We start from the raw sequence: 56,366 nt of genomic DNA on the forward strand, positions 1-56,366 counted from the left end.
CAGGAGCAGGAGCAGGAGCAGGAGCAGGAGCAGGAGCAGGAGCAGGAGCAGGAGCAGGAGCAGGAGCAGGAGCAGGATTGGCCGCTGGCGCGGGAACAAGTTCAGGCGCGGGAACGGGCACCGAAACCGGGCCAGCTGCGGGTGCCGGGGCATCGGTTGGCGCAACTGCGGGTGCAAGCGCCGGGACGGGGGCGGCAGCGGGTGCGGGCGGCAGATTCTGTGGCCCAGCATCGGGTCCGGGGCCCGGCCCGCCCGGCGCTGCGACAGGGGCAGCGCCCCCCGGACCCGGCTGTGGCGCAGGCGCGCCGTACAGGAAGGCCCCGGCCTGATCGCCCGCGCGGACCGCCTTTGCCCCGGCAATCCCAAGACCTGTGACACTTGCCGCCGTTTTCCCAACCCCTGCCGCCATTTCAGCGCCGCTGGCCATGGTCCCGATGCCATCGACGATGCCCGCACCTGCCGAGAACCCGGCTGTGACCGCCTCAACCGTATGCGCCAGCGCTGACAAGCCTTTGAGCCCCTTTACAAAAATCGCTGTTTTCCATCCGCCCTTACCGTCGAGCAGATCTGCCAATGCGGTCGCGAGTGATCGGACGAGTTTGGCAATTGCGAAGATCATCGACGGAATTTTGTAAAAAGACGTCGGATCGGCCATTAAGGCACCAACGCCGGCGACGATGGCCTCGATCGTGCGTATGGTATCAATGGCCGCGAGCCTTAACCCTTTGGGTGCGTTTTCGCGGTACATCAACGCGCCGCGGCCGAATTTTAGCGCCCCAACGATCAATGCGAGGATCGACGGGACAACCAATGGAATGGCGCCGAACCCGGCGCCCGCCACCAGCCCCGCAATCCCTGCAATGATGGTCAGGCTGGCTTCGGCCATGACGAGACCGGCCTTCATTTTCTGGGTCAGCGGAATTTTCAGGCGCTGTGCCACCGACCCGGTGTTTTTCCAACGGGCGACGGTGCTCCGGTTCCCTTGATGCATGACGCCGTGGGGGCCGAACCCGGCTTGCAATGAGCCCTGCCACTTGTGGTAGTCTTTCCGCAACATTTGCGTAACGGTCGCGCCCATCTGATCTGCAAATCCTGAAGGGCAGGGGGTGTTGGGGGCGCCGATCAGTGCCGGATATTGTACCCGTCCGGTGGGCGCATTCTGCCGTTGCAGGGGCGTCGAACTGCGCCAGGCCATCGGTTTTATCTGGTGAGATTGCAGCTGCGATATCGGCTGGCTATTCCCAACCTGCGGCACGATCCTATCTGGTGAATTTCCTGGTGTGGCGACGCGGTGCATCATCTGGGGAAGCGGCAGCATCGCGGGACCTGAATTTGCCACCTGTTGCAGGTCGTGCATCCGTTGAACTGCTGGGTCCTTACCTGCTTTGGCCTGCAGCGCCTTCAAATTCGGGGTGCCCGCGCCCGCAGCCTTTTGCAGTTGGTGCAAGTGATGTGTTGCCGGATTACTGCTCAGCGCATGCTGCAAGCCTCTCAAACCTGCGGTTTGATGGGTTTCATGCGCTGCCCTTTCGGGGTCAAGCTCGAGTTGTTCGGGTTGCGACGCCTTTGCCGTGGCTTTGTGATTGCCGCCATGCGCATGTGCCGGAGTGGCATATTCAGCCAAGGCAATTCCCTTTCAGGTTGAATCTCGAGATCGTTGGAAACAGAGCTTAGACAAAACCAGCCACAAGTCATGCAAAATGCGCGAGCTTGCCGTCGATAGGAGCGCCAGATCGCATTTATGCCTGAGGTCTGAAGCAAAAATCCACAGAGGAAGTTGTTCCTGTCAAACGGAATGAAAAGCCTCAGTTGTCTGGCCGCTTAGGGTTGCCTGGGTCCCGGGCCTCCTGCACCGCCAGACGAAGATCGTCCTGAAAATCGGCGATAGCCTGTTCCCGCTTTGCCTTGTCGCTGAGGCGCAAAATATAGGAGGGATGATAGGTGATCAAAACCGCGTTGCCCAACCGTCCGCGTTCGACCGTGCCACGCTGGTTTGAGATATTTGCCTCCGATCCTGTCAGGGCTTTGGCCGCGACAGCCCCCATGGCAAGAACAAGCCTGGGAGAAACCAGCTTGAGCTCGGCATCCAGCCACCAGGCACAATGCTCAATTTCGGATACGTTGGGACGTTGGTGGATCCGGCGCTTTCCGCGCGGCACAAATTTGAAATGCTTGACCGCATTGGTGATGTAGACAGTGTTGCGGTCAAGACCTGCGCGCTTTGCAACCTCATCAAAGACCTGGCCTGCCGGACCCACGAAAGGTTTGCCGCGCAGGTCCTCCTGATCGCCCGGCTGTTCACCCACAATCACCAGATCGGCATTTGTCGGGCCTTCGCCCGGCACCGCTTGCGTGGCGGTTGCATGCAGGGGGCACCGGGTGCAACTGTGGATGGCTGCGGGCAGATCGCTGATCGGGCCGCCCCAGGACGACAGATTGCGGCGCTGCATCGCTTGCACCTGCGCCATCCGCGCAGGCGGCAAGGTTGGCGCGGCTTGAGCCATCGCGCGGGCACGGGCCGGGGCGGTCGAGATCAGCTCGGGGATCGATGCGGTCTCGGGCATGTTTTTCCAGTACTTCTTTGGCATCTCGGATTGCATCGCCTGTACCTTGAGCCGCGCGGGATTGAATATATTGCGGAAATACGTGACCCACAGGTCTTCATGTGCGTCATCGGGCAGGTCAGGCTTGGGGCGATCCGTGTCGAACCTCAACGTCCCCCCTTCACAGAAAACCGAGACATCCGGCGTCAGAATGCGCCAGTCCATATCGCCAAATCGGCGTTGGAAAAATCGCGCTGTCGGCTCAACCGTGTGGTGTGTCGGCTCGAACCATGCAGCAAATGACCGGCGTGGTGCAGCCGGATCACCGATTTCGCGGAACCGCACGAAGGCCTTCATCTTGTGCTGACAACGGTGCACATTCTTCTCCATGGCGCGCAATTTCGCCATCGCCGGGTCGCCACGATCACCGATGAGCAAGGGCTGCGACTGCAACCGCCAAAGCATGTGGTAGAGGCGCGAAAACCGCTGCGGGTCGTTGTGCCAGACAACGCTGTTGGCGAGGCTGACGAAGCTGCGATGCACACGGATTTCCGAAGGCTGGATCGGTGCGGGCGTCTCATCAAAGAGCCCGCGCGCCATCGCGTCATCGCCCCATGTGACATGCTCGGGCGGCGTGCCTCTGGACAGCAATCCGCGTGCGGCGTCCCGCCAGGCGGCTGCGGCCCCGATTCTGGGCACGGTCATGTGCTGCGTCATAGCAGGGAAAGTTGCTCAGGCGGCGGCGCAAATCGCGCCCGCAGATCAGCGCTATCCGTCAGTTTCGAGGGGCTCCACCCGCCCGCCGTGACAAAGGCGCGCGCCTTTTTCATTAATGCGCCCATGCGCAGGAGGTCCTCGTAGCGCAGGTGCCGGTGGCGACGTGTGGTCAGGATACGGTTGACCGTTTTGACACCAAAGCCCGGGATGCGCAGCAACATGTCTTTGTCAGCGGTGTTCACATCCATCGGGAACAGGCCGCGGTGCTGCAGCGCCCAGGCCAGTTTCGGGTCGATCTGTAGATCAAGATTGCCGTCCGGCGTCGCCGAAGTGATCTCGTCTAGCGCGAACCCATAGAACCTGAGCAACCAATCGGCCTGATACAGCCGGTGTTCCCTCAGCAAGGGCGGGCTGATCAATGGCAGCTTGTCCGAACTGTCAGGGATGGGCGAGAAGGCAGAGTAATAGACACGTTTGAGCCGGTAGCTGGCATAAAGCCGTGTGGATTGCCGCAAAACCATCGTGTCGTTTGATCCGTCTGCCCCAATGATCATCTGGGTAGACTGGCCCGCTGGCGCGAAACGCGGGGGTCGCTTACCGGTGTGGGAGCGGTCCTTTGCACTGTCTTTGAGGATCCGAACATTTGCCATCGCCTGGCGGATTTGCTGCGGGCTCTTTTCCGGCGCAAAGCGTGTTACCGAGGTATCCGTCGGCAATTCAACGTTGATCGAAAGACGGTCGGCCAGAAGGCCTGCCTCCTCAATGAGTTCCGGCGCTGCGTCGGGGATGGTTTTGAGGTGAATGTATCCGCGAAAATTCTCTTGTCGGCGCAGTTTGCGCGCGATCTGCACCATGTCCGACATCGTGGCATCGGGTGAGCGTATGATGCCGGAGGACAAGAACAGACCTTCGATATAGTTGCGACGGTAAAAGTCGATGGTCAGCCTGACGATTTCATCCACCGAAAACCGGGCGCGTGGCACATTCGAGGACACGCGATTCACACAGTAGCTGCAATCGTAGATGCAGAAATTCGTCATGAGAATTTTCAGCAGGCTGATGCAGCGACCGTCGGGGGCGTAGGCGTGGCAAATGCCGCTACCTTCGTTTGATCCCAGACCTTTTCCATCGCGAGAATCGCGCCGGGACGATCCGGAAGACGCACAAGAGGCATCGTATTTCGCCGCATCGCTCAGGATTGCGAGCTTGGATTTCAGGGAGAGCTGCGCCATTTGTTCACTTTATGTTCTCATCTGGGGTGAGGCAATATGTAAATTCACTTGCGGCACGGGCGACACCTGAAATGGTATATGTCTGGCAAAGCAATCCGGCGGTTCAGCTGTCCTCCCAAATGAAAAAAGAGGAGCAGTATTGCCCCTCTTTTCCAATGCACGCCGGTATGAACAGATTATTTTGGCAACAACACGGTGTCCACAACGTGGATGACACCGTTGGACTGGTTCACATCCGCGATGGTCACCCGACCTGCATTGCCGCTTTCGTCATAGACGTAGAGCACGCCGGATTTGACCTGCGCCGAGAGCGCGTCGCCCGAGAGCGTGTTGAGATGAAAGAAACCATCGGCACTGGCGCGTGCCTTGGACATCAGCTCCTGGCCCGACAGCTTCCCGGCAATCACATGCGCGGTCAGAACTTTCGTCAATGTGCCCTTGTTTTCGGGTTTCAGCAGGGTTTCCACGGTCCCAGCGGGCAGAGCCGCAAAAGCGTCATTGACGGGTGCAAAGACTGTGAACGGGCCTTCGCCCATGAGCGCGTCGACAAGGCCCGCTGCTTTGACTGCCGCAACAAGGGTGGTGTGATCTGCTGAATTCACGGCATTTTCGACAATGTTCTTGTCGGTGAACATCGGCGCGCCGCCAACATCCGGATTGGCCGCAAAGGTGACGGTGCCCAACATGAGGGCGGCGACGGTCGAAGAGAGTCTGAGCGTTTGGATCATCTGATTTCCTTTCATTTCTGATCACTCCCTCGCTGCATGAGGGATTGCTCAAGAGACGGGTGGTCACCCCGGAAAGTTTCAAAGTCACGAAATCGGTCCACGCCGAAACCTTAGGTGGACGCATTGCGTACCTCAGGGCAATCAACAAGGCAGGCAGAACATGCATAGCAACAGCAAAAGAAGCCGGTGGATCAAACGGCAAACGCGCATCACACGTCTGACCCATTGGGCCTGGGCGCTGTCGATGTTTTTCCTCCTGGGGTCTGGACTGCAGATATTCAACGCGCATCCAACGCTATATCTTGGCGACCAATCGGGGTTTGACTTTGACAATACCGTGCTTTCGCTTGGGTCGGGCGCGCGTGCCTTTCCGGCATGGGCAACGATCCCAAGCGGTGTGGATCTGGCGACAGGGCGGATCATCCACTTTTTCTTTGCCTGGGTTCTGGTGGGCAGCCTGTTTCTGTGGTTTTTAGGGGCGCTTTTATCCGGGCATCTCATCTGTGATCTCATCCCGCACAAAGCGGATTTGCGGGATTTCAAAGAGGATGTGCGCGTGCACTTGCGCCTGCGACTGCCGCATCGGCGGCACTACGGCCCGTTGCAAAAGCTCAGCTATGGTCTGGTGCTCTTCATATTGTTTCCGCTGATCGTGGCCACGGGGCTTGCCATGTCACCGGGCATCAACGCCGCAGTCCCATGGTTGTCGGAGGTACTGGGGGGGCGTCAGACCGCGCGCACCCTTCATTTCTGCGCCGCTTTTGGATTTCTAGCCTTTTTCATCGTTCATGTTGCGATGGTGCTTTTGGCGGGTCCGGTGAACGAGATGCGATCCATGATCACCGGTTGGTACCATCTGGATGAGGGTGAGTGAGATGGCAGGCGCATTGATCACCCGCCGCCGCGCCCTGCGCATGACAGGATCGGGCCTTGGCGCGATAGCCCTGGGTGGGTGCAACATCCTTGATGGGTTGAGCGATCTTGATCATCCGCTGCGAGCCTATATGGAACGCGCAAATACGCTGACGATGGCAGCGCAACGCGGACTGCTGGACCGGGACACCTTGGCGCAGGAATTCCAACCCGCCGACATCCGTCAACCGCAGCGACCCAACGGCGTTACCAACCCGCAGGATGCGGATTACCTCAAGCACCTCAATGCAGAATTCGAGACCTACAGGCTAGAGGTTTCCGGGCAGGTTGCACGCCCGCTGTCGCTGTCTCTGCGAGCACTTTCCGCGATGCCCGCGCGCAGTCAAATCACGCGTCACGACTGTGTGGAAGGGTGGAGCTGCATCGCCCAATGGACCGGCGTGCCGCTCGCGACCGTGCTGGAGCGCGCTGGTGTGCTGCCCGGCGCCAAATACGTGCTGTTCCACTGTTTTGATACGATTGAGCGGAGCCTGTCAGGGGGCGTCAAATACTACGAGACCATCGACCTGGTGGATGCGATGCACCCGCAAACCATTCTGGCCTACGGCATGAACGGTTCGGCGCTTCCGGTACCAAATGGTGCGCCTTTGCGCCTGCGGGTGGAGCGCCAGTTGGGCTATAAAATGGCCAAATACATCCGCGCCATCGAAGTGGTCGACAGCTTTGAGACCTTTGGGCGCGGACGGGGTGGGTATTGGGAAGATCGCGGATATGAATGGTACGCAGGCATTTGAGTGCGCATTCCGCCACGTCAGGTGCATCCGTCTTACCTGCTGGCCCGTCCTTTCCTGATACACAGGAAACCCTCAACCATGACGCGAAGTGATGACCCTCAGTTCTCAAATTCTATCCTCTCTGCGCAAGCGGTACGACATTAGAGGCGCAAGACCACGCGAAAGGGATATGCGTCTTCTTGCGCCGCTGTCTGAATCGCTTGACGTGGCGCGTCCGGGGCAGGGGCTGCTGGATGACATCGAAGCGGAGCTGGACAACGATAAGGATGCCAGCAGGCCCCCCAGAGCGCGGCATCATGGGTCGGCACGGATGATCCTGGTTTTTGCGGCGGGTGCCCTTGCCGCAACAGTTTCCACGCTGGGCATGGTGGCGATCCAAGGCGCGGGACAGCAGATCATTGTCCGCCCGGCGCCGGGTGATGCGTGGTTGTCACTGGGCGCGGTGTCACTTGAAGGGGCGGCGTTGCGAAGTTTTGTCGCCGAAAAATGCAAGAACAACTCTCATCTTGGCATCGTCCTAAGCGGTTATCAGGAAAAGGAAAAACTGACCGCGCCCGAAGACGATGCGGAGATTTCAGGCACCCCGCTGATGACATCTGAAGAAAAAATTCTGATGCGCTGCAACTTTTGAGCTTGGGTCTCCGTCCTTGCTAGGTGCCAACAGAATGGGGAGACTGCCGTGGGAGTGACCAGACTGGTGCCCGCATCGGAATCGAAAAAGAGCGAAACCAAGCCTATGGCTGCGACGGAACAATGCCGACAACTGGCACAATTGCTGGCAGCCTGCGCGGAGGGTGACAGGGCAGCCTTTCGCCGGTTTTACGATCTGAGTGCGCGATACGTTTTCGGGGTGATCCTCGCCATCATGCGGGATCACGATCTCGCCAAGGAGGTAGCCCAGGAAGCCTTTGTCCGCATGTGGAAAAGGTCGCATCAGTACCGGCCTGAAAGCGGCAACCCGCTGTCGTGGATCGGCACCATCGCCCGCAACTGCGCGATTGACCGGCTGCGATCAGAACGCACCCGTGGCTTTGTTGAATTTACCGATGATGTGCCGGAGTTCTCCAATCTTGATGACCCGGCAAGCCATACGCTCGACAGCCTGGTGATCCGCCGTCTTCTTGCGGACCTGCGCCCCGATCATCGCAAGGCGCTGATGCTTTGCTATTTTCAGGGCTACACATATATCGAACTGGCGAGTGTGATGGACATACCCGTCGGCACGGCAAAAAGCTGGGTACGACGCGGATTAGCCGCTTTGCGCGAGGCAATGGAATGACACAGGACACCGACAACATAATGCGTTCACTGGATAAAATGGTAAGCAACCTCAACACAATCCCGGCCATTCCGGGCACGATGCCTCAGTTTGGCGGTGAGACGGATGAGCTGCTTACGCAGATGGCACCCGTGGCCCAGTCGCTGCCCGGTGCGGAGCCGCCGGATGATCTTTTCGCGGCGATTGAAGCCGAGTTGGACGCGGAACCCTTACAGCCCACGCAGGTCCAAAGAGCAGATGAGGGGACGTGGGAGCAACGGTCGGAATTCGTCTGGAAAAAGATCCTGACCCAGGATCCGGACACGGGCAGATGCATGTATCTCTTGCGCTGTTTGCCGGGTGCGCGGATCAAGCCGCATGTCCATAATCGGGCTGAGCATCTCTTTATCATCGAGGGCGAATTCTGGATGAACGACAAGCTTTACACCGCGGGGGATGCCCAGTGTTCATTGCCGGGCACCGAGCATCATGAGATTACCATGCCTAATGGCTGCCTCGTTCTTGTGAGCGCCTAGGTAAAGGTTTGAACGCACCACTGCAGCAGAAAGCTGGCCGAAAGCCACGGGCCAAAGGCCAGCCTTTGACGTTTCAGGATCAGCGCATAGCTGAGCGCTGACAGGGCGGAGAGGGCGACCAGCCCGGGTAGCGCCGCCCACCCCAGCCAGGCCCCTGCCGCTGCGAGCAGTTTGGCGTCCCCCAGACCCAGGCCATCGACGCCTGTGCGGCGGAAATATACCTCTCCGAGGCCTGTAAAAACGGCAAACCCTATCGTCAGTCCAATGAGCTGTGATATTGGCCAGCCGCCAGTGGTCACCGCTGCGATCATAAGTCCTGAGAGCACCAGCAGGCCATTGGCCAGGTCGGGAATGCGCAGATGGGAAATGTCCCAAAGGCTGATCCAGCCAAGGATCACCATCAGCCATAAGGTGGCGATGACCTGCACGGCATCAGGTGACGCAATCATAGCATTCTCTCCCGAAAACAACCCTGTCTATCAAGCAATACGAGGCGCCTTCGGTATTTGTTGCAGCGGCTGAAACTAATTCTCGGAAGCGCCCGTTTTAGTGAATACAGCTTGAACAATCCCGCAGCGGAGACCCCGCGACAGGACCGAAACCGCTGTCGCGCAAAGCCCAGGCAAAAGATGCATCTTTTGCCAACGGAGAAGCTTTGCGTGAAACAAAACGTGAGGAAAAACCATGAAGACCCAACGACCCCTTGCCATGAGCAGTCTGCTTGCCGCGGCGCTGATGGCGGCAGCAGCCCCTGTGACGGCCTCGTCGCACCGCGAAGCCCCGGCGATCACTGAACACCCCAAGGTGGATGGCACCGATTTCTACATCTTCCGCAGCTATGAACCCGGCCGCGAAGACTATGTGACACTGCTGGCCAACTATCAGCCCCTGCAGGTGAACTACGGTGGCCCAAGCTATTACACCATGGATGCGGATGCGCTTTATGAGATCCACATCGACAACGACGGCGATGCCATCGAAGATCTGACTTTCCAGTTCGAATTTGACAATCAGCTGGCCAATGGTGGCGCTGGTATCGGGCTCGACATCAACGGCGAACAGGTTGCCATTCCGCTGAAATATGCGGGTAAAATCCTGCTCAACGACCAGTCGTTGCTGAACGAATCCGAAAGCTATGGTGTCACACTGGTCCGCGGGGACCGGCGGAGTGGCACGCGCAGCGTGGTGACACGTGCTGGCTCAGCAAGCGCATCCTTCACAAAACCGCTGGATCACGTCGGCCTGAACACACTGCCGGACTATGATGCTTATGCAGATCAATACATCTACGACATCGATGTGCCGGGCTGTGAAACAACCGGTCGGGTGTTTGTCGGTCAGCGTGCGGATGGTTTTGCGCTGAACCTCGGCGAAGTTTTTGACCTCATCAATCTGGTCCCTATTGAGGGGGACAGCGCGCCCGGTGCGGGTGATGGCGGCGGTCAGGACGGCGGCATCACGCAGAGCCGCGACAACGATGATGTCTTTGGCAAGGTCAACGTCTCCACGATTGCGCTGGAGATGCCGATTTCCTGCCTGACATCGGGTGATGAAACGGTGATCGGGGGCTGGACCACGTCGAGCCTGGCGCAGGCCGAGTTGGAAGATGCGACCCCGGGCTATGAGGCCACCTCCAAGATCGGTGGTGCCTGGGTGCAGCAGTCGCGGATTTCTACGCCGTTGGTGAACGAGATTGTCATTGGTATCCCGGACAAGGATCGCTTCAACGGCTCCGAGCCCATCGACGATGTCGATCTGGCCACCTATGTCACCAATCCGACGTTCCCGGCACTTGTCGATATTCTCTTTCGCACGCCACTTGGCGCTGCCGATGACATCGCGCCGTCCAACTTCCCCCGCCAGGACCTTGTCACAACTTACCTGACCGGCTTTCCGGGGCTCAATCAGCCGGCGAATGTGCAGCAGGGCGAAATGCTGCGTCTGAATACGGCCATTGCGCCCACGCCGCGTGCAGAACAGCACACGTTGGGTGTCGTTGGAGAGGATCTGGCCGGTTTCCCGAACGGGCGTCGTCCGGGGGATGACATCATCGACGTGTCGTTGCGCGTTGCAATGGGTGCCCTGTGCCACCCCGTCCCCCTTGGCGCGGAACTGGGCGTTGACGGTGCGGTTGAGGATGATGCCAGCGATCTGATCAATCTGGGGCTTTGCGCGGAAGGGGATGCGCCTGTGGGGGGCGCCGCCTTTACGGACGGCGCGCCGATTGCGGCAACAGAGTTGCAGAACCGCTTTCCCTATCTGAACGCGCCGATCCCCGGATCGCCCAATTGATCCGCTGCACGGAAAGGACAAAAACATGACGATTTTCTCTTTTCGCACCGGATGCCTCATCCTCGTCGCGGTTGGCCTTGTGGCCTGCGTCGACGGGGAGGGCGCGAGCGGCGAGGCTGGCGTTGCGTCAGCAGTTGCCGCGTTTGGCAGCGATTTCCAGATGGCGTTCAATCAGGGGCGCAACGACACGCCGGTCAATGTCGATCTCGTGACCCTGACTCTGGACCGTACGGCAGAGCCGTTCGAATTCTGATCTGTCCATAGAACGGAACCCAAGCACAGGGCGTCGCCGGAAACCTCCGGCGGCGCTTCTTTGTCTCCGGCATCAGTCTCGCGGCATATCGATGACCAGCTCGGTCTCCGGATCACGTACCACTCTGCGTTCGTAGGACAGATCCACCATGCCCACCGCGGCGCGCACCTCGATATCGTAGCTGTCCGACCGCCACCCGGCGAGCGTAGGCTGCACGACGCCCAGGTCAGAGAGATCCTTGCCGGTCAGATAGCCTTGGGCCGTGCGCCGCGCGCTCAGGTTGCGTGCGACAATCGGATTAGCAAAAACCGCCTCCAGCACAGGCTCCGGCGCGGTGTTCAGGTTGATCAACTGCCCCGCTGGCAGCGCGGTGATGTAGGGGGAAAGATCTTCCACAAACCGGTCACTTATGCCATGCGCGCGCAGTTTTGCCGCAGAGACCAACGGCCCCTCGCGGGCGATGACGTCGGTGATCTGCGAACCAAGTTCAGTCGGCAGTTCCAAAGCCGTCAGCAACGCAGAAAATACCCGCTGTTGTGCAATGGCACTGCGGCTCAGGCTGTTGAGATTGAAACGCGCCTGTGCATCATCGATGGACACCGAATAGCTGCCGAAATCATAGGTAACCTGCTCCTGCGCGACCCGCGCCCACGCCTCCTGCAGGTGATCGCTTTCCGGGGCCGCGCGCAGATCCCGCGCCAACGCGGTGCGCAACGATGCTACGCCGCCCTTGGCAAGGGCAAAGGCCTGCGCCCGATCCGACGCCTTTTGCGTGTCGGATATTGCCTTCTCCTGTGACAGCAGCATGGTCTGAACCAGGGCTGCGGATATTGCCATGACCAGCAAGACATTGACCAGCGCAACACCTTGATCCTGGCGCCGCGTCATTCAGGCAACGGGAGGTTTTGCGCAAGCAGGACCAGCTTGCGAATGGCCGCGGAACGCGCGCCATCAGGATAGAGGGTCATTTCGACGCCGGGTGCGATGGCAGCAGTGCTGTCGTCAGATAAGGTGCGCCAGGAGGCCGATGCGGGCAGGGGGAGTATCTGTTGTGCAACTGCGGGCATGCCTGGTCGCTCGATCCTGCGGACCAGACCCTCCTGTTGTGATTGATAGGTCACCTGACTTTCCGCCGTCGTCAGCTCGACCCAACCCTCGCCGAGCGAAAGACCCGGTTGCGCTCGGAGGACATCTGCTTCGAAAATCCGGAACGCGCGGTCGAGATCGGTGTATTCTTCCAACCGGCCACCGGTCTGGCTGTCTGTGCGCAGAATTGTGTCGAGCACGGTAAAACTGGCCAGACCGATCATGGAAAACACGGAAAGCGCCACAAGCATTTCGATCAACGTGACACCAGCTTGGAGGTCGCGGTGGGTCATGCGACTTTGCTGACCCGCCCGTTCTTAAGCTGGAGAATGGCAAGCTGGCGCGCGCAGGTTCGATCTTTGCGAAACGAGCATTGACCAAGCAGGCCCTCGCGCGGGGGCGTGCCGGTTATTTGCACCCGTCCGTTCCGGTCTCTGGGGAGGCTGTTGGCGAACATGACCGCATCCACTGCAAGGCCTGACAGAATACCCATCTCCTCCCCCAGCTGGCTTTGGTAGCTAGAGGACAGGCTGTTGAAAAGCCGCGGATCAGGTCCGGCAAACCGCAGTGTTTTCAGCGGGCTCAAGGCAGCTGTCGGGACATCCGCCCACTGCAGCGATCCGATAACGCCCAGGCCGGCCTGTTCAGCGGTCTGCGCCGCACGCCTGCTTTTGGCACCGGCCGATGGCAAGTAGAGGCTGTCTGGCAGTTGACCGCCCTCTGCCTCTTTCAGCTGTTCCAGCAAACCCTCAGATGCTGCCAGTGGGACCGGCGGCATCAGTTTCAGTCGGTGGGTTTTTGCAGCGGCGGCAAGCGCTGTTGCGGACTGGGCACCAAAGTCGCCACCAGGCTGCATCAGCGCGATGGAACCCCAACCGTTTTTCCTGGCAAACCCCGCAGCGGCGATTGCGGACTGCGCGGGGGTGACGCCAAAGACCCATGCGCCGGTGGCGGCCAGGCGGTCATCATTGGACAGTGTGACCACCTGCGCTTTGGGGGGCGATGTCATCACCGCCGCGGTGTGATCTGAAAACAACGGCCCGATAACGACCTCTGCACCCGCGTCCTCCGCTCGGTTTGCTGCTGCAACGGCCCCCTGCGGGGTTGGCCCGGTGTCGAAAATCTCGACACGCTGGGGCAGCCCTCTGCTGTCCTCGACGAGCCACACCGCTTTGGCCATCGTCTGGCCCAGATCCGCTTTTGGACCCGACAGCGGCAGCAACAGCGCGGTGCGGGCGGGTTGGATGGTTGGTGCGCCCCGGGGGGTGGTTGTCTGCGCACAGGCACCCAGTAGCGGCACGGCCCCCAATGCCGTGAGGCGCGACAAGAACCGGCGACGAGAATAAGAGGCGTGCATTGCGTGATATCCTTCTGAGGTTTCAGGGGGTATTCAACCGACGAGATTGTTGAGATTTACGATCGGCAGCAGGATCGCGAGCACAAGCAGCATGACGATACCGCCCATGACCAGCAGGACCAGCGGCTCGACAAGACCCACCAGGGCTTTCACAATCGCGTTGAGCGACTGTGCACTATCGTTGGCGTAACGGGACAGGGTGCGCGGCAAGGATCCTCCCGCCTCGCCGCTTGCAACCATCGTGATCATCATCGCGGAGAAAACACGGTGACCGGCCATGGCCTGCGATAGAGCCGCACCGTCCCGCACGGCACTGGCCACCTCGCGGACGATATCCCGATACGCGATGTTCCCAACTGTGCCACTGGCGGCTTCGAGTGCATCATTCAGTGTCACACCGCTTTGCGTGAGGGTCGCGAGCGTGCCGGAAAACTGGGTTGCGGCGATTTGCCGGTTCAATTGCGTTTTGAGCAGAAAACGGTGCCATTCCGTACGAAATTTTGGCAGGCGCATCATTTGCCAGACTGTGGCGGAGACGGCTGCGAGCGTGAGGGTGAGCCAAGGCCACCACACCCGGATGCCTTCGCTCAGGGCGATCAACCCACGTGTCAGGCCCGGCAATTCGGCGCCACGGCTCGCAAAAACCCGCACGATATCGGGCACAACAAAAACCAGCAGCGCCGTGACCACCGCGAGCGACACAAGCGCAAGGATTGCTGGATAGATAAGCGCAAGCTGCACATTGCTCTGGTTTTTTGATCTCGTCTCCACGTGATCCGCCAGATGGGCCATGACAGCGCCCAGTCGTCCGGCACGTTCGCCAGCGCGCACTGACGAGGTGTAGAACGTGTCGAAGGATTTCGAGTGCTGCTCAAGTGCGGCGGCCACGCTCTGACCTTGCAGGATGTTTTCGTGCAGGCTGCGGACGATCCGGGCAGGGCGTGCCCCTGATTGATATGCGACTGCCGTCAGCGCGTCTTCGATGCGCACGCCGCTTTCGAGCAGGGTGGCCATTTGACGGGTCAAAGCGGCCAATTCTCTGGATGACAGGGATTTCCTGGCGGGCAGGGCAAAGGTCACCTTCGGACCCGCTGCTTTGATCTGCACCGGTAGAAGTCGCTGTGTGCGCAGCGCCTGTGTCGCGGCCTGGGCACTGGAGGCCTCGATTTTTCCGCGCTGGGTGCGGCCGTTCTCTGTTGCTGCGACGTAGTGAAAGAACGGCATCGTCAGGCCCCGCCCTCGTAGGTGACGCGCAGCACTTCCTGTGGGGTGGTCAGACCGGCACGGATTTTTTCCAAACCATCTTCGATCAGGCCTTTTGACTGTTTGCGTGCGATTCCTTGGATCTCGGCCTCGGACAGCCCCACGGTGATTGCATGCTCCAAAACCGCACTGCCTTCGACCACTTCGTAGAGCGCAACCCGTCCGCGATAGCCGGTTTGCCCACAGGCCATGCATCCGTCGCCACGCTGCACGGTTGCCTCCGGTGAAATGCTCAGTGAGGCCGCTTCGAAGGCGGTGATCGGGACAGGCACGGCGCATTCCGTGCAAGTTCGGCGCACCAGGCGTTGCGCAATAAGCCCGCGGATCATCGGGGCCAGTAGAAACGGCTGCACGCCCAGATCGATCAGCCGCGCGATGCTGCCCAACGCGGTGTTGGTGTGCAGGGTGGACAGGACCAAATGACCTGTCATTGCGCTTTCCACAGCGATGCGCGCGGTTTCGCCATCACGAATTTCACCGACCATGATCACGTCGGGGTCCTGCCGCAGAATGGCGCGCAAACCGCGTGCGAAGGTCAGATCGGTGGCGGCGTTCACCTGCATCTGACCCACCCCGGCGAGGGCGTATTCAATCGGGTCCTCGATGGTCATGATGTTGCGCTGACGGTCATTGAGCGCATCCAGCGCGGCATAGAGCGTGGTGGTTTTGCCCGATCCCGTCGGACCGGTGACAAGGATAATACCATCCGGTCGCTTCAGCATTCTTTTGAAAGCGGCCTCTGCCTCTGTACCCATCCCGAGGCTGGACACCCCGGCACGGGTTTGACCCCGATCAAGCAGGCGCAGGACAACTCTTTCGCCGTATTGCGCGGGCAAGGTCGAAATGCGCACATCCAGCTCGTATTCGCCGACGCGCAGGGACACGCGCCCATCCTGGGGAACACGTTTTTCGGATATGTCGAGCTTGCCCATCACCTTGATCCGGCTGGACAGCAAGGGGGCCAGCGCGCGCGATGGCTCCAGCACGTCACGCATGACGCCATCGATCCGAAATCGCACGACGAGACGTTTTTCCTCGACCTCGACATGTACGTCTGATGCATTTTCGCGGATGGCTTCCAGCAGCAGCGCATTGATCAAGCGCACAACAGGCGCTTCGTTGCGCTGGTCCAACAAGTCATCGACCGCCGCGGCGCTATCTGCCAACTCCGCCAGATTTGTACCGCCAAAATCTGCCTCTGCCGCAGCGCCCGCAGCCTCATGTGCATTGTCGCGGTACTGAGTTTCGATATGGTCCGCGAGGACGCTTGCGGAGACCTTGCGCAAGCTCAGTAAGTTCGCCTGATGCCGCTGTGCTTCAACAAAGGCCGTCAGCGGTGTGTCGTTGGTCACCAGACAGGTCTCGCCGTCCTCCAGGACAAGCAAGTTATGGTCGCGTGCAAATGCGTAGGGAAGCCGCGCAGTCATTGATCTGTTTCCACCGTAATTTGTGTGGCCACGATTCCGGGTGTGGTGCGGCGTCCGATCTCTACGGATGCGATGCGCAGACCTTCCTGCTCGGTCAGGGCGGCCATCCATCCGATCACCGCGCTGTAGGGGGCGTCATCCAGCGTGATGGACATCGCGTTTTCGGATGGGTCCAAACGGCGGATGGTCAGATCGGCGGCCTCGGCCCGCTGTGTAATGATGGTCTGCAAAGGTTGACGTGCGACAGGACGGGTCTCTTCACCAACGGATGTGACAAGCAAATCTGCAATCGCATCGGCTTTGCGAATTTCGGTGAGGCTTGCCGCTCTCGCGGTCATCATTGGCATTACGATCAACACCCATGCTGCAGACACCATCGTCAGCAGCATGGCCAGGCCAAGCAGGCCTTTTTCGCGATTGGTCAGGTCTCGCATCACGATGCGGCCCTGATCTGAAGCAAGACTTCTGCGCCGCTTTCCGTCGCGGTTGCCGTACCGCTGGTGACGCGCAATCCAGCATCGATCAGGGCTGCTTCGGCGGCCTGCAGTACCCCGAATTCACTGCCCTGTACGAGCAGCGTCAAAACCCCCTCACGCGCACCGTATCGCAATTCCCGAAAGGTGATCTGATCGGCCTGAGGTTTCAGCGCCGCGGAGGCATGGGTCAGAGTTGCCATGAATCGATCCTGTTGTTTGGGGGTATTTTTGTTGACCAGCTGCGCAGTGATCAGGCGCAACGGCTGATCTGGCGCAAGACTGGGGGCGCGCTGGGCGAGCCTGTCTGACACATCCGCGATGCGCTGCTCTGCGATGTTAGCCAATGCACTGGCGTCTGCAGCGAGTAGGGAGATCTGGCCAAAAGCGCCGAAGATCAGCGCAGCAGCGGCAAATCGCAAAAACCGACGCGGCCCTTTTTTGCGGTGTCGGAACCGGCCATGTCGCAGGTCCAATTGCAAATCCTGCGGGTCGGGCGGCGGTGGGTTCGCGGAAATATCTGCTGCTTCCACGCCATCCGGTAGCGCCTGCGTCAGGGAAAAGAGCTCAGGCTTATCGGCCAGGGTCCAGCACGTCGCAAAGACATCGGCACGGCACACAAACCCGGTGCCATCGGACGCCCGGACGTAAATCACATTTCCCGCGCGCCAGAGGTTCCAGGCAGGGCGTTTTGCATCTGGTCGCGGGACGCCGAGAATGTCGGGCAGGGCCACACCAGCTTGCTCGGGATCGACCGCCACCTGCGCCAGCGCGGTTTCGTCACAGACAGCTACTAGGTAGTGATCGTCACCGATCAGCGGGCCCAGAACGCACTGCGATGTGATTGGTGCCTCGCACAGCTGATCCACCAACGCGAACCTCAGTGCTTTCATGCGTTGCCGATGGGTTTTGACCGGCAGAAACACGCTGAAAAGGCTGACATTTGCGCTTGGCACCACAATGGGAGCGGCAAGATGGGCGGCTGTGGCCGCTTGCACCAATCTGTCTTTCAGAGCAGTGCAGACAGCCGGAGCAACGGGGGGCTGAGGATGCGGGACGAGGGCGCGTGACGGGGCAATCGCACCCCTATCAGTGATTTCAGCGCAGCCACCATCGTCTTGTGTAAACATTTGTTTTTCCACAATAAAAAATCTTTTCAACACGATTTTTTGTGCCTATGTACTCAGATTTACGAGACTCAGAAGGAAAAGGTTTCATGACCCAACTTAGCTGCAAACATCTCCCCACCCGCTCTGGCAATGCAGGCGTAACCCTGATCGAAATGATGGTGGTGCTGGTAATGATCTCGGTTGTTGCCGCGATCATTGTGCCCAATGTGATCAGTCGACCGGACGAGGCGCGCGCCAGCGTTGCCCAGACAGATTTGCGTTCGATCGCAAGCGCGCTGGAGCTCTATCGGCTGGACAACCAGACCTATCCGACAACCACACAAGGGCTGGCCGCCTTGGTTGAGGCGCCCATCAGCCCGCCCCTCCCGCGCAACTGGGCGCAGGGGGGCTACCTGACAAGCCTGCCGCAGGATCCTTGGGGAAACGCGTATGTCTATCAATCGCCGGGCACGGTGGGCGGGTTTGATCTGATGTCGCTGGGGTCTGATGGCGCAGCTGGCGGGGACGGGCCTGCCTCGGACATTGCCTTGGGCGATCGGCAGGCTGCGGGGCTGTCGCAATGAGGCACCGGGCGGGCGATGCCGGTGTGACGCTCATCGAGATGTTGGTGGTCCTTGTCGTGATTGGCATCATGGCCGGGGCGGTTGCGATGTCATTTCGCCCAAAAACATCCGGCACAGCGCCGGAGGTGACCGCGCTTAAGCTGGTCGCGGATCTGCGTCTTGCCGTGCAGTTCGCGATTGACCATCAGCGAGGCTTTGGCGTGAAGGCGGGGCCGGAGGGATATAGTTTCTGGACCATCGGTGCGGGTGGTTGGGAGCCCCATGCGCATCCGTCTCTGCGTCGGTTGAAACCTTTTCCGGACACCATGCGTATCTCGGTGCAGGACCACGAAGACATGGTCTTTGCCGTGTCACGGTATCTGGTGCCCGCAGGCAGCACACCGTGGCAGGTAACATTGAGGCAGGGGCCTTTTGCGCATCAGGTGACCTTTGACGGGGTCACCGCGCAATGGGTTCAGACAGGCGGAGACTAGACAGGATGCAAAGGGTTCAAGACGCGGGATTTACCCTCATCGAAGCGCTTGTAGCTCTTGGCATCCTGTCGACTGCCGCTGTTTTCCTGCTTGCCGCGACACAGACCCATGCGGCGCGCGTCGGACAGATCGCGGATCGCAGAACGGCGCTCTGGGTCGCGGAGAACCGGCTGGTCGAACTGGAATTGGGCATGACTGAATTGCCCGCCGAAGTCACCGCAATGGGAGGTCTATGGGCCGTGACCACAGACAGGTCCGCGACCGCCGATCCCGATTTGGCGCGGGTCGATATCCGGGTGGCGCGCGCAAACGGGCTGTCCGATGCCGCTCTGGCCTTGCTCACCGGTTTTATCGACGTCCGAAAGGCGGATGGCACATGAAATTCGACATCTGGCATCTGGGGCAACTGGGGCTGGCGGGAGCCTTGATCACCTCGTTCACATGGCAGGCACCGACCGTGGTCCGGCATTCGTTCGGCATCTTCATTGAGGAGAAAACAGCCGTGGCAGAGGTTCATCGCGCGGATGCACCCGTGGAAACGCTTGACCTGTCCGCAGTGCTCGCACTGGCACCTTTTGGACGTCCCGTCGTTGCGCAGATTGCCAAACCCGGGGCGTCGACCGAAACATTGCCGGATTTGGAGCTGAAGGGCATTCTTTCGGCGGCAAGTGCCGAGGCTTCGGTTGCCTTGATCGCTGTGGCAGGGCTGCAGGGTCTCTACGCGAAAGGGCAAGCGATCTCGGAGCATTTAAGCGTTGCGACGCTGGCCGCTGATCACGTCGCGGTGCAGACAGAAAATGGTCAGGTCATCTTGCGCTTTGACGAGGCACCCGCCCGCGACACCGAAACCTCTGACAAAAGCGCGACCGATACGTCGATAAACGACCGGTTGCGCGCCGCTGTCGTTGTCGCAGACCGAAAACCGCAGATCGATGCGCCGGAAACCACGTCTGACTACATCGCCTATTGGCGGCGGAAGATTCGCAAAAACCTCGAGGCCGTGCTCGAAGACCTTGGGCTTGAGCCTGCAGACGAGGGCTACCGCATTGCGCAAAAACACAATCCCGGCGTGCGACTGGCTGGTCTGCGGGCGGGCGATTTGGTGCGCAGCGTCAACGGCAAAGCCGTCGGAAACCCAGATGAGGATCGCCAGGCCTATGACGAAATTGCCGCCGCTGGTCAGGCGCGTCTGGAGGTGCAGCGCGGCGACAAGCTTCTCACATTTTCATTTCCGCTCAGGTGACCGCGATGCGCCTCATCAAATCAACGATTTTCGCCGCACTGCTGATGGCGTCGCCGCTGTCGGCACAACCAGCGGCAGAAGAGTTCGTCATCAACCTGCGAGATACCGAGATCACAGTATTGGCAGAACAGGTGGCAAAGATCAGTGGCCGCACGCTGATCGTTCACCCGGAACTGCGGGGGGAGATCAGCGTCGTATCGGCGGAGCCGCTGGATGCGGAAGGTGCCTGGGAGCTTTTCCAGTCCATTCTGCGGGTTCGCGGATTTCAGGCCGTGCAAAGCGGCGCAATCTGGCAGGTGCTGCCGCTGGAGACCGCCCGCACGGCGTCGCGGGTCAACGGCGCTCAAAAGCCGGGAAGTCAGGATTTTGTGACGCGTCTTGTGACGTTGAAACGACTGCCCGCCGCTGAGGCTGTTCGCGTGCTGCGCCCGCTGGTCGCGGCCTCGGGGTCCATTGAGGCGCTGGAAGATCCCAATGCGGTGCTGATCACCGATACCTTCGAAAGCACCGCGCGGATCATGCAACTGGTTGCCGATCTGGATCAGGAGGACACGCGGCAGTCTCGTGTTTTGCGGTTTCAACACACCCAGGCTGCGATCATTGGTGCTGCAATTGCCGAGGTCCTGGGGCCTGACCCGACCGGCGCGCGCCTGTCGGTTGATCCGGTGTCGAATACGCTGCTGGTGCGCGGCACCGCCGAAGACCTTGCAGAAATAGGGGATCTCGCGCGCTCGATGGATATTCCGCCAGAGGAGAACCCGCAGGTGGCCCTGAACACCGAAGTGATCCGCTTGCGGTTTGGCGAGGCGACGCAGGTGGCGGAACTGGTCCGGGCGACGCTGGCCGGATCGGCGGGTCTAACCAACCCTGTTGCAGAGAGCCTTGAAACCGCGAGCCTGCAAAGCACCGCCGCCAGCGAAGACACACCAGAGGTTTCAGTGCAGGCCTCAACCGAACTGAATGCGGTTGTGGTTCGTGGAACAGCGGCGCAGATCCGCGAAGTTGTGGCCCTCGTCGGGCGATTGGATCAACGTCGGGCACAAGTCCTGATCGAAGCCGCCATTGTCGAGGTTTCGGGTGATGTGGCACAGCGGCTGAGCGCGCAGCTTGGCTTTGGCGATCTGGCCCCACCGGGTGGGTTGGCGGCGACATCGTTCAGCAACGGTGGTGTTTCTCTTGGCTCCGTACTTGCCGCCATCGGTGTGCCAAACGCCTCGCTGGCGCCACCGGGCGGTTCATTCAGCATCGGCAACGACAATTTCGGACTTTTGCTTCAGGCGCTGAATCAGACCAGCAAAGCCAACCTGCTGTCAACGCCCTCCCTCACCACGCTGGACAATCAGGCTGCCTCCATCGTGGTAGGCCAGAACGTCCCGTTTCGAACCGGGTCTTTTGCGACCGATGGCAACACGGTACAGCCTTTCACGACGATCGAGCGGCGTGATGTCGGCATCACCATGAATGTATTGCCACGGGTCAATGCAGGCGATGTGGTACGTCTGGACATCAGCCAGGAGGTCTCCTCGCTGGTCAACGCCAACCTGGAGGGCGCAGCCGACCTGATCACGAATCGACGATCCATTCAAACGAGTGTTCTGGCGGATGATGGCGCGACCATCGTGCTGGGCGGGCTGATCACGCGAGACGATCTGGAAAGCCTGCAAAAAGTGCCGGGGGCAGGGGACATTCCGATTTTGGGCAATCTTTTCAAATCACGCAGCACCACCCGGAACCGACGGACGCTTTTTGTCTTCTTGAAGCCCACAATCCTGAGATCCGCGCCGGATATTCGCAAAACCTACGACGCACGCCTTAAGGCGCTAAGTGGTGCGCGGGCAGAACAAAGGGGCAAGGCAAAGGTCACCCGCGCGCCGGTGCGACTGGAAATTGGAGGGCTCTATTGATGAAAAATACGATTGCAACCGATGGGCAGGTACAGGCGTTTTCTGAGACGCAGATCGGGGAAGACCTGTCAGACCTGATTTGCCGCGTGGCGCTGCGAGACCGCGTCGCGTTTGATGCGCTATATCAACTGACGTCTCGCAAGCTCTTCGGGGTCGCCCTGCGGATGTTGAAAGACCCCGGTGAAGCCGAGGATGCGATACAGGATATCTACGTACGCATCTGGCAGAAGGCGGATCATTTCCGGCCCGGGCAGGCGCAACCGATGTCGTGGTTGATCGCGATTGCGCGCAACCTGTCCATCGACCGTCTGAGGCGGCGCAAACCTCCGGCGGTGCCGATCACGGATGCCAGTGATGTGGCTGATCCGGCACCGGGGCCTGAAGCGATGACAGCACAATCGATGCAGCGACAACAACTGAATCGGTGTCTGGACAAGTTAAGCCCGCGCAAAGCCGAAGCTGTGACATCTGCCTACGTCGAGGGATACAGCTATCAGGAATTGGCCGACAGGTTTCAGATGCCCTTGAATACCGTGCGGACCTGGCTGCGCCGCAGTCTTTTGTCATTGCGTGAATGTCTGAAGGAGAATTCGCTGTGACGGATACTGAAACACAACACGCGGAGGCCGCAGAATATGTCATCGGCCTGATGTCAGATGCGGAGCGGAAAGCATTTGTGGATCAACTGAATGGATCGCCAGAGCTGGCGCGGATTGTCGTGGAATGGGAGGACAGGCTTTCGCCGTTTGATGCGGCCTATCATCCCGAAACGCCCCCAACGAGGGTGAAAGACGCAATTGATGTGCGGTTGTTCGGCCAGGAAAAGGCCCGCAAAACATGGTGGCGCGGCATTTCGGTCTGGTCTGGTGCGGTGGTGGCCGCCGCGATCATAGCGGTTTTTGTCGGCTTTGGACTTTCCCCGGACGCGCCCGAATATATTGCCCGCCTGGATGCCGTGGAAACGGGATACGCTTTTGAAGCAACCTTTGATCAAGATGATCGGGGGTTGACTGTGACCGTGTTGGAAGCGCGCGCGCCGACAGACCGCGATTTTGAGGTCTGGGCCATCGGCGAGACCGGCGTGCCGGTTTCTCTTGGCGTTCTCCCGCCAAACGGCCAGATTGAAGTGCAGGGCAATGTTTTGATTTCAGAAGGCGTAACCCTGGCCATCAGCCTTGAACCGCCGGGCGGGTCCCCGACCGGCGCGCCAACGGGGCCAGTGCTATCTGCGGGCGTGTTCGAGGATGTTTAGAGTGATGAGCCTGGCGCTGCTGTGTCTCGTGTCTCAGGTTGCCAATGCGCATGAGTACTGGCTTGAGCCGGATGCGTTCATGCTCGATCCACAAGCGGCACTTTCGGTAACCGTGCGCATCGGCGAAAATCTTGAGGGCCGCCCATACCCATTTGATCCGCGCGCCTATCGATACGCTGTGTGGTCCAGTCCCGAGTGTAGGGCGGATTTGAGCGGGCAATCCGTTCGCGGCGGTTTGCAGGAGCTGCAAGCTTTCGGTACGGGGTTGCACAGTCTGACGGTCTCATCCTTTGAGCAATCCCTGACGTATCCCTCCCAGGACAAGCTGCTGCAGTTTTTGAAATCGGTTGGGCAGGAGGCCCTTCTGACCTCGCCCGCTGCGAAAACCCTACCCGACGCGCAAATCACCGAACACTATCGCCGGTCCTCCAAGTTATTGGTTCACTTCGGAGCCATGCGCGGTGCGGATAGGCGCGTGGGATCGGATCGGGAATGGGTCGCGGTGGAAGACGGATTTATCCTGCATGATCGTCACGGCGTGATCGCAAACCACCCTGTGCAGATTTATTGCCGCTCCCCACAGGGCGCGTCTGCAGTGGCTCGGCAGGAGGTGACAACAGATGGGCAGGGAAAGATCTTTCTCCCGCTGCCCCCTGCATCGCAGTGCTTGTTGAACGCGGTCATCATTGAACTTGAGGGGGCTTACAGCGACCTCGAAAGCGATTGGGTGTCGCTGTATTTACAAACGGAAAAGCGCTGACGCTGATCTTCAGGCTTCCGATTGACCGACTTGCCTGGCAAGAGTGAATCGATTATCATAACCAAATGGTTATGGATTCGAGGCAGCTCGATCTCGTCTTTGGGGCGCTCTCCGATGCAACGCGGCGTGGTATTCTGGCGCAGCTCTTGGAGGGGGACGCGAATGTCGCGCAACTGTCTCGACCCTATGACATGTCGCAGCCGGCGATCACCAAGCACCTGAAGGTTCTTGAGGCGGCAGGGTTGGTGCAGCGGTGGAAGATTGGCCGCGAAACCCATGTGCGCGCCCGATCCGATACCGCGGAACAGGCGGCGGCCTGGATCACACAGTATACTATGTTCTGGAAACAGCATTTTGACGCAGTAGACGAAATTCTGGCCGAAAAACGGAGTAGGAAAGATGACCCTTAAGACTTCATTCGAAAATGGCGTTCTCACGATCTCGCGTCTTTATGAAATGCCTCAAGCGGATGTGTTTGCCGCCTGGGTCGAAGCGGGGCAGACGCAGGAATGGTGGGGCTGCGAAAACACCACACATGTCAAATCGGAGATCGAGGCGAAGGTGGGTGGTAAGTATGAGCACGCCATGACAATCACGGGCGCGGGGGTTTACCCGATCCTGGGGAAATTCACGGCTTTTGAACCCCCAGCGCGCCTTGCTTACGAAATGCCGGGGATGGCGGAAGGCGAGACCATGCAGGTGGACGTGGAGTTTATCCCGCGTGGCAACAGGACCGAGGTGAAGTTGACCCAGTCTGTTCTGCCCAGCGAGCTCAGCAAAGTCATCCAGGCGGGCTGGACCGCCTCCTTTGAGAGGCTGGCGCGATACTTTGACGGTGAAAGGCGCGCGGCTTAGCAGGGCACCTTTGGGCTCCGACGGAGCCGCGTTGAGATCCAAAAGATGCGCGCCACCAGCCCGGGCGGTCTCGGCTTAAACCCGCCAGTCACATAATCGTTTCGAAAGTCTGCTTAGGGTGCTGGGTGGTAGCAAGCTATACCTCGACGATGAAGATTTATCGGGTTCATCACCCTTGGGAGGACTACGCATGAGGCATATCGCTCTGACGACGGCTATGATCGCATCAGCGGTCGCAACACCACTTGCGGCGCAGAACAGGATCGATGGGCAATCGACCGATGCACCGGAACTGGCGGCCTATGGCGATCTGCCTGTTGGTGTGCGTCAGATCGAGTTGCTGAATAAGGACCAGATCGACATTCTGTCCGTTGATCCCGCAGGCGACGGGTCAGGTGAACTGCCGCGATATGACCGGCCCTTGACGGTGGAAATGTGGTACCCTGCGGCCGAAGGGGCGACGGGCGATACGTCCTTAAAAACGTTTCTACGTGACGGAACCACGGAAGTGACCCTTGAGGGGCGCGCAATGCGTGATGCGGCACCTGCGGAAAGCACAGATCCGTTCCCGTTGCTGTTGATGAGCCATGGATATCCGGGCAACCGTTTTTTGATGTCGCATCTGGCTGAAAACCTTGCCTCCAAGGGGTATGTCGTCGCATCCATCGATCACACCGATTCAACCTACCGCACACAGGCGGCGTTCGGATCGACCTTGGTGAACCGATCTCTGGATCAGCTGTTCGTACTGGAGCAGATGGCGCAGATGAACGATGATAAAACCTCTGACCTGGCCGGGCTGATTGACGCAAATAACACTGGTCTGCTGGGGTATTCGATGGGCGGCTATGGCGCGATTGTCACTGCGGGTGGCGGCGTGACCGAAACCTCGGTCGCTTATCCCTGGGGTGGGCCGCAAGGGACGCTGGGCATCCATCAGGCGGGCAGCGAAACGCATGAAGCGCTCCCCGATCCGCGGATCAAGACAGCCATTGCCATCGGCCCCTGGGGCATGAACACTGGCTTCTGGGACGCCGAAGGGTTGGCGGGCATTGAGATCCCGATGCTGTTTATTGCCGGATCGGAGGACGCCACCTCCCTCTATGAGGACGGCGTGCGCAAGATCTGGGAGGGCGCAACCAGCGTGGACCGTGCCCTGCTGACATTCGACGGTGGCGGTCACAATACGGTCGCCCCTATCCCCGCGCCAGAAGAGAGCTTCTATTTCAATGACAGATTGGGGTTCAACGTGTCCGAACACTATATCGATGCGGTTTGGGACACGGTATTCATGAACAACGTCGGCCAGCACTTCGTCACGTCCTGGCTGGATGTTGAGCTGAAAGGCGAAGCCGAAAAAAGCGCGTATCTCGATCTACTGGACATCGGGGGCGAGGGCGTCTGGTCTGTGAATGAGGATGGTACCTTCCGGGAAGATCACACCTATTGGAAAGGCTTCGGCGAAGGCACTGCGGAGGGATTGCGGTACGAGGTCTTGGCCGCGTCACCGACGCCGGTTCCCTTGCCTGCATCGGCTTGGTTGCTTGGGCTGGCACTCGGCGGGCTCGGTGCGATGCGGCGCAGACGCGTTACGAAAACCTGAGCGGGTTTGCTTTGCCAGGAGGTGGCCCGTAAGCTTAGCGAATTGGCTAAGTCGCGCTTCGGAGAACGATCAATAGATCTGTCCTGAAGGTCATGCTCCCTAGCAGTTCCGCCGCAATTGCTCTGACCCGAGCAGAGGGGGGTAAGCGGCAAAGGTACGGTCCGCCACAGAGGATTGAAAGAAGTCTGCCAAACTTACCCGTATCGATCCCAACGCTGCGACCGGCGACTGCCTGCGGCGCGCGTTGGAGATCTCTGCGAGCTGATCTCGCGGTGACAGCTGATCGCGCAACCAGTCAGGGGAGCCGTTGCAGATCATCGAAGACAAATCCATTGGCGCGGGCGAGAAAGACGGGAGATTTGTTGTCGGCGTTTGTAACATATAACCCGCGCCGGGCGCTCTTGTAGGCGATGGGGCGCGATGACGGCATCCGATGGGCCCGCCAATCTTGGTCAGGTTGGTCGACCAGACTGGCCAGAAAATGCAACCCCTCATAGGTGGACTGGCCGAGGGCGTTCAGCATGGGCGCGCGCTCCTGATGCAGGCTGTGGTATTTCTCTCGAAACTCCGCATTTCCCGGCGTATCCAGACCGGCAAAATAGGACGCTGATGAAAAGAGCCGATGCAGGTTCTGTTCGCCGCTGGCCAGCAGGCCGTTTTCCTCGATGGCGCAGGACAGGCGGAACGTTGTCAAGTGCAGCTTCATGGCGCCAAAGATGCGGTTAAACGCAACTGCGTCCTGACCCACAAGGGAAATCAGAACCGCATCGGCACCCGATTTGCCGATTGTCTCCACCGCATCTGCAATCCTTTTGGAGTTGAAGGGCAGGTAGCTCTCGAAAACCAGCTCGCGATGGTGACGGCGCAGTTGTATCTTGGCGTAGGCATGCGAGACGCGCGGCCAGATATAGTCGTTGCCGATCAGCGCCCATTTCTTCAGCTTAAATCGGCGGCTCATGTATCCGATGGCGGGTCCCAACTGCCGGGCGGGCATGTCGCCAATTGTAAAAACGCCCGGCGAGGCCTCGCCGCCTTCGTAAAGCGGGGTGTAGATGAACGGTATTCTGCCCCGGACGGTCCCGATGATCTTTTGCCGCACCGCGCTGATGTGCATGCCCACGATGGCGTCGATCCGACCTTGCGAAATCAGATCATCGATCAGGGTTTCGACGGGCGTTTCCGCTTCCACGGCTGCATCAATCACCACGACCTCTACCGGACACCCGGCGATGCCTGTACTGGCGTTGAGCTCGTTCAGGGCCACCTCAGCACTGGCAATGCAGGACGGTGCCCACATGCCCGCCGCCCCGCACATCGGGATCAGCAGCGCGACACGGTAGGGCTGACCTGCGTGTGCATTTGATCGCGCACCTGGCCTGCCATACGGAAAAGAGGTCGTGTCCTCACTTCGCCAAAGATGTATGTGCGTCGAAGCCATCGATCCGTTTTCTTTGCTAGTTTTAATTCAAAGACGGTGGTACTTGGTGTCCGCAACGTCAACTTTGTTACCATTGAACTGTCGGTCGTCGGATGTCAGAGCCTCAAAAAACAGTAGATTCGTATATTTCTTATGCACTTGCTGCGGCCCATCGAAAGCTTCACATCGAATTGAGCCAGAATCTCAAGGCGCTGAACGTGCAGGTTGAAACCTGGCGCGTGCTGCAGTCATTGCGTGCCTCGCAGGGTATCACAATGCGGGAGCTGGCTGAAATTGTTTTGATGAACCCGCCGACGCTGACCAAACTGGTGGACCGGATGGTGGCGGACGGGTTGGTCCAGCGGCAGTTGGCCGCGGAGGATCAAAGACGCGTGCATTTGGCGCTGACCGATCTGGGCGTCACGCTTGCTGACAAGATCGCGCTCCACGTCGAAGCGCAAAACGACCGGATCATCGAGACAATCGGATTGGAAAAAGCGCAGCTCTTGCGAGAGGCGTTGGATACGCTTGCGTAGGGTGGGCGCCTGATGTGATCGCGTTCGTCACCGGTATCATAAGACAGGTTGATCCAGTCCGATCAGGATGCCGCCGCCGCCGCTCTCTGTTAAGCCCCGAACCGTGATGCCTTCTACGCCACTCACGTACTTGCGCCAGCCGCGCCTTTCACAAGCACCGGTGCCTCGCCAAAGCCACGATGCTCATCAGCCGCGCGCCAGTCTTCCTTTGCCGCCAGCAGGCTTTGTGCATCGGTGACCTTCTTCGCCGTAATCAGCTTTTCCAGCGCGCTGAGCCAGTGTTTGTAGTAGGTGTCGCCCAGATCGGGATCGCCCGCCGCCTGCGCCAGCTTGATCTCTTCGGACAGTGTTTCGCACCAATCTGACCAGGCAAAGACACCGCGCTTGTGCAAATCCACCGTCATGGCAAAGGCCTTGGCTTCCCATGGCGCATTAAAAACGGGCCCGCCCTCGTCATGGGGCAGGTGCGGTGTGCGTTTGAGGTCGGCGCCTTTGATCTGATCGTTCATGGCGCGGGCCTCATGTAGTCATCGAACATGTCGATGTAGAGATACATATTCTCCGCATGGTCCTCGCCCCAAAGCTCCCGAAACGAGAATTTCACCGAATAGACATGTTGCGCCTTGTGCCCCAGCCCATGCGCGCCGGTATCGGGAAAGGCGAAAACACCGTGATCGCGTTCGACGATGCCTTTCTTGCCGCGGACATAGCGGGGCAAGCGGGTATGGGTCACCGGATTGATGTTCTTCATCTCCACGGCATCACCGATGCTAAACTTCGGCGCGACGTCCTCATCCAGCCGGGCAGAGGCACCGGTGGCAATCAGGCCCGGCACGATGTCTGGTGTCAATGTGGGCATCAGGCGTCCTCCATCGCGATGTGCTTCTTGCGGGCGTCGAGCTCTTCCTGCGTGACGACCCCCTTTTCCGTCAGAAGCGTTTCCAGCGAGGCCAGCCAGTGCTCGTAATAGCTGGTCTCCAGATAATGCGCCGGCCCCATGCGTTCGATGGCATGGCGAAACTCATCCACGTTGTAATGCCCGCCGGCGAAACAGGAGACAAAAAGACCGAACATCCGCCGTTCCCAATCGTCTTTGAAACGGGGCTCGTCTTTGGTCGGATTGATCGGTCCCAAACCGTCCATGCCACCCAGATCGTGTATGCCGTTCATGGGTTGTCCTTTCTGTCAGGTTACAGCGTTCAGTGCGCCGCCAGTACATCGGTGCCGATCATCGCATCGCGGGTGACGATCTCGGCCAGTTGTTCTTCGGACATGCCATCGGTGCCATCCGGCCGCTTCGGCAGCACCAGATAGCGCAGTTCTGCATTGCTGTCCCAAACGCGGATTTCGGTCTCTTCCGGCAGGCTGACACCGAACTCATCCAGCACCCCGCGCGGATCCTTGACCACCTTCGCGCGGTAGGGGGCGGCCTTGTACCAGACCGGCGGCAGGCCCAGCGTTGGCCACGGGTAGCATGAGCATAATGTACAGACGACGATATTGTGCACGTCCTCGGTATTCTCGACCACCACCATGTCCTCACCCTGCACACCGGAGAAGCCCAACTCACTGATCGCTGCGGTGGCATCGCTCAACAAGCGCTCCTTATAGGCCGGGTCGCTCCACGCCTTGGCGACGACGCGCGCGCCGTTGCGCGGGCCGATCTTGGTCTCGTAGGTCTCGACAATCAGGTCGATCGCCTCGGGGTCGATCAGCTCCTTCTCGGTGAGAATGGACTCCAGAGCCTTTACGCGCAGTTCCACATCCGACAGCGGCTTGTTGTGCGGGTGAGGGTGGTCATGAGGCATCATCTTTTCTCCTTGTCGTGCGGATGGTCCAGTGCCTTGCCGGTCCCCGTTTGCGATTGGCGATGCTGTCGTCCAATCGGTGTCGTTCGGGCGGATCCGGGCAGGCAAAACGGGATCGGAACTGACGTGGCAACTGATTAAATATCGGGCACTTCTCCGGCGCGCAGCGAAAAATCACGAATTTTCTGTCCGCGATCTGTTGCAGCTACGCATTTCAAAGGTTAACCAAAATTAAGTTTCCAATTCAACTAATTTCATTTAATAGTTGTTTCTGGACAGCGGGAGTGCATGAGGCAGAGGCGCGCGACAAGATGCGACTGTTTCATTTTATTTAGTTAAGTCAGAGTATTACGCGTCAAATGCTTATCATTTGGACGCAGCGAAAACGGATTGAGCCGCCAAAGACGCATGTCTGGGCGGCGCTGAAAGAATGGGAGCCATTAGGATGATAGACCGTCCGGAAGCCTCAGATGTCCGCGCAGCGGGAGCCGAGCTGGGTCTGGCGCTGAGTGCTGAGGATAGCGCCTCTTTTCTGGGCCTGATGGGGGGGCTTTTTGAGGCTTACGATCTCGTGGACGAGATGGAGAGCCCGCTGCCGCCGGTGAAATATGACCGGTCGCCAGGTGTCAGGCCCGATCCCGCCGACAATCCGTTCAACGCCTGGGTCGTCAAAACCGAGATCAAGGGCGCGCCGGGTGGCAAGCTTTCAGGCAAGACTGTGGCCATCAAGGATAATGTGAACGTGGCCGGTGTGACGATGGAAAACGGCTCCACAATCCTCGAGGGTTACGTGCCCGAAACCGATGCGACCATCGTCACCCGCTTGCTGGAGGCGGGTGCGGATATTCACGGCAAGGCGGTCTGCGAATACTATTGCGCGTCTGGCGGCAGCCACACCTCGGCCAGCGGGCCGGTGGAAAACCCGGTCGTGCCTGGCCACAACGCGGGCGGTTCCTCTTCGGGCTCGGCAGTGCTGGTTGCCGCGGGGATCGTAGATATGGCGACGGGAGGTGACCAGGGTGGGTCAATCCGTATTCCCGCGTCTTTCTGCGGCGTTGTGGGGCTGAAACCGACCCATGGTCTCGTCCCTTACACCGGCATCTTCCCGGTCGAACTGACCGTCGATCACGCAGGACCGATCACCCGGACGGTGGCTGATAACGCCCTAATGCTGGAGGTCATGGCAGGCCCGGATGGGCTTGATCCACGCCAGACCGGCGCGCCCAGCCAAGCCTATTCCGAAGGGATTGGGGTGCCCACGCGCGGCCTGAAGGTCGGGGTGGTTTCCGAAGGTTTCGGTCATCCGGTTGGCGAGGCGGAAGTCGATGCGCGCATTCACGAGGTGGCCGAGCGGCTTGGGAAGCAGGGTGCCGAGGTTGAAGAGGTCTCCATGCCGCTGCACGCGGCAGGGGCCGCCATCTGGACACCGATTTTCCTCGAAGGTGCGACAGAGCTGATGATGCGTCAGAACGCCTATGGCACCAACATGAAAGGGGTGTTTCTGGAAAGCCTGCTGGAGAAGCAATCGCGGTGGAAAGCGCGGGCCAATGAGATGTCGGAAACGCTGAAGTTGGGGCTGTTGATGGGGCATTACATGTCGTCGCGCCACAAGGGGCGCTACTATGGGAAGGCTCAGAACCTCAATCGACTGCTGACTGCGGCCTATGACGATCTGCTTGCCAAATGCGATGTGCTGCTGATGCCGACAACACCGATGGCGACGCACCCGCTGCCCGGCCCGGAGGCCAGCCGTGAGACGATTGTCGAGCGCGCCTTTGCCATGATCCCGAACACCGCGCCCTCCTGCGCTACAGGACACCCGAGTATTTCCGTTCCTGCGGGCACCACCGATGACGGGCGGCCCATCGGCGCGATGTTCATCGGGCGCAAGCTGGAGGAAAAAACGCTCTACCGGGCCGCTGCTGCGGTCGAACAGCTCTCCTTTCAAAAAATGACGGCGGAGTGACACCGCCGCTGAAACTGTCCTGCGCCAACGGGTCTGCTCCCGGCGCGGGGCGGACGATCCATCACAGAACAGTCTCAGCAGACCAAGAGACGCCGACCAACAAAAGGGAAACGTAGATGACACTCTCACGCCGTAAATTTATCCGGAATTCTGCCGCTGGTGGGGTGGCGCTCGCAGCGCCTTCGCTCATCGGCAGCATGGCGCGGGCGCAGGATGGCCCCATCAAACTGGGCAGCCTGCACGACCTGGCCGGGCCGCTGGCGGCCACCGGCGAGCCCATGGTCTATGCCATCATGCTGGCGGTTGAGGAGATCAATGCCGCGGGCGGATTGCTGGGACGTGAGGTCGAATTAATCAACTACGACACGCAATCCAACATCCAGCTCTACTCGCAATTCGCTCAGCAGCTTGCGGTGCGCGACAAGGTCGATGTGATCCACGGCGGCATTACCTCCGCTTCGCGCGAAGCGATCCGTCCGATCTTTAGCCGGTTCCGGACCCTCTACTTCTACAACACGCTTTATGAGGGCGGCGTTTGCGACCGCAACACGTTCAACACTGGCACGACACCGGCGCAAACGGTCGAAAAGCTTGTGCCCTACGCCATGAACCTCTGGGGTAAGAAAGCCTATATCATTGCGGCGGACTACAATTATGGACAGATCACCGCAAAGTGGATGCGCAAATACGTCGAAGACAACGGTGGCGAGGTGCTCTCAACCGATTTCTTCCCGCTCGACGTGACGAACTTCGGACCGTCGATCTCGCGGATCCAGGCGGCCGGACCGGACCTGCTGTTGTCGGCGATGGTCGGCGGCAACCACACCGCGTTCTATCGCCAATGGGCCGCTGCGGGACTGAAGGATGAGATTCCCATTGCCTCTACGACCTTCGGTTTGGTGAACGAGCCCGCGACGCTGGAAGCGTCCGAAAGCAAGGGTGTGCTGGGCAGCTATGGCTATTTCGAAGAGCTGCAGACACCGGCAAGCCAGGCCTTCGTCAAAGCGATCAAGGACCGGCATGGCGCGCAGACGCCCTATGTCAGTGAATTGGCGGCGGCGAGCTATGAGGGCGTGCACCTCTGGGCCGAAGGGGTCAAAATGGCGGGCTCGGTCGACCGGATGGCAGTGATCGAAGCACTGGAAACGGGGCTCTCGTTCGACGGGCCGAGCGGCAAGGTGGTGGTCGATCCCAAGACCCACCATGTGACGCGGAATACCTTCCTCGCCGAAGTCGAAAACAGCCAGTGGAACGTGCTGGAGACCTTTGAGCAACAGGAGCCGCTGGATACTGCTGCGGTCTGCGACCTCGAAGCGAACCCAAACGACACCACCCACTACATCATCGACATCTGAGGGCGGCGGCATGGACATCGCGATCATAGTCGGGCTCGACGTCATCAGTGGCATTGCTTCCTTGGTGCTGATCAGCGCTGGTCTGGCGGTGATCTTTGGCATGATGAAAATCATCAACCTCGCGCATGGGGAATTCCTCATGCTCGGGGCCTATGCCACGGTGCTGTCGGTCTCGGCGGGGGTGAACATCTGGTTTGCGATGCTGGTCATCGCGCCGGTTTTTGTCGGGCTTGTCGGTGTGATTGTCGAACGATGCCTGATCCAGTTTCTCTATGGCCGTCTGGTGGATACAATGCTGGCGACATGGGGCCTCAGCCTTGTGATCGTTGGCGGCACGACAATGATCTTTGGTAATACGATCGTGGGGGTGTCCTCACCCTTGGGCGGTTTCCAGGTCGGGGCCTATCAGTCGAGCCTCTACACGCCGTTTCTGGCGCTCATGGCCATCCTGCTGATGACCGCCGTCTGGGCCGTCATGCGCTATACCCGCGCTGGTCTCATCGCCCGCGCGGTGATGCAGAACCCCGATATGGCGGCGACGCTGGGGGTCAATCCGGCCCGGGTCTATATGGCCACTTTCGGCGCCGGGGCGGCAATGTCGGGGCTTGCGGGCGGTCTTCTTGCCCCGGTCGCAGGCGTGGTCCCGACGATGGGGGCCGCCTATATCGCCAAGGCCTTCATCACCGTTGTCGGCGGCGGCACCTCGATCCTCTGGGGGTTGATCTCGGCCTCTGGTCTTTTCGGCTTCATCAACCAGATCGCGGCCTTCCTGACCACACCGGTCTTTGGCGAGGTGATCCTGTTCATCGCTGCCGTGATCCTGATCCGGATGCTGCCCACCGGCATTTCAGGCCGATTTTTTAAAGGACGTTTGTGATGCATCTTCTCAACGGCATGATCGGGGCGCTTGTCGGATCCGCGGTGGCTGCGGTCTTCATCCTCACCGCGCCGCTCTACGTCGATCTCTTCCAGATCATGCAGCTGACCGTCTTTGCGGCCATGGCCGTGCTCGCTCTCAGCCTTGGGTTCATCTGGGGCTATGGCGGCATACTCTGCTTTGGTCAGACGTCGTTTTTTGGTCTAGGCGCCTATGCTTATGCAGTCTCGGCGATCAATTTCGGCGACAGCACGCCCGCGATTCTGCTGGCCATTCTGGTGCCTGTGATCTTTGCGGCCCTTCTGGGCTATTTCATGATCTACGGCGGGATCAGTGACGTCTATCTTGGGGTGATCACCCTCACGGTCTCGTTGATCCTCTTTAATCTGGTCAATTCCACGGCGGGTGATTTCTACAAGATCGGAGATGCGCGGCTTGGCGGCTTCAACGGCATGCCGGGGGTGCCGACCTTCAACCTGCCGGGCAACCCGGGCTACATCCTCACGCCGGAGCAGGCCTGGATGGTCACGGGCATCGCGCTGATCCTGGTCTATCTGGGGCTGCGTCTGCTGATCGCCAGCTCCTTTGGTCGCATCATCATCGCCATCCGCGAAAACGAGACCCGGGCGGCGCTGCTGGGCTATGACCCACGCATTTACAAGCTGATCACCTTCATGATCGGCGGGGCCATCGCCGGGTTTGCCGGTGCGCTCTACGTGAATTGGGGTGCCTTTGTCAGCCCGACGATCTTTGCCCTTGGCCTTTCGGCGCAGATCATCATCTGGGTCATCATCGGCGGGCGCGGCACGCTGATCGGACCGGTCATCGGCTGTTTGCTGCTGCAATGGATGGTCACCGAGATCGGCGCGCAACAGGCGCTGGACGCCAATTTCATCCTTGGGGCGATCCTGATCGTCTTTGTATTGCTTGTGCCCAAGGGCATCGCGCCGACCCTGCGGGATCTGGTGATGTTGCGCTTGGGGCAAGAGAAAACGGCCCCGCCTGAGGTCAGCGTGAAGGTGAAGACATGAGCGCGCCGTTGTTGCAAACCAGCGGTCTCACAATCCGCTTTGGCGGGGTCACCGCGGTCGATGGGGTGGATTTCACCCTGAAGGAATCCGAGCTGCGCTGTCTGATCGGGCCGAACGGTGCAGGCAAGTCCACCTTCTTCAAACTTCTCACCGGTCAATTGCATCCGTCAGAAGGGCATGTGCATCTGCGCGGTCAGGATATTTCCGGCGCCCGCCCGCATGAAATCGCGCGTCAGGGCGTGGGGATCAAAACCCAGGTGCCCAATGTCTTCAACGCGCTGAGCGTGCGGGAAAACCTTTGGATTGCCGCGCGTCACAAACACACGCCGGGATTTGCTACCGAGCTGACGGAGAAGATCCTGACCCAACTGCGCCTGACCGGGATCGCAACCAAAGAGGTTGGCCAGCTTGCGCACGGGCAGCGGCAATGGGTGGAGATCGGGACCGTTCTGGCCGGCGAACCGGAACTGATCCTGCTCGATGAACCCGCCGCCGGCATGACCCACGAGGAGGTGGAGCGGACAGCCGAGCTGATCCTGGAGATCAACAAGTCGCGCGCGCTGATTGTGGTCGAGCATGACATGCAATTCATCAAGATGATCGCCCAGACGGTGACGGTGCTGCATCAGGGAGCGGTGCTGATCGAAGATGATGTGGCCCGTGTGCTCGAAGACGCTCGCGTGCGCGATGTCTATCTGGGCAAGGGGCTGGCGGCATGATTTTGGACGTCGACGCGCTCAGGTCCGGCTATGGCCGCATTCCGATCCTCGCAGGTGTGACGCTGAATGTCGCTGAAGGTGAGTTCCTCGGCATTCTGGGCCACAACGGCATGGGCAAGACCACGCTGATGAACACGCTGATGGGCCATTTACCGGCGACGGGCGGGGTGGTCCGGTTCAACGGACAGGACATCACCGGGCTGCCGCCGCACAAACGCGCCTTGGCAGGGCTGGGGCTGGTGCCGCAGGGGCGGCAGATCTTCCCGGACCTCAGCGTGTACGAAAACCTGCGCATGGGCATGGCGGGCAGTTCGGAGGAAGACCCCGCTCTGCTCGATGACATCCTGAGCCTTTTTCCGCGCCTGCAGCGGCTGCTCGACCGGCGCGGCGGCGCGCTGTCAGGTGGAGAACAGCAGCTGCTGGCACTCGCCCGGTGTCTTTGCGCCCGGCCAAAACTGATGCTGCTTGATGAGCCGACGGAGGGCATTCAGCCCTCAATCCTCGAGGAGATCGTGGAGACGCTGAAAACGCTGCGCAGCCGCGGCCTGTCGCTGGTGCTGGTGGAGCAAAACCTCGACTTCATCGCCGCTTTGTCGGGCCGCGTGCTGATCATCCAGAAAGGCGCGATCACTGGCGAGCTTATGCCACACGACCTCAAGAACCCGGAAACCGTTGCCGAATTCGTCGGGATGACAACGGCCTGAGCATCTGATCCGGCGGTGCACCAGCCGCCATGACGACCCGAAACTGACCCAGAGGAGACAATCCATGACCATCACGAGACCCACAGTTGAAAAGGTTCTAGAGATAGCGGAGGGGCTGGGGATGACCCTGACGCGGGCCGAGGCGGAGGAGTATCACACGCTGATGCAGCCCAACCTCGATGCCTATGATGTTGTCGATGCCGAACCCGATTTCACGCCCCCGGTCAAATATCCGCGGACTTCCGGTTACGCGCCATCCGCCGCCGAAAACCCTTTCGGCGCCTGGGCCCGCAGGGTCGAGGTGAAGGGCGCGGCGGACGGCAAGCTCAAGGGCAAGACCGTCGCGCTTAAGGACAATGTGGCGCTGGCGGGCGTACCGATGACGAACGGCGCCTCGACGCTCGAAGGCTTCTTGCCGGTGGCGGACGCGACCATCGTGACACGGATGTTGGACGAAGGTGCCACCATCGAAGGCAAGGCCGTTTGTGAGTACTTCTGCCTTTCGGGGGGCAGCCACACGTCGAAACCCTCCATGGTGCATAATCCGCGCAAGATGGGGTATTCTGCGGGCGGCTCGTCCTCGGGCAGCGCGGCCTTGGTCGCGGCGGGCGAGGTCGATATGGCCATCGGCGGTGATCAGGGGGGCTCCATCCGAATGCCCGCGTCCTACTGCGGGATCGCGGGCATGAAGCCGACCCACGGGCTTGTGCCCTATACCGGCGTGATGCCGATTGAGAGCACCATTGACCACACCGGCCCGATGACCATGTCCGTTGCTGACAATGCGCTGATGCTTGAAGTGCTGGCGGGCGCGGACGGGCTGGACCCGCGCCAATACGCGCCGAAGGTCGACAGCTACACCGACGCGCTGGATCGCGGTGTCTCCGGCATGAAGATTGGCGTCCTGAAAGAAGGCTTTGTCGCAGGAAACATGATGCCCGGCGTGGCGGATGCCGTGAAGGAGACCGCGGAGACCTATCGCGGATTGGGTGCCACGGTCGAAGAAATCTCGATCCCCGAGCATCTGCTGGCCGCTGCCGTCTGGGGCCCGATTGCGATCGAAGGGCTGCAGTGGCAGATGATGCAGGGCAACGGCATGGGGATGAATTGGAAAGGCGCCTATGATGTCGGTCTTATGGACTTCCATGCCGGTTGGCGCGGCAAGGCGGATGACCTCTCCGAGAGCCTGAAGATCTGCATGCTGATCGGTCAATACGGGATCGATCACTACAACGGGCGCTACTACGCCAAGGCGCAGAACCTGTCGCGCAAGGTCAAAGCGGCTTATGATGCGGTCTTTGCCGACTACGATCTGTTGTTGATGCCGACCCTGCCGATCACCGCCTCCAAACTGCCGGAACCGGGCGCGCCCATCTCCGAAGTGATCGCCCGCGCCTTTGAGATGATCGCGAATACCTCGCAGTTTGATGTGACAGGGCATCCTTCGATGTCGATCCCCTGCGGTGAGGTTGATGGTCTGCCGGTGGGCCTGATGCTGACGGGCGCGGATTACACCGAAAGCACGATCTATGCCGCTGCCGCGGCCTTTGAGGCGACAGTGGACTGGACGGGGACGGTGGCCAAACCTGCTGCGACGTCGCCTGAATTGACCCCCGCACAATAAAGCAAACGCCCCGGGCTGATCGGTGTCTCGATTGGCCCGGGGCAGAACCTGCAGAGAAGACCTTATGATTACCATCACGGCCATCATCCGCGCTAAATCAGGTCAGGAAGCCGCCCTGCGCAGCGCGCTTCTGGACGTGGCAGACCACGTTGCCGCTTATGAGCCTGAGACGCTCGGGTTTCATGTCTCGCAAAGCCTCGACGATCCGGCTGTTTTCACGACCTATGAGCGGTTTGCGACCAAAGCGGCCAAGGATGCCCATAACGCATCAGACGCTGTCGCCCGGTTCTTTGCGCAGGCTGAGGTTCTGATCGAGGGCGAGGCGATCCTGCATACCTGTCAGGAGGTCACCGCCGGTGGATGATTTTGCCGACCGTTGCGTGCAAGAGGCGCATCGGCTTCATGTCGTGTTGCAAGACTGGCTGCGCGGCGCTCTGCCACGCACCGCTGAAGGTTTCGGGCCCTTTGCCGACGCGCTGGCCGATCCATGCCGCGTGGTCAGCCCGCTCGGGACGATTACGGAACGCGCCGAATTGCTCACGGAGTTCGAGGCCACACACGGCGTACTTGCTGCGCAGAGCGACGCCTTTGTGATCCGCGTCGAAAATGCGCTGGTGCTGCGGCAATGGGACGACCATGCACTGGTGAGTTATGAGGAATGGCATGATCTGGGCGATGAAAGCTCGGCCAGGCTTTCTACCACGCTCTACACTGCCGATGAAAATGCCCCGCTTGGCGTCGCCTGGTCGCATGTTCATGAGACATGGCTGCCCGGGCGCGCACCGGTAGCGGGTGAGCGCTTTCCCGTGGAGGTAGCGTGAATGCGGGCACCCGATTGCGCTGCGATCATGGGGAGGCCTTCTTCGCGGCAGATGAAACGGACGACGGCACAACGATCAAACAAGGGAGGCTGACATATGGACTGGCTCGATCACTCACTCATGGGCAAAAAGGGCGTGGCGGCTGGTGTCGCAGGGGCGGCACACAGCTTAACCATTGAGGATCAGAAGACGTTTCACTATGTTTACGGACCCTACGCCGATCCCGTGCTGGAGGTTGATCCCGGTGCGGTTGTCACGGTGGAGACCCACGACGCCTTTGAGGGCAAGATCCTCAGCGAGGCGGACAAACCGTCAGAAATCCTGCAATTCCCGTTTCTCAACCCGCAATCAGGCCCGATCCACGTGCGCGGGGCGGAAAAGGGTGACGCGCTCGCGGTACGGATCATTTCCGTCAGCCCGCGGGGGCCGCAGCCTGTCGGCACAACCTGTCTGATCCCGGAATTTGGCGGTCTTGTCTCGACCGGTCAGACCGCGATGTTGAACGCGCCCTTGCCCGAAATCGTCAAGAAAGTGGTGGTTGATGAGGCGGGCGTGCATTGGTCTGATACGCTGACGCTGCCCTATGAACCCTTTATTGGCACCATCGGCACGGCACCTGAGATCGAGGCGATCTCATCTCTGCAGCCCGACTACTACGGCGGCAACATGGACCTGCCGGATGTGGCGCCGGGCGCGATCATCTATCTGCCGGTGAACACCCCCGGCGGCTATCTATACGTGGGCGACTGCCACGCCATTCAAGGCGATGGAGAGCTTTGCGGTGTCGCGCTGGAAATCCCCGCGACGGTCATGCTGCAGATCGACCTGATCAAAGGCCATGGGAATGCCTGGCCGCAGCTGGAGACGGAAGAGGCGATGATGTTCATCGGCAGCGCCCGCCCGCTGGAGGACGCCGCGCGCATCGCGTACCGCGAGTTGGTACGGTGGGTCGCGGCGCAGACCGAGCAATCGGAGGAGGAGGCCTACATGCTCCTGACCATGTGCGGCAAGGTGCGCTTGGGCAATATGGTTGATCCGAAATACTCGGTCGGGGCCTCCATCCTGAAACGCTATCTGGTTTGAAGAAAAGGGGACGAATGTGGATCTGGGACTGAAGGGACTGAATGTCCTCATCACCGGTGGCAGCAAGGGGATCGGGCAGCGCTGTGCCGATCTTATGGTGCGCGAGGGCGCCAATGTGGCGACCTGCGCGCGCAAGGCAGACGAGGTTGACGCCGTGGTGGCAGGGTTGAAGGCTCATGGCACCACCTGTTTTGGTGCAGCGGTGGATGTGGCCGACAAGGGCGCGTTGGAAGCCTGGGTGTCCGAAAGCGCCGACGCCCTGGGTGGGATCGATATCGTGATCGCAAATGTCTCCGCCCTGGCGGTGGCTGATGACGAGGCCGCGTGGCAATCGGGCTTCGAGACGGACATGATGCATTCGGTGCGGCTGGTGAATGCCGCGATGCCCTGGCTGGAAAAATCGGATCATGCGGCGATTACGCTGATCTCCTCCGTCTCTGGGCGCGAGATCGATTTCACCGGTCCGGCCTACGGCGCGTTCAAGGGCGCGTTGGTGCATTATGCGCAAGGGCTGGCCTACAAGCTGGCGGGGCAGGGCATTCGGGCCAATACCGTCTCCCCCGGCAACACCTATTTTCCCGGCGGTATCTGGGCGCAGATTGAAGAGGGTAACCCGGAGCTATTCGCCGAGGCCATGTCACTGAACCCCACCGGCCGCATGGGCACGCCGGAGGAGGTCGCCGCCGGCGTCGCCTTCCTCTCAGCCCCCTGTTCAAGCTTTACGACCGGAACGAACCTCGTGATCGACGGCGCGCTGACCAAAGGCGTGCAACTGTGACGCGCGCGCACTGATTGCAGCGGTCCAGTACCTATGGGGTGGTTCAGCCTCTGTTCCTTTCCGGGTCTATTGATGACGGCGGTGCGTTGGATCAAACCTTTGGTTTTGAGCCCGGGATTGACATACTTGACCTGTCGCTTTGGGAACTAACACCTATGAACGGTTGAGCGAGCAAGGCTTGTAGGGCGACTTGACTGTGTCATGCGGTGACAATTCGCTAGTTATCCATGGCCTTAATACTGCCGACATGGCAAATTTCCAGCAAGATGACTTTGTGTTTGCCAAGGAACAAGATGGTTGTTCGAGCATGAGGACGTCAGTTGAAACCCGGCAGATAAACCCCAAGAAATGTAAAGTGACTCACAAAAAGCGATCACTATCGAGTTAATTCGAGTGGTTCCATTGGACTGTCGCCTTGAGCCCGAAGCGTCCGGACATCAGAGGTGGCATACGGGCACGCTCACCCGTTTCGGCGAGCATTGTTTGACTTACTTAACTGCTTGAAGTAAAGTCTTTTTTCCTCGTCACCCCCCCAGCAATGGAGAATGAATTCCGAGTGGTTTCACAACACCTTCAATCATCATCTGAGAAAGCCCATGTCACACCTCTATGGCTGTTCGTACTGGCCACCGTCGTGCCGCTTTTCGTGATCATCATTCTGGCCAACCAATCGGTTGAGATGCGCGGCCAAGCATTCCGCGACACCTACTCAGCCGTTAGAAGAATGAGAACCGGACAATTCCCGCCCTACATGGGTATCGTATCAAACCTTGGGATCGTCATTTGGTGCGCCGCCTGGGCCGTCACGGGTTTTATTTCTCTCGTCATGTTTCACAAGCGCGCAATTAGGCTTGGTCTGTTCCTGCTTTCTCAGAGTGTGATCACCGGTATTTTGGTGGCTGACGACCTCTTGTTGATGCATGAGATGGTCTACCCTCGTTTCGGGATAGATGAGGTTGTTGTCTTTGCTGTTTACATCTGCCTCGTCGGCCTTTGGGTCGGAACTTTTCGCGCTGTTATTTCATTCATCGGCGCCGGTCTGCTCATTCTGTCAGGGTTGGGATTTGCCTGCAGCATCGTCGGCGATATGCTCGAAGGCACGCAATACCATGTGCCGATGATGGATGGCTCGGGGAAGCTTTTCGGCATCTTCTTTTGGACGGCATTCGCATTGCGTGGATGCTGGGTGATGTTGGAAGCGGACAGAACCCCATTCTTTGCTGTCGCGACACAAAAATGATGCTTTGACGGGCTGAAAGCGCGGTGCGCTTTGTGACGCCGCGCTTTCCACGATATGCGCATTGAAACGATCGAAGTGAATGGTCAGGTTTTGATCGACGTCTAATCGGTCGGCGAGGCCGCCACAATATGTCTATGGCCGTCAGCATTGAGAAAGTAACTTTTGCAGCTTCCCACAAACTGCTCGACGATCCGACGTGGGTTGGATTTGTCGTAGCCCAATGAGAGAGTGAGGGGTGGCAGCGGGTCGGTGATCGGTCGTGCAACAATCTGGTCGCCTGCATAGCTCACATCTGTTGAGGGCAACATGTTCAGCACAGCCACGCCATGACCCGCGCCAACCAAACTGCGCACCATTTCTGTTGAGTTTGCGTATGCAATCGTTTCCGGCGCATTTTCAGCTACGCCAAAGAGCTGTCGATAATAGTCCACAGCGAACGGGCGATTGAGAACGATCAAGTTCGACTTTGCCAGGTCTCTCAGGTTTACCAATAGCTTTCGGGAAAGTGGATGGTCTGCTGGCACGAGGCAATATGCAGGTGCTTCGATCAATACATCATACTCGATTTGCGGCAATGCGCCGTCTGAGACAAATAGGATTGCGTCGTATTCGCCTGCCAATTGGCCTTCCTGTGCACGGTTATTGTCACATTCTTCCAAATGAATGGTTGTCTGAAAATGCGACTGCGTAAGCGACAGCAGGATTTCTGGCAAAAATGCGGGCGCAACGGGTGCGTAATACCCGATCCGAAGATCTCCTTTCAGGGCATTTTTCAATTCTGATCCTTCGGTCAAAACTGCGTCATATTCTTCAAGAAGGCGGGCGAACTTACGTTCCATCACTTTGCCGCTCGCCGTTACCGTAATCCCGCGAGAGCGGAACCGGTTGAGCAGTTTGAGCTGGAACTGCTCTTCAATCTGATCAACGGCAACCGAAACTGCAGAAGCCGCAATGTTCAACTCAGCCGCCGCCTGCGCAATGCTGCCATGTGCTACGACAGTGTTGAAATATCGCATGCTACGTAGGGAAACTGTCATAATACCTCTGAAAATCAGATGTTATTAATCATTTCATTCTGTTTGCCGCATGAATTGAAATCCGTCAATCTTTGCCTTGTAAATCAAAGCGAGATGCGAATGTCCGAGGAACAGTTGAAAGGGTGGAACCATCTGCCCGAATTACCGCTCAAGGTCTCGCCCGTGTTTGTCTGGCCGCCCAAGCCGGTCGAAATCGCAACTTGGTTCTGGAATTCCTGGTTTTTGATCTCTGAGCGGTTGATTGTCGTCGGGATTGCCGTTGCCTGTTACTTGTGGTTCCAGCCGTCACTCGAAACCACCAAAACGTTCGAAATTGGCTGGATTACACAGATTTACGTGCGGAACTTTCTGCTGACGCTTCTGGTCGCGGGATCATTGCATCTTTGGTTCTACACATACTCCGCGCAAGGCAAACAGCTGAAGTATGATCCCCGGCCGCTTATGGTGAGTGGGCGGCAATTTACGCTGGGGGGGCAGGTGCGGGACAATATGTTCTGGACCCTTGGCACCGGGGTGATTGTCTGGACTGCCTATGAGGCCGTATTGTTCTGGGCCCTAGCCAATGGTCATATCTCGATGATCAGCTGGGACGCCAATCCCGTTTGGTTTGTGGCAATTTTCTTCTTCATACCGGTGTGGGAAAGCTTTTACTTCTACATCATTCACCGCGCGATCCACATTCCGTTCCTTTATAAACACGTTCACTATCTGCATCACCGCAACATCAACGTGGGACCGTGGTCGGGGATGTCACAACACCCGATTGAGCAGATGATTTTCCTCGGTTCGGTATTCATCCATCTGCTAATCGGGGCTCACCCACTGCACATCATCTTCCATCTGCAGTATTACTTTCTGACGGCCATCACGACCCATACGGGCTTTCAGGGTTTGCTGGTGAACGACAAAAATCGCCTCGCGCTTGGCACCTTCCATCACCAAATGCATCACCGCTATTTCGAATGTAATTATGGCAGCCTTGAGATTCCGTGGGACAAGTGGTTCGGGTCGTTCCATGACGGCACGATCCAAGCCAATGAGAAAATGCAGGAACGCCGCAAGAGGATCATGGGCAAGTGAGCGTCATGGACCTGCGGGCGCATCTGGTTGGACAGTTTCGGGAATGGAATTCATCAGGCTCAATTTGCGGCTGCTGTGCTTGCTGGAAAATTGAATCAACAGGCGGTGAAGCCTTGGTTCTGGCCCGATCAGTCTTAGGTAAAACTCCACATTTCCGAGCCATCTGCGGACCACGATCAGATCGCAAAGCGTAGTGGTGCTGGGAAAAGATGTCATTTTGCTATGATGCGTAGCAGCAGCCGTCCGGTAGCCGAGGACCGGCTATCTCGCGGCGTTCCGGTACCGGATTGCTGAACAAACACCTAAAATGCCAACTCTTTCTGATGCCTGATTTCCCGCGTCGCGACACTAATTTTGATATCACTTAGGGTTTCAGCGCTGGTGTCACTCAGTCGTTCGGGGTGACGCGTGATATCCGCATTCTGATAGGCATCGAACCCCAGCCCAGTTTGTTGAGCGAGTTCTGAAACAGAAACCTGAAAGAGCCGAAACGGGTCAAAATCGAGACTTTCGATGTCGTTCAACAAATCGCTTTGCGACAGGATAAAGCACGCTGATCGAAGAGCCTCATCCGTGCCGCGGTAGGCGATCAGCTTCCAGAAGCTGCGGGGGATCAGGGCATTGCGGTAGCTGGGATCGTCATCATCGAACAAGGGGCCCGCCAGAACAGAAATGCGGATGTCCTGAACATCGGCTTCTTCCAGTATAAGATCCTCGAGCCGCCCCCAAATGCCGCCCCGTCCCGATTGGTTAAAGCTCTGGTGCTGTGGCGCGATGTTCGTGAAATAAAAGGATTCCCGATTGGCCCGCTTCGCCTCTTCGATCTCTCCCCAGGCCAGGTTGGCGCGGCGTGCGATGTGCCCGCGATCAAGTTTGTTGTCCGCATAAAGTGTGTCATCGAGCTGGTATTTCGCTGCAATACGATCATCCAGCCGAAAACCATGACGCCCAAGTTGCACTTTCCGTGCGCCATCGGTGTTCCAGGCAACAAACCGTGCCAGTCGGCGCGCGGCACTCAGGCAGACCGAAAAATGCATGTAAGGGATCGTCTGTGTTTTTCCGAAATTCACGGCATCGCGTTTCAGCGCAAGCGACAGCTCCGGCATCGGCGCGGGAAGCCCCAGAAAGTCCGCGTCGTACCCGAGGGTGTCATCCTGTGGCACCGCGTGATCCTTTGACGACTGCGCGTTCGGTGGGACCAATGTGAAGCCAAGCTTGCTCTGAACCGAGGCGGGATAGCAGGCCAGCGCATGCTCATCGGGACTGGCGTCGCCCTCTCCGGCGAAATGCAACCCCGCGAAGATATCCGTCGCTTTTTCCGCTTCAGAGATGATCCAGACAGCACCGGAATCTCCGCCCATGCTGATTTCACCGTCAGCGGCAGGAAGGTCGGGGTTCGGTCCGATCTCAAAACAGCCAATATTCTGAGCGCCAACGGCATCTCCGAAATCAATCTGAACGATCACATCCGTCCGCCGAACGATGCCATATGTCGTCTCGGTGGTGCGTCCTGTCTTCACAACCGTATCGCCCAGATCGACATCGGCCATTTGTGTAAGGACGGTATCAAGACCGTAGACCGTGCGTTCAAAGTCACGCTCTGCGATCCGGGCAAGCGCGCAATCCCCGGCGACCCCCAAATGGCTGCGCAACAGCGTACCGCAGGTGTTGCCTTCGGTGTTATTGTCATCGAAGGGGCCGGGTTGAACGATCTTGTCGCTGATCTGGCCGGTCTCACCATGCAAAACATGCCAGTTTGACAGTATGCAAGCTGCGCCGCTGGCCGCGTCGAACACGATTGCCCCCAGCGTCCCCGCCGTTCCATCGGGATGACTGACACTGGCCCCCGGCACTAGGGGATCGAGCCGCGATTTGAGCACAGATTCAGGGCCACGCTCGACGATGCTGTAGGCGGGTTTGAAGCTGCGCTGCACGACGTCGGTCGGAACAGACCGTCCGTTTGTATCGATCCGTTCGGGAAGCGCCTTTAACCCCAGGCTCTCCAATGCGGACATGCCAAGTTTTTCGCGCACGGTGAAAACAACGCTGATCTCCCCGTCACCATTCTTGCGCCCGATGCCAATCGACGTGACATTTGGGTCCCTCAGATACGCGGTGCCTCGGGTCCGGATAAAGCGGCGCAGATCGCGCATCAGCTTGAGGTCTTCCGGCTCTTGTGACTTCGCAGGTTTCTTGGCCATGTCGGGTCCTCCGGTATGACGACGCCTGATCAGGCAGAGATCAGGGTCTTTCGAGGTTGGTTTCCGTAATGAGTGATTTTGCGATCTGACCCAGTTCGCGATTTGGGACGGACCCATTCTTCTGAGCGGCGCGCATGACGTGCTGGTAGAGCAGTTGTCGGTCCACATTCGCAGGGTGCAGGTTCATCCTGTCGAGTTGATCCAGAATACCGGCAATGCCACTATGTCGACCGATGACGATCTCCGCACGACGGCCGATTGTTTCCGGGGAGAACACATCCTGCATGATCTCTGCCGGAATGGACTGGTGGATCCCGGTTTCGACCAGAAAACTGATATCGCCGACCAGGGGTTTGTTCGGCGAAAACTGCATTCCGGTGTGTTTTCTGAACGCCTGCACGACCTCGGCCATCATCTGTGTTTTGCAGCCATTGGCGAATTGCGGATCGTCGGCTTCAAAATAGGCGGCATAGGCCAAGAGCTGCTCCAGAGCAGTATTGCCGCCGCCATCGCCGGTATTGCCGATGGTTACCTCAGCCTGGGTTGCACCCGCCCTGATCCCGGCAATCGAGTTTGCGAGGCTCAGCCCCAGCAGGTTATGGCAATGAACGCCCAGCGTCGTGCCGGGGGGCAAGGCGGCCTTGATGCGGCCAACCAGCTTGGCAAACCCATTAGGTTCCATGGTGCTGAGCGTGTCGGCAACCACAATGTGCGTGGCGCCCGCATAGGCGGCAGACGCACTCAGATCCATGAGAAAAGACGGATCGCGGTTTCCGGCGCAAATCAGATAGTATTGCGCTTCCGGAAAGTAGCTGCGCGCTTCGCTCATCAGATCGCAGGAGCGATCAATCGTCTTGCTGTAGGCGCGACCAGCCCAACCTGCGGAAGATGACAGAAGATCGAAAGGCCGTGCGGATGTCGCGATCCGAGATCGATGTTCCGCTCCTTTCAGGGCCTCAAAGGCGCGTTTGATGTCCTTCTTGATCGGTCGTGACAGAACGCTGAGTTTGGCGGTGTCCGTCCGATCAGCGATCTGCGTGACACCGTCCATGTCCACCGCGCTGGCGGCGGGAAACCCGGCATCAATCACATCAACGCCGAGCTGTTCGAGCAAAACGGCAAGGTCCCCTTTCTGCCGGGCCGTAAAGTGGAGGAAGGCCTGCTGTTCACCATCCCTCAAGGTCGTCTCGAAAATCTCCATGTTGTCACCTTCTTTCCTTTCTGCTGCATCAAGGCGCTTCAGAACCCGTGGCCGCGCGAAGGCTGCGGCAATGGTGGCGGTCGCAGACCCGAAGGCCACGGTGTCGCTATCGGTGGACGGAGCAAGATCAATTCGTGATCATGGCTTCGTCGATATGCCTGAGAGATAAGGAGACCACGGGCACGCAAAAGGGGCAGAATTATCCCTTAATGCAGAGTTCATTGACTGTTCATTTCGAGCTTATTAACATGTCATGCCATCAGAAAAAATTTGCCGATGCGCCGCAAAATGAGCGTTAACTGGCTGCCGGGCGAGCGCTGCATTCGCTCAAGAACATCGTTGGAGACTGCTCCAATGAACAGAGGTTTTCAGGATGTCGGGGGAGCTTCTCTATCAAAGCTGAGCCAGCAGTGCTTCACCTTCCTCAAGCAGAAGCTTGGTTGTGTGCTTTCGATCCTTGAAGCGCCGCGAAATATGGATGTGACGCAGAAGCGATATGGTTCTGAACACCCTGATACGGTGTTGGCAAAGGTCTGGCCCGGTACCTTGATACCCGTGCAGGAAAGCCGCCTCCAACCTCTGGGACGCGTCTGATGATCCAGTGGTCCGCATCGCGTATTCGGCCAGATGGGCAAGGAAATTGCCGACATCGATGGCAGGGTCACCCAGTGCCACAAGATCGAGATCCACAACCCAGACCTGATCCACATCGACAATGACCTGATCGGGATAGAAGTCCCGATGGATACAGGTGAGATCTTGATCGGGCAGCGCGTCCAGTAGCACCTCGGCCTGGGTCACAAGCGCTTGCAGCCGCGGTCGCCAGCGGGGCATTGCTTCTCTGGCTTTGCCAAGCGCGGCGGTCAAAACGTCCAGTTCCTGCGCCTGAGTCCAACGCCGGGTGGGCAGGACACCACACCCATGCAGATGCCCCAGGGCGGCGCCGGTTCGAACGAAGGAATCTGTTTGAGAATCCTCCTGCAGATCGCGCAGGCATGTGCCCGGCACCTCTTCCATAAACCACATGTTCCAATCGTTGGGCAGATCGATCACGCGGGGCACGCCAACCGGTCCCCGTCCGTCCAGACCTGCGGCCCGGAAGGCGGTATGCAGGGCGGGTGCCTTCACATCGCGACCCGCGCCGCGCATCTTGCCCAGGAGCGTTTGGGTCGTGCCAGCACCCGTCTGACATTCATATCGGACCATCGCGCGCTTGCCGAGTTTGTGCCGGTAAAGCGTCGGTGGTGATGTCAGGATGAGGCCCGCGTACTGCTTGAGCAGCGCTCCGGCAGCGTCTCTGTCGAGCGCATCCGCCAGATGCGGGAGAGCTGGATCGGCAGACGGTATCAGAGGCTTGGCAAGCCGGGCTTCGATGTCATTCATCAACGCGCAAACCTGCCCTTGCCAACCAAGCGTTTGCGTCCGAAAGGGCTCGGTCAGCAGCAAGGCGAGATGGCAGATGTGCTGGAGCGGGTAACTTGCGGGGAGCAGGCGCTGTTCTTGGTACCCCTCCAGAAAGGCCGCCCTCAGGGCCGTCGCGGTGTTGCCATCACACAACCCGGCCAGTTCCTGCATGTCCAGCCGCGCCAGAAAACTGCCAATGTCGCGGCCCTGATCCCCGGTGGCGGCCCTGTCCCAATCGATGATGCTGACACCGTTCGCACCATGCACAATCTGATCGGCGCTGAAATCGCCGTGGATGAGCCCGATTGTTGTTGGCTGTTTCAAAAGCGCTTTTGTCAATTTCCATGCGAGCACGCTCAGGCGGCTGGCATGGTGCGGCAGTATCTTTGACAGGTCTGCCGTCACATCTTTGAGGGCACGTATTTCCGAAGATCTGGGCAAATCCGGCAGATTGAGCGATGTGAGATGGTGTTTGGCAAGCAGTAGGCCTGCTCTCCTGTAAAGTGCGGGGTCAGCCTTACCATTTGTCAGGCAAAGAGCCGCCCCCGGAATCCAGTCGCAAGCCACAGCCCCACGCTTGGGGTCGGTTGCGATGACCTTTGGGCCGCCCAGCATCATCGCTGCTTCCGCCCCGCGTTTGGCCGCATCAAAGGCACCGGGGGATTGAATTTTCAGGATCGCCTGCCGCCCGCTGGCATGATCGACGACCTGCGCCACAAGGCGGCGGTTCGGCTTGTACCGCAAGATGTTCAGCTTTGGCGCTGTAAACGACGGACCCATGATTTTGGTCAGGACCGTGGCGCTTTTGTTCGGGTCCAGAAGTTTCGCTAGTGTTTTGAGTTTCCGGTCGCGCTGGGGCGGTATGAAGGCCACACAAATGTCGTCCAGCAATGCGACCGGCCAGGGACCAGAGCGCCAATGCTTTCGCCCTTTGATCTCTTGAAAACGGTCTTCTGGATAGGCCTTGGCGCAGAGCCATGTCTCCTCTCCGCGCGCGTCCGTGACGCACAGCCCCGCGACACAGCTGACACCGGGTTTGTATCGCAGATAGGTGCGCGTGACCTTGGCAGCGCCTAACTTACGCGCCAGTGCCGCTTCATCCAGCAACAGCTGCAAGCCCGGCAGAGTTTCGTCGTCTCGGGCGACCTCAAAGCTACTCGGCTGCAAGGACATGGCCATCTCCGCTCAACTGGTTCCAGAGTTTTGCATAAGGTCCGTTTCGCTGGATCAGATCGGCATGGGTGCCGTCTTCGGCGATACCGCCCCCGTCAAGGCACAGCACCCGATCTGCCTTGGTTGCCAGCCGCAGATCGTGGGTGATCAGCAGTGTCGTGCGGTCCTTCGCCAACCGCCAGATCGCCTGCGAGACGGCGGCCTCATTGGTGTTGTCCAGACCGACCGTTGGTTCATCCAGGATCAGGATGGGGCTTGTGCGCAGACAGGCACGGGCCAGCGCGATGCGCTGCCGCTGCCCGGCCGAAAGCGAACCGCCCCGTTCGGTCAGTTCGGTGTCATAGCCCTGCGGCAAGGCCATGATGAAGTCATGTGCGTTGGCCAGCCGGGCAGCCGCCATAATGGCGCCCTCGTCAACCTGCCGTCCGGCCCCTAGCATCAGATTATCCCGCACACTGGCGCGAAACAGCAACGTTTCTTGCGGCACGAAGCTGATCTGGCGCCGCAGGCTCGCGAGATCAAGATCGCGCAGATCGGTGCCATCGATGGCGATTTCCCCGCGCGTGGGATCGTAAAGGCGCAGCAACAGGCTGACGAACGTGGATTTGCCCGCGCCAGACGCGCCGGTGATCACAACGCTCTGGCCCGGCTCAATCACGGTCGAGACGTTGTTCAAGACGGGCGCGGTATCGGCCTCATAGCCAAAGGTCAGTTTCGTCAGGGTGATCCGCCCTTCGGTGATCGCAGCCGGTTTGGCTTCCGCCTTGCTTGCAATGGTGACGGGGGCGTCCAGCAATTCGATCACCCGTTCGCCGCCTGCCGTGGCCTTGGCCAGTCGGGCGGCGTACTTGGCGTAGTCCCGCACCGGGCGGAACATGTTTTTCAGGTAGGTGATGAAGACTAGCAGATCGCCGGGGGTCATCCGAGCCTCCAGCACGAACAGCGTGCCGAAATACAGGATCAGCGCGGTTGAAACCGCGACAAGCACATCAACAAGACGTTCCAGACCCGCGGCCAGCCGCTTGGCCTTGACGCCTTCTTTCATGCTTTTCTCGTTGTCACCCGCGAAGTCGTCTGCGACCTCCTCCTCAATCCCCAGCGCCTGCACGGTGCGCATGGCCGTCATCATCTCGGCGGCGGTGGCTGCCATTTCACCCTCGTTGCGGCGCTGTTTGCGGCTGACGGTCTGGATCTTCTTGCCCATGCGCAGCGAACTGAACCACAGCAACGGCAGCGGCAGCAGCGCGATCAGGGTCAACTCCCAGTTGATGACCAGCATGACGCTGACCATGCCGAAGAGGATCAGTGTATTCACCGCTAGGGGCAGCGCTGCGGTCACAGCCGTTTCTTTCAGGATGCCGACATCGCTGATCAGGCGCATGGTCACATCGCCGGTTTTCGACTTTGCATGGAAGGCCATGGGCAAGGACAGCAAGTGTCGAAACAGATCCCCGCGTACACGTGTAAGCACCCGGTTGCCAGCGAGTGCGAAGGCGATGGTGGCGGTGTATTCGCATAGAGCTCTAAGCGCGATGATCCCGACAAGTGCGATGGCGCAGCCCAGCAGCAGGGTTTGCAACGGCAGCCCATCCACAAAGGCGATCCCAGATCCCGCCGCCCCATCGCCGACCTGCACCACCTGGTCGATCACGAACTTCAGCGGCCAGGGCTCCAGCAGCTTTGCCAGAACGGACGCGACAAGGGCAGCGCTGCCCCCGGCCACCAACCCGCGATGGCGCCGTAAATAGGGTGCCATGCGGGTCAGGACGCGGCGCAGTCCCGGCAGGGTCTTGCGCAACGAGGTCTGGCGATGGCCGCGTTTGGCCATCAGGCGGCTCCATCCATGCGTGCTGGCGCAAGACCTGCCCGCAGCAAAACGCGGTCTGCCACATCATCCCATGTCTGCGTGGCCAGAACGCGGGCGCGCGCCGTGTGTCCCATCGCCCGGACCATTCCAGGATCGTTGGCCAATTTGGCCAGTGCCGCGGCGAGAGCCTCCGCGTCGTCGGGCGGCACGCTGAGGCCGGTTTTACCCTCTTCAATCGCGTCCGCCAGGGTGCCCACCCGGCTGACCACGGACGGAAGGCCCGCCGCCATATATTCGTAGAGCTTGAGGGGGGAGAAATAGAAAGGATCACTGCCACGGTAGGTGGCAAGCCCCACATGCATCCGGGCCAGCCAAAAGGGCACCTGCGCCGCGGGAACAGCGCCCGTAAATTGCACCGCGTCAATGATGCCTGCCGCCTCAGCCTGAACCGTCAGTCTGCGCCGTTCCGGGCCATCACCGACGATCAACAGTTTGGCCGTGGGCATGGCCTGCCGGAGGATTGCGAAGGCGTGGATGATCAGGGAAACATCATGCCAGGGTTTGAGCGTTCCCAGAAAGCCCACGCAAAACGCGTCGTCAAACCTGGCCGCGTCGGGAAACCGCGCGGGGTTCACCGCGTTCGGCTCAACCGTGACCCGGTCAGCTGGTGTGCCCATATCTCTTGCGTAGTCTGCGACCTGTGGGCTGACAGCGACGACCTGTTTGGCCGCAGCAAATGCCCGGCACGCCAAAAACAGCGCGTCATCAATCCGCTCGAGCGAACGGTGCCGCGATTGTTCGTCAATCAGCGGCGCATTCACCTCAAGAACGGACGGAATGTACTGTTTGCGGGCATAATCCATCGCGGCATGCGCGAAGAGCGCATGACGTTCATAGATCAGATCGAACGGTCCTTGCGCCTCAAGGGCTTGCGCAACATCGTGGTTCAGCGCGATTTGGCTGCGCGCGCGTGCGTCGGCGTCGCCTTTGAGCACGGGCGGCAGAGGGTGCTGTCGGGCGGCGGTCAGATCTTGTGGTGAGACACCCTCCATGCGCGGGGAAAACAGCGTGACCTCCGCCCCTTTGGCTAAAAAGGCGCGTACCATTTCCTGCAGGTGAACAGAGGCACCTTTGCACCCGAACACAGGAATGCCCGGATCGGTTGAGACATATGCAATCCGCATCATGCCGCCCCTTTGACCGTGCTTTGCGACGCAATCGCCTTGTCAAATACATCCCGCAGGCGCGCCGCACTTTGCACAATGTCGAATTCCGCTTCGATCAGGGCGCGCGCTCTGGTGGACACGCTGGATCTGAGCGCGCGATCATGGGTCATACGGGACAGCGCATCGGCGAGCGCGCTTGGGTCACCCTCCGGCACGCACAGACCCGTTTTCTCATCGCGCACAAGCTCGGGGATACCAGTGACCGCGGTCGCCACACAGGGCGTGCCAAGTGCCATCGCCTCAAGCAGGACCGTGGGCAGCCCGTCGCGATTACCATCGCGCCCCACGACGCAGGGGCAGGCGATCACAGCTGCATCCTGCATCGCAGCGATCACCTGCGGCTGCGGCATGGGCCCCGTCATGGTGACCGCGTCCGACAGGTTGCTGGCCGCTATCTGTGCATGCAGGTTCGCCTCTTCTTCCCCCGCGCCGATGATGGTGCAATGCGGGGTCTCTCCGCGCTCACGCATCAGGGAAATGGCTTCCAGCAGGATATGAAAGCCCTTCTTTTCCACCAGCCGCCCAACGGCCAATATACCGATATCGGTGGGTTTCGGCGGTGCATAGCCAAAGCGTGTCAGATCGATGCCATTATAGATGCGGCGCACGTTGTCGGCACGGTAGGTCCTACGCAGATGGTCGAGGTTGTAGTCCGATACCGTCACAACAGTGGCCGCGTCCCGCAGCTTGAGGTCCAGCCGCGTCGGGTCGTCATAGTCGTGATAGATGTCCTTGGCATGCGCCGTGAAACTATAGGTAATCCCGGCGATGGCACCCGCGATCCGGGCGACGGTGGTAGCAGCAGTGCCGAAGTGCGCGTGTAAATGGGTGATCCCCCTTTCCTTGCAGGCCAGTGCCAGAATGATGGCCTGGGCGATATCATGTGCCTCTGCATGCTCCATACTGCTTAGGGGCATGACGCTATGGGGAAATTCCGCTTCGACCGCACGGATCAGGCTCCAGAATTCTTGCGGATGCCGCAGCTTGGTCGGGATATGGGTCACAGGGGCGCGGACGCGGGAAATCTGGTCCTGAAAATGGGTTTCCGCGACCGCGCGCAGGGCAAATACCTCAAGCGTCAGACCCGCCGCCTCATGCGCAATGATTTCATTCACCACGAAGGTTTCGGAAAAGCGTGGATATCTTTTGCAGACATAGGCAATTTTTTTGCCGGAAAGAGAGGGATGTACCATCTGTTTTCTTTCTTGTGATTATGCGGCGAGCGGACCTGTCTGGGCCTTTGCCGGGGTGAGCGCCTGCGCGGCGAAATCCTTGAAACGGGAGAGGCCGTCCAGATCGAGGCGACCCGCGACAGCACCCGCTGTGGTCTCGTGGGCCATCCAGCGGGTCAGGGCGGCAGGGGTCAGATCGTCGGGTGCGATCATGTCGATCAGACCACGCGCGGCGAGCGGTTCGGCCCGCAGGATCTGTTCACGTCGCGGGGTGACACGTGGCACAATCAAGGCCGGGCGTCGCAGCGACAGGACTTCGCAAATGGTATTATAGCCACCCATCGCGATGATCCGCGCGGCGTTCTGCATCAGGCCCATCGGTTCGGACAAGAAGTCGACAACACTCACCTCCGGGTGCGATTTGGCCAGTTGTGCAATGTCTGCACGGCTTTGGGCATCCAGCTGGGTCCCGGTGATCAGGATGCCCCTATGTCCGTCCGGCAGACGCGCCTGAAGGAAAGCCCTGCAGAGGCGAACACCGTCACGCCCCCCACCCACGGTGCAGAGCACATAAGGCCGATCATCGTCGCCAATCACCTGACGCTGGGACGCCTCCGCCTGCGCCGCGACGGGCGCAATGTCGCGCTGCAGATATCCGGTGAACCGGGCCTTGGCGCTGATCAGATCGCCAAGCTGGTATTCGTCGATCAGATTGTAGAAGTTTGGGTCACCATAGATCCAGATGTCGGAATAATAGGCTGAGATCGCCTCGAAATTGCGCTGCCGCAACCATTGGCGGCGCACCTTGTCACGCGTATCAATGACATCGCGCAGACCCAGAACGACACGCGCATCCGTTTTACGGGCGAGCCAGGACAGGGTTGGCTCCAACTCCCCCTGCGCGCCCCGCGGGACATTGTCGACGATCATCAGATCCGGGCGGAACCCTTTGACGGCGGCATGGATCATCCGGGCCCGCATATCGGCCAAATGGCGCAGATCGATAGACAGCTTGCGCGACCGGTAGCTGCCATCGCTCTGCTTGGCGTAGGCGGGCAGGGTGATCAGATCGACGCCATCCGGAATATCAAACGCCCCTGCCTCATGCATGCCGGCGATCAGCAGGACATCTGGGGGACATGGCAGCGACTTCAGAGCGCGGGCCAGCAAAAGGTTACGGCGCAAATGACCGAAGCCGAGGGTGTCATGAGAATACAAAACGACGCGGGGGGCGCTGTTCGCAGGGCGCGGGCTCAATTGGTCAAGCGAGGTGTCGTGTATCATCATCCGATCGCTCCTTCTGACGGCGCTGCGTAATGCGGGCGCCCTTCCTGAAGAAGTTAGAGGTCGATGACTGCGGGTGTCATAAAACTGTGATTAAAGTGTCATGAAGCGTTTGTGAAAATTAGATGACAGCGGGTGATTATCTGATCTGCCCCTGCGAACTGTGCTGCCAGCCGCATTCTGCAACCCGCTGGTTTGGCGCGCGAT

The 56,366-nt window shown here is 59.4% G+C and carries 57 protein-coding genes and 1 pseudogene; 33 read left to right on the forward strand and 25 right to left on the reverse strand.

All coding sequences use genetic code 11. The annotated features are described in order from the left end of the window. The 4 genes from Q1A20_RS22850 to Q1A20_RS22865 all read right to left on the reverse strand — a co-directional run. Positions 1-1,624 (reverse strand): hypothetical protein (locus Q1A20_RS22850; protein WP_299409609.1); only part of this gene is annotated, 1,624 nt, incomplete at its 3' end. Positions 1,625-1,805: 181 nt separating this feature from the next. Beyond that, positions 1,806-3,248, reverse strand: a complete 1,443-nt coding sequence (locus Q1A20_RS22855; protein WP_299918925.1) for a UdgX family uracil-DNA binding protein — start codon at positions 3,246-3,248, stop codon at positions 1,806-1,808. Between the two features lie 8 nt (positions 3,249-3,256). Beyond that, positions 3,257-4,492, reverse strand: a complete 1,236-nt coding sequence (locus tag Q1A20_RS22860) for a putative DNA modification/repair radical SAM protein (RefSeq protein ID WP_299918927.1) — start codon at positions 4,490-4,492, stop codon at positions 3,257-3,259. Between the two features lie 176 nt (positions 4,493-4,668). Continuing rightward, complete coding sequence (locus Q1A20_RS22865; protein ID WP_299409615.1) at positions 4,669-5,220, reverse strand: fasciclin domain-containing protein; 552 nt, start codon at positions 5,218-5,220, stop codon at positions 4,669-4,671. 160 nt (positions 5,221-5,380) lie between these two features. Here Q1A20_RS22865 and Q1A20_RS22870 point away from each other — a divergent pair, with 160 nt between their 5' ends. The 5 genes from Q1A20_RS22870 to Q1A20_RS22890 all read left to right on the forward strand — a co-directional run bounded on the left by Q1A20_RS22870 (position 5,381) and on the right by Q1A20_RS22890 (position 8,681). Next, positions 5,381-6,094: a cytochrome b/b6 domain-containing protein gene (locus tag Q1A20_RS22870; RefSeq protein ID WP_299918930.1), complete on the forward strand. Its 714-nt coding sequence runs from the start codon at positions 5,381-5,383 to the stop codon at positions 6,092-6,094. A gap of 1 nt (position 6,095) precedes the next feature. Further along, the gene (locus tag Q1A20_RS22875) at positions 6,096-6,887 is read left to right on the forward strand and encodes a molybdopterin-binding protein (protein WP_299918933.1); all 792 of its coding nucleotides are present in this window, start codon (positions 6,096-6,098) and stop codon (positions 6,885-6,887) included. A gap of 169 nt (positions 6,888-7,056) precedes the next feature. Continuing rightward, entirely contained in the window at positions 7,057-7,518 is a 462-nt protein-coding gene (locus tag Q1A20_RS22880; protein ID WP_299918935.1) for a hypothetical protein, read from the forward strand. 48 nt (positions 7,519-7,566) lie between these two features. Beyond that, positions 7,567-8,166, forward strand: coding sequence for an RNA polymerase sigma factor (locus Q1A20_RS22885; RefSeq protein ID WP_299918938.1), 600 nt, complete (start codon positions 7,567-7,569; stop codon positions 8,164-8,166). 20 nt (positions 8,167-8,186) lie between these two features. Further along, positions 8,187-8,681: a cupin domain-containing protein gene (locus tag Q1A20_RS22890; protein ID WP_299918940.1), complete on the forward strand. Its 495-nt coding sequence runs from the start codon at positions 8,187-8,189 to the stop codon at positions 8,679-8,681. Here Q1A20_RS22890 and Q1A20_RS22895 read toward each other — a convergent pair. Continuing rightward, positions 8,678-9,130 (reverse strand): prepilin peptidase, encoded by a 453-nt coding sequence (locus tag Q1A20_RS22895; RefSeq protein ID WP_299409630.1) that lies wholly within the window; start codon positions 9,128-9,130, stop codon positions 8,678-8,680. The two genes, Q1A20_RS22890 and Q1A20_RS22895, sit on opposite strands and share 4 nt — an antisense overlap. A 235-nt stretch (positions 9,131-9,365) precedes the next feature. Here Q1A20_RS22895 and Q1A20_RS22900 point away from each other — a divergent pair, with 235 nt between their 5' ends. Both Q1A20_RS22900 and Q1A20_RS22905 read left to right on the forward strand, forming a co-directional pair. Beyond that, on the forward strand, positions 9,366-10,973 hold the full coding sequence (locus Q1A20_RS22900) for a DUF4331 domain-containing protein (RefSeq protein ID WP_299409632.1): 1,608 nt from the start codon (positions 9,366-9,368) through the stop codon (positions 10,971-10,973). Between the two features lie 25 nt (positions 10,974-10,998). Then, positions 10,999-11,226: a hypothetical protein gene (locus Q1A20_RS22905; RefSeq protein WP_299409635.1), complete on the forward strand. Its 228-nt coding sequence runs from the start codon at positions 10,999-11,001 to the stop codon at positions 11,224-11,226. Between the two features lie 72 nt (positions 11,227-11,298). Here the strand turns inward: Q1A20_RS22905 and gspK are convergent, their stop codons facing one another. Genes gspK through gspL form a run of 7 tightly spaced genes read right to left on the reverse strand, consistent with a single transcriptional unit; the run spans position 11,299 to position 17,962 of the window. Further along, positions 11,299-12,114, reverse strand: coding sequence for a type II secretion system minor pseudopilin GspK (gspK, locus tag Q1A20_RS22910; protein ID WP_299409638.1), 816 nt, complete (start codon positions 12,112-12,114; stop codon positions 11,299-11,301). Beyond that, positions 12,111-12,605, reverse strand: coding sequence for a type II secretion system protein J (locus tag Q1A20_RS22915; protein ID WP_299409641.1), 495 nt, complete (start codon positions 12,603-12,605; stop codon positions 12,111-12,113). Before Q1A20_RS22915 ends, gspK begins: the two co-directional genes overlap by 4 nt. Continuing rightward, positions 12,602-13,669: a penicillin-binding protein activator gene (locus Q1A20_RS22920; protein ID WP_299918944.1), complete on the reverse strand. Its 1,068-nt coding sequence runs from the start codon at positions 13,667-13,669 to the stop codon at positions 12,602-12,604. Before Q1A20_RS22920 ends, Q1A20_RS22915 begins: the two co-directional genes overlap by 4 nt. Before the next feature lie 33 nt (positions 13,670-13,702). After that, positions 13,703-14,893, reverse strand: coding sequence for a type II secretion system F family protein (locus tag Q1A20_RS22925; RefSeq protein ID WP_299409646.1), 1,191 nt, complete (start codon positions 14,891-14,893; stop codon positions 13,703-13,705). A gap of 2 nt (positions 14,894-14,895) precedes the next feature. Next, entirely contained in the window at positions 14,896-16,359 is a 1,464-nt protein-coding gene (locus tag Q1A20_RS22930) for an ATPase, T2SS/T4P/T4SS family (RefSeq protein WP_299409649.1), read from the reverse strand. Continuing rightward, a complete protein-coding gene (gene gspM, locus Q1A20_RS22935; RefSeq protein WP_299409652.1) occupies positions 16,356-16,793 on the reverse strand; it encodes a type II secretion system protein GspM in 438 nt (145 codons plus the stop codon). Before gspM ends, Q1A20_RS22930 begins: the two co-directional genes overlap by 4 nt. Further along, complete coding sequence (gene gspL, locus Q1A20_RS22940) at positions 16,793-17,962, reverse strand: type II secretion system protein GspL (RefSeq protein WP_299918948.1); 1,170 nt, start codon at positions 17,960-17,962, stop codon at positions 16,793-16,795. Before gspL ends, gspM begins: the two co-directional genes overlap by 1 nt. 86 nt (positions 17,963-18,048) lie before the next feature. On the opposite strand from gspL, the gene gspG reads away from it, so the two are divergent. The 12 genes and pseudogenes from gspG to Q1A20_RS23000 form a co-directional block, all read left to right on the forward strand. Next, complete coding sequence (gspG, locus tag Q1A20_RS22945; RefSeq protein WP_299918951.1) at positions 18,049-18,525, forward strand: type II secretion system major pseudopilin GspG; 477 nt, start codon at positions 18,049-18,051, stop codon at positions 18,523-18,525. Continuing rightward, the gene (locus tag Q1A20_RS22950; RefSeq protein ID WP_299918954.1) at positions 18,522-18,998 is read left to right on the forward strand and encodes a Tfp pilus assembly protein FimT/FimU; all 477 of its coding nucleotides are present in this window, start codon (positions 18,522-18,524) and stop codon (positions 18,996-18,998) included. The genes gspG and Q1A20_RS22950 overlap by 4 nt, the downstream gene beginning before the upstream one ends. 5 nt (positions 18,999-19,003) lie before the next feature. Continuing rightward, a complete protein-coding gene (gene gspI / locus Q1A20_RS22955) occupies positions 19,004-19,378 on the forward strand; it encodes a type II secretion system minor pseudopilin GspI (protein WP_299918956.1) in 375 nt (124 codons plus the stop codon). After that, on the forward strand, positions 19,375-20,241 hold the full coding sequence (locus tag Q1A20_RS22960; RefSeq protein ID WP_299918958.1) for a type II secretion system protein N: 867 nt from the start codon (positions 19,375-19,377) through the stop codon (positions 20,239-20,241). Before gspI ends, Q1A20_RS22960 begins: the two co-directional genes overlap by 4 nt. A gap of 5 nt (positions 20,242-20,246) precedes the next feature. After that, positions 20,247-22,145 carry a type II secretion system secretin GspD gene (gene gspD / locus Q1A20_RS22965; RefSeq protein ID WP_299918960.1) on the forward strand — a complete coding sequence of 633 codons (1,899 nt, stop codon included), beginning with the start codon at positions 20,247-20,249 and terminating at the stop codon, positions 22,143-22,145. After that, entirely contained in the window at positions 22,145-22,744 is a 600-nt protein-coding gene (locus Q1A20_RS22970) for a sigma-70 family RNA polymerase sigma factor (protein WP_299409671.1), read from the forward strand. The genes gspD and Q1A20_RS22970 overlap by 1 nt, the downstream gene beginning before the upstream one ends. Next, positions 22,741-23,397 (forward strand): anti-sigma factor, encoded by a 657-nt coding sequence (locus tag Q1A20_RS22975; RefSeq protein WP_299409673.1) that lies wholly within the window; start codon positions 22,741-22,743, stop codon positions 23,395-23,397. Before Q1A20_RS22970 ends, Q1A20_RS22975 begins: the two co-directional genes overlap by 4 nt. A 4-nt stretch (positions 23,398-23,401) precedes the next feature. Continuing rightward, positions 23,402-24,157: a DUF4198 domain-containing protein gene (locus Q1A20_RS22980; protein ID WP_299409676.1), complete on the forward strand. Its 756-nt coding sequence runs from the start codon at positions 23,402-23,404 to the stop codon at positions 24,155-24,157. A 71-nt stretch (positions 24,158-24,228) separates the two neighbouring features. Further along, positions 24,229-24,567 (forward strand): helix-turn-helix transcriptional regulator, encoded by a 339-nt coding sequence (locus tag Q1A20_RS22985; RefSeq protein WP_299409679.1) that lies wholly within the window; start codon positions 24,229-24,231, stop codon positions 24,565-24,567. Beyond that, the gene (locus Q1A20_RS22990; RefSeq protein WP_299409681.1) at positions 24,557-25,012 is read left to right on the forward strand and encodes an SRPBCC domain-containing protein; all 456 of its coding nucleotides are present in this window, start codon (positions 24,557-24,559) and stop codon (positions 25,010-25,012) included. The genes Q1A20_RS22985 and Q1A20_RS22990 overlap by 11 nt, the downstream gene beginning before the upstream one ends. Positions 25,013-25,202: 190 nt before the next feature. Beyond that, positions 25,203-26,615 (forward strand): VPLPA-CTERM sorting domain-containing protein, encoded by a 1,413-nt coding sequence (locus Q1A20_RS22995; protein WP_299409684.1) that lies wholly within the window; start codon positions 25,203-25,205, stop codon positions 26,613-26,615. Positions 26,616-26,673: 58 nt separating this feature from the next. Continuing rightward, positions 26,674-26,834, forward strand: a pseudogene (locus tag Q1A20_RS23000) (IS5/IS1182 family transposase); the annotation flags it as partial. Positions 26,835-26,910: 76 nt separating this feature from the next. Here the strand turns inward: Q1A20_RS23000 and Q1A20_RS23005 are convergent. Further along, the gene (locus tag Q1A20_RS23005) at positions 26,911-28,053 is read right to left on the reverse strand and encodes a substrate-binding domain-containing protein (protein ID WP_299918966.1); all 1,143 of its coding nucleotides are present in this window, start codon (positions 28,051-28,053) and stop codon (positions 26,911-26,913) included. A gap of 170 nt (positions 28,054-28,223) precedes the next feature. Between Q1A20_RS23005 and Q1A20_RS23010 the strand changes: the two genes are divergently transcribed. Then, positions 28,224-28,568, forward strand: a complete 345-nt coding sequence (locus Q1A20_RS23010) for a MarR family transcriptional regulator (protein ID WP_299409690.1) — start codon at positions 28,224-28,226, stop codon at positions 28,566-28,568. 122 nt (positions 28,569-28,690) lie between these two features. Here the strand turns inward: Q1A20_RS23010 and Q1A20_RS23015 are convergent, their stop codons facing one another. Genes Q1A20_RS23015 through nthA form a run of 4 tightly spaced genes read right to left on the reverse strand, consistent with a single transcriptional unit; the run spans position 28,691 to position 30,376 of the window. Next, entirely contained in the window at positions 28,691-29,077 is a 387-nt protein-coding gene (locus Q1A20_RS23015; RefSeq protein WP_299409692.1) for a nitrile hydratase accessory protein, read from the reverse strand. Beyond that, positions 29,074-29,427, reverse strand: a complete 354-nt coding sequence (locus Q1A20_RS23020) for an SH3-like domain-containing protein (RefSeq protein WP_298976421.1) — start codon at positions 29,425-29,427, stop codon at positions 29,074-29,076. Before Q1A20_RS23020 ends, Q1A20_RS23015 begins: the two co-directional genes overlap by 4 nt. Next, positions 29,427-29,738 (reverse strand): SH3-like domain-containing protein, encoded by a 312-nt coding sequence (locus Q1A20_RS23025; RefSeq protein WP_299409695.1) that lies wholly within the window; start codon positions 29,736-29,738, stop codon positions 29,427-29,429. Before Q1A20_RS23025 ends, Q1A20_RS23020 begins: the two co-directional genes overlap by 1 nt. Positions 29,739-29,767: 29 nt before the next feature. Then, the gene (gene nthA / locus Q1A20_RS23030; protein ID WP_299410021.1) at positions 29,768-30,376 is read right to left on the reverse strand and encodes a nitrile hydratase subunit alpha; all 609 of its coding nucleotides are present in this window, start codon (positions 30,374-30,376) and stop codon (positions 29,768-29,770) included. Between the two features lie 445 nt (positions 30,377-30,821). On the opposite strand from nthA, the gene Q1A20_RS23035 reads away from it, so the two are divergent. From Q1A20_RS23035 to Q1A20_RS23090, 12 genes are all read left to right on the forward strand, one after another. Then, complete coding sequence (locus Q1A20_RS23035; RefSeq protein ID WP_299918970.1) at positions 30,822-32,342, forward strand: amidase; 1,521 nt, start codon at positions 30,822-30,824, stop codon at positions 32,340-32,342. Between the two features lie 116 nt (positions 32,343-32,458). Beyond that, positions 32,459-33,697, forward strand: coding sequence for an ABC transporter substrate-binding protein (locus Q1A20_RS23040; protein WP_299409700.1), 1,239 nt, complete (start codon positions 32,459-32,461; stop codon positions 33,695-33,697). A 10-nt stretch (positions 33,698-33,707) separates the two neighbouring features. Continuing rightward, on the forward strand, positions 33,708-34,574 hold the full coding sequence (locus tag Q1A20_RS23045; RefSeq protein WP_299409702.1) for a branched-chain amino acid ABC transporter permease: 867 nt from the start codon (positions 33,708-33,710) through the stop codon (positions 34,572-34,574). Next, on the forward strand, positions 34,574-35,605 hold the full coding sequence (locus Q1A20_RS23050) for a branched-chain amino acid ABC transporter permease (protein ID WP_299918975.1): 1,032 nt from the start codon (positions 34,574-34,576) through the stop codon (positions 35,603-35,605). Before Q1A20_RS23045 ends, Q1A20_RS23050 begins: the two co-directional genes overlap by 1 nt. Next, entirely contained in the window at positions 35,602-36,324 is a 723-nt protein-coding gene (locus Q1A20_RS23055; RefSeq protein ID WP_299918977.1) for an ATP-binding cassette domain-containing protein, read from the forward strand. The genes Q1A20_RS23050 and Q1A20_RS23055 overlap by 4 nt, the downstream gene beginning before the upstream one ends. After that, entirely contained in the window at positions 36,321-37,028 is a 708-nt protein-coding gene (locus Q1A20_RS23060; protein ID WP_299918979.1) for an ABC transporter ATP-binding protein, read from the forward strand. The genes Q1A20_RS23055 and Q1A20_RS23060 overlap by 4 nt, the downstream gene beginning before the upstream one ends. A gap of 64 nt (positions 37,029-37,092) precedes the next feature. Beyond that, positions 37,093-38,652, forward strand: coding sequence for an amidase (locus tag Q1A20_RS23065; RefSeq protein ID WP_299409712.1), 1,560 nt, complete (start codon positions 37,093-37,095; stop codon positions 38,650-38,652). A 64-nt stretch (positions 38,653-38,716) separates the two neighbouring features. Beyond that, positions 38,717-39,016 carry an antibiotic biosynthesis monooxygenase gene (locus tag Q1A20_RS23070; RefSeq protein WP_299409715.1) on the forward strand — a complete coding sequence of 100 codons (300 nt, stop codon included), beginning with the start codon at positions 38,717-38,719 and terminating at the stop codon, positions 39,014-39,016. Continuing rightward, positions 39,009-39,473: a hypothetical protein gene (locus Q1A20_RS23075; protein ID WP_299409718.1), complete on the forward strand. Its 465-nt coding sequence runs from the start codon at positions 39,009-39,011 to the stop codon at positions 39,471-39,473. The genes Q1A20_RS23070 and Q1A20_RS23075 overlap by 8 nt, the downstream gene beginning before the upstream one ends. 96 nt (positions 39,474-39,569) lie before the next feature. After that, positions 39,570-40,556, forward strand: coding sequence for an acetamidase/formamidase family protein (locus Q1A20_RS23080; RefSeq protein WP_299409720.1), 987 nt, complete (start codon positions 39,570-39,572; stop codon positions 40,554-40,556). 16 nt (positions 40,557-40,572) lie between these two features. Continuing rightward, positions 40,573-41,334 (forward strand): SDR family oxidoreductase, encoded by a 762-nt coding sequence (locus tag Q1A20_RS23085; RefSeq protein WP_299918983.1) that lies wholly within the window; start codon positions 40,573-40,575, stop codon positions 41,332-41,334. A gap of 556 nt (positions 41,335-41,890) precedes the next feature. Then, positions 41,891-42,574: a hypothetical protein gene (locus Q1A20_RS23090; RefSeq protein ID WP_299918986.1), complete on the forward strand. Its 684-nt coding sequence runs from the start codon at positions 41,891-41,893 to the stop codon at positions 42,572-42,574. Between the two features lie 101 nt (positions 42,575-42,675). On the opposite strand, the gene Q1A20_RS23095 is transcribed toward Q1A20_RS23090, so the two are convergent. Beyond that, positions 42,676-43,611 (reverse strand): LysR family transcriptional regulator, encoded by a 936-nt coding sequence (locus tag Q1A20_RS23095; RefSeq protein WP_299918989.1) that lies wholly within the window; start codon positions 43,609-43,611, stop codon positions 42,676-42,678. A gap of 99 nt (positions 43,612-43,710) precedes the next feature. On the opposite strand from Q1A20_RS23095, the gene Q1A20_RS23100 reads away from it, so the two are divergent. Continuing rightward, entirely contained in the window at positions 43,711-44,691 is a 981-nt protein-coding gene (locus Q1A20_RS23100) for a sterol desaturase family protein (protein WP_299410022.1), read from the forward strand. A 302-nt stretch (positions 44,692-44,993) separates the two neighbouring features. Here the strand turns inward: Q1A20_RS23100 and Q1A20_RS23105 are convergent, their stop codons facing one another. The 7 genes from Q1A20_RS23105 to Q1A20_RS23135 form a co-directional block, all read right to left on the reverse strand. Next, complete coding sequence (locus Q1A20_RS23105) at positions 44,994-46,892, reverse strand: DNA/RNA non-specific endonuclease (protein WP_299409731.1); 1,899 nt, start codon at positions 46,890-46,892, stop codon at positions 44,994-44,996. Between the two features lie 40 nt (positions 46,893-46,932). Next, the gene (locus Q1A20_RS23110) at positions 46,933-48,093 is read right to left on the reverse strand and encodes a hypothetical protein (protein WP_299409733.1); all 1,161 of its coding nucleotides are present in this window, start codon (positions 48,091-48,093) and stop codon (positions 46,933-46,935) included. Positions 48,094-48,486: 393 nt separating this feature from the next. Further along, a complete protein-coding gene (locus tag Q1A20_RS23115; RefSeq protein ID WP_299918992.1) occupies positions 48,487-50,670 on the reverse strand; it encodes a phosphotransferase in 2,184 nt (727 codons plus the stop codon). Further along, on the reverse strand, positions 50,651-52,498 hold the full coding sequence (locus Q1A20_RS23120) for an ABC transporter ATP-binding protein (protein ID WP_299918995.1): 1,848 nt from the start codon (positions 52,496-52,498) through the stop codon (positions 50,651-50,653). Before Q1A20_RS23120 ends, Q1A20_RS23115 begins: the two co-directional genes overlap by 20 nt. After that, complete coding sequence (locus tag Q1A20_RS23125) at positions 52,498-53,664, reverse strand: glycosyltransferase family 4 protein (protein WP_299409741.1); 1,167 nt, start codon at positions 53,662-53,664, stop codon at positions 52,498-52,500. The genes Q1A20_RS23120 and Q1A20_RS23125 overlap by 1 nt, the downstream gene beginning before the upstream one ends. Continuing rightward, positions 53,661-54,896, reverse strand: a complete 1,236-nt coding sequence (locus Q1A20_RS23130) for a glycosyltransferase (protein WP_299918997.1) — start codon at positions 54,894-54,896, stop codon at positions 53,661-53,663. Before Q1A20_RS23130 ends, Q1A20_RS23125 begins: the two co-directional genes overlap by 4 nt. Positions 54,897-54,914: 18 nt before the next feature. After that, positions 54,915-56,162: a glycosyltransferase gene (locus tag Q1A20_RS23135; protein WP_299409745.1), complete on the reverse strand. Its 1,248-nt coding sequence runs from the start codon at positions 56,160-56,162 to the stop codon at positions 54,915-54,917. Positions 56,163-56,366: the final 204 nt, after the last annotated feature.

Origin of the sequence: uncultured Roseobacter sp. (assembly GCF_947501835.1) — a bacterium.
In the GTDB taxonomy this organism is placed as follows: domain Bacteria; phylum Pseudomonadota; class Alphaproteobacteria; order Rhodobacterales; family Rhodobacteraceae; genus Roseobacter.

Coding starts and splice junctions, on each gene's coding strand:
- gspL (WP_299918948.1), bottom strand. CDS start 17,962: ATGTTTACACAAGACGATGGTGGCTGCGCTGAAATCACTGATAGGGGT.
- Q1A20_RS22960 (WP_299918958.1), top strand. CDS start 19,375: ATGAAATTCGACATCTGGCATCTGGGGCAACTGGGGCTGGCGGGAGCC.
- Q1A20_RS22990 (WP_299409681.1), top strand. CDS start 24,557: ATGACCCTTAAGACTTCATTCGAAAATGGCGTTCTCACGATCTCGCGT.
- Q1A20_RS22895 (WP_299409630.1), bottom strand. CDS start 9,130: ATGATTGCGTCACCTGATGCCGTGCAGGTCATCGCCACCTTATGGCTG.
- Q1A20_RS22915 (WP_299409641.1), bottom strand. CDS start 12,605: ATGACCCACCGCGACCTCCAAGCTGGTGTCACGTTGATCGAAATGCTT.
- Q1A20_RS23080 (WP_299409720.1), top strand. CDS start 39,570: ATGGACTGGCTCGATCACTCACTCATGGGCAAAAAGGGCGTGGCGGCT.
- Q1A20_RS23005 (WP_299918966.1), bottom strand. CDS start 28,053: ATGGCTTCGACGCACATACATCTTTGGCGAAGTGAGGACACGACCTCT.
- gspK (WP_299409638.1), bottom strand. CDS start 12,114: ATGACGCGGCGCCAGGATCAAGGTGTTGCGCTGGTCAATGTCTTGCTG.
- Q1A20_RS23050 (WP_299918975.1), top strand. CDS start 34,574: ATGCATCTTCTCAACGGCATGATCGGGGCGCTTGTCGGATCCGCGGTG.
- Q1A20_RS23055 (WP_299918977.1), top strand. CDS start 35,602: ATGAGCGCGCCGTTGTTGCAAACCAGCGGTCTCACAATCCGCTTTGGC.
- Q1A20_RS22875 (WP_299918933.1), top strand. CDS start 6,096: ATGGCAGGCGCATTGATCACCCGCCGCCGCGCCCTGCGCATGACAGGA.
- Q1A20_RS22985 (WP_299409679.1), top strand. CDS start 24,229: ATGGATTCGAGGCAGCTCGATCTCGTCTTTGGGGCGCTCTCCGATGCA.
- Q1A20_RS23120 (WP_299918995.1), bottom strand. CDS start 52,498: ATGGCCAAACGCGGCCATCGCCAGACCTCGTTGCGCAAGACCCTGCCG.
- Q1A20_RS22870 (WP_299918930.1), top strand. CDS start 5,381: ATGCATAGCAACAGCAAAAGAAGCCGGTGGATCAAACGGCAAACGCGC.
- Q1A20_RS23135 (WP_299409745.1), bottom strand. CDS start 56,162: ATGATGATACACGACACCTCGCTTGACCAATTGAGCCCGCGCCCTGCG.
- Q1A20_RS23060 (WP_299918979.1), top strand. CDS start 36,321: ATGATTTTGGACGTCGACGCGCTCAGGTCCGGCTATGGCCGCATTCCG.
- Q1A20_RS23025 (WP_299409695.1), bottom strand. CDS start 29,738: ATGAACGGCATACACGATCTGGGTGGCATGGACGGTTTGGGACCGATC.
- Q1A20_RS23045 (WP_299409702.1), top strand. CDS start 33,708: ATGGACATCGCGATCATAGTCGGGCTCGACGTCATCAGTGGCATTGCT.
- Q1A20_RS22860 (WP_299918927.1), bottom strand. CDS start 4,492: ATGGCGCAGCTCTCCCTGAAATCCAAGCTCGCAATCCTGAGCGATGCG.
- Q1A20_RS23110 (WP_299409733.1), bottom strand. CDS start 48,093: ATGGAGATTTTCGAGACGACCTTGAGGGATGGTGAACAGCAGGCCTTC.
- Q1A20_RS23125 (WP_299409741.1), bottom strand. CDS start 53,664: ATGATGCGGATTGCATATGTCTCAACCGATCCGGGCATTCCTGTGTTC.
- gspD (WP_299918960.1), top strand. CDS start 20,247: ATGCGCCTCATCAAATCAACGATTTTCGCCGCACTGCTGATGGCGTCG.
- Q1A20_RS23105 (WP_299409731.1), bottom strand. CDS start 46,892: ATGGCCAAGAAACCTGCGAAGTCACAAGAGCCGGAAGACCTCAAGCTG.
- Q1A20_RS22970 (WP_299409671.1), top strand. CDS start 22,145: ATGAAAAATACGATTGCAACCGATGGGCAGGTACAGGCGTTTTCTGAG.
- Q1A20_RS22865 (WP_299409615.1), bottom strand. CDS start 5,220: ATGATCCAAACGCTCAGACTCTCTTCGACCGTCGCCGCCCTCATGTTG.
- Q1A20_RS23040 (WP_299409700.1), top strand. CDS start 32,459: ATGACACTCTCACGCCGTAAATTTATCCGGAATTCTGCCGCTGGTGGG.
- Q1A20_RS23015 (WP_299409692.1), bottom strand. CDS start 29,077: ATGAACGATCAGATCAAAGGCGCCGACCTCAAACGCACACCGCACCTG.
- Q1A20_RS23095 (WP_299918989.1), bottom strand. CDS start 43,611: ATGACAGTTTCCCTACGTAGCATGCGATATTTCAACACTGTCGTAGCA.
- Q1A20_RS22905 (WP_299409635.1), top strand. CDS start 10,999: ATGACGATTTTCTCTTTTCGCACCGGATGCCTCATCCTCGTCGCGGTT.
- Q1A20_RS23115 (WP_299918992.1), bottom strand. CDS start 50,670: ATGTCCTTGCAGCCGAGTAGCTTTGAGGTCGCCCGAGACGACGAAACT.
- gspI (WP_299918956.1), top strand. CDS start 19,004: ATGCAAAGGGTTCAAGACGCGGGATTTACCCTCATCGAAGCGCTTGTA.
- gspG (WP_299918951.1), top strand. CDS start 18,049: ATGACCCAACTTAGCTGCAAACATCTCCCCACCCGCTCTGGCAATGCA.
- gspM (WP_299409652.1), bottom strand. CDS start 16,793: ATGCGAGACCTGACCAATCGCGAAAAAGGCCTGCTTGGCCTGGCCATG.
- Q1A20_RS23130 (WP_299918997.1), bottom strand. CDS start 54,896: ATGGTACATCCCTCTCTTTCCGGCAAAAAAATTGCCTATGTCTGCAAA.
- nthA (WP_299410021.1), bottom strand. CDS start 30,376: ATGCCTCATGACCACCCTCACCCGCACAACAAGCCGCTGTCGGATGTG.
- Q1A20_RS22980 (WP_299409676.1), top strand. CDS start 23,402: ATGAGCCTGGCGCTGCTGTGTCTCGTGTCTCAGGTTGCCAATGCGCAT.
- Q1A20_RS23035 (WP_299918970.1), top strand. CDS start 30,822: ATGATAGACCGTCCGGAAGCCTCAGATGTCCGCGCAGCGGGAGCCGAG.
- Q1A20_RS23070 (WP_299409715.1), top strand. CDS start 38,717: ATGATTACCATCACGGCCATCATCCGCGCTAAATCAGGTCAGGAAGCC.
- Q1A20_RS23020 (WP_298976421.1), bottom strand. CDS start 29,427: ATGCCCACATTGACACCAGACATCGTGCCGGGCCTGATTGCCACCGGT.
- Q1A20_RS22950 (WP_299918954.1), top strand. CDS start 18,522: ATGAGGCACCGGGCGGGCGATGCCGGTGTGACGCTCATCGAGATGTTG.
- Q1A20_RS22995 (WP_299409684.1), top strand. CDS start 25,203: ATGAGGCATATCGCTCTGACGACGGCTATGATCGCATCAGCGGTCGCA.
- Q1A20_RS22930 (WP_299409649.1), bottom strand. CDS start 16,359: ATGACTGCGCGGCTTCCCTACGCATTTGCACGCGACCATAACTTGCTT.
- Q1A20_RS22855 (WP_299918925.1), bottom strand. CDS start 3,248: ATGACCGTGCCCAGAATCGGGGCCGCAGCCGCCTGGCGGGACGCCGCA.
- Q1A20_RS22920 (WP_299918944.1), bottom strand. CDS start 13,669: ATGCACGCCTCTTATTCTCGTCGCCGGTTCTTGTCGCGCCTCACGGCA.
- Q1A20_RS22900 (WP_299409632.1), top strand. CDS start 9,366: ATGAAGACCCAACGACCCCTTGCCATGAGCAGTCTGCTTGCCGCGGCG.
- Q1A20_RS23100 (WP_299410022.1), top strand. CDS start 43,711: ATGTCCGAGGAACAGTTGAAAGGGTGGAACCATCTGCCCGAATTACCG.
- Q1A20_RS22925 (WP_299409646.1), bottom strand. CDS start 14,893: ATGCCGTTCTTTCACTACGTCGCAGCAACAGAGAACGGCCGCACCCAG.
- Q1A20_RS23065 (WP_299409712.1), top strand. CDS start 37,093: ATGACCATCACGAGACCCACAGTTGAAAAGGTTCTAGAGATAGCGGAG.
- Q1A20_RS22880 (WP_299918935.1), top strand. CDS start 7,057: ATGCGTCTTCTTGCGCCGCTGTCTGAATCGCTTGACGTGGCGCGTCCG.
- Q1A20_RS22890 (WP_299918940.1), top strand. CDS start 8,187: ATGCGTTCACTGGATAAAATGGTAAGCAACCTCAACACAATCCCGGCC.